The organism is Bacillus sp. JJ1533, from assembly GCF_036965045.1.
GTDB lineage: Bacteria > Bacillota > Bacilli > Bacillales > Bacillaceae_L > Ferdinandcohnia.
Genome location: NZ_JBALOV010000011.1, coordinates 1 through 57,671 on the forward strand (window position 1 = coordinate 1; position 57,671 = coordinate 57,671).

The following is a 57,671-nucleotide window of genomic DNA, read 5'->3' on the forward strand; positions in this document are numbered from 1 at the left end:
GTATATACATAATGTACATAAATATCATTCTATAAAATTAGGTTGTATAGATGATTGATTTTTAGTAAAAAACATATTAAGATTATGATTAGGTTTTTTAAAACTACCTAAAAATGGAATTTTAATTCCATAACTTGAGTACTCCGCGGTCTTAAAACAGGGAGGTATTTTGATGATTAGATCATCAACATTATCCAAATCAAAGTTCATCTTTTTAGCTGCTTTAATGCTTTGGATAAAAACATATATCGTATATAAAACTAGCTTTGATATTAAAATAGAAAACTTGATGCAAGAGTTTATTTTACTCATTAATCCATTAAGTTTTTTATTGCTGTTCTTTGGTATTTCCTTTTTTATTAAGGAAAAACATCGAAACAAATTTATTATATTTGCTAGTTTTATTTCCTCGTTTGTTTTGTTTGCCAATGTTGTATTTTACCGATTTTTCAATGATTTTTTAACACTTCCCGTTCTCTTCCAAACAAGTAATATGGGGGATTTAGGTACGAGTATCACTGGGAACTTGAAATTTACAGACCCACTCATGTTCATCGACGTGGTTATCCTGATTTTAATAACAAAATATAAACCAAGTTTTTCTGTGGCTGAAGAAATTACGAAGAAGGAAAGACGATCCTATTTTATTCTAGTTGCGGCAGTGTTCTTTTTTAATCTTGGATTAGCTGAAGCACAGCGGCCACAATTATTAACAAGGACATTTGACCGTGAAATGTTAGTGAAGAACATTGGGACATACAATTATCAAATTTATGATATCGTCCTTCAATCGAAATCTTCTGCACAACGAGCTTTAGCCGACAGCAGTTCATTTATCGAAATAGAAAACTATTTAAAAGCAAATCAAAAGGACCCAAGTGAAAAATTTGGCATTGCCGAAGGAAAAAATGTCGTTATTATCTCAATGGAATCTCTTCAAAACTTTGTCATTAATGAAACCATTGACGGCGAAGAAATTACTCCATTCTTGAATGACTTAATAAATGAAAGCTATTACTTTGACAATTTTTATCATCAAACAGGTCAAGGCAAAACATCAGATTCCGAGTTTTTGTTAGAAAATTCACTTTATCCACTTGGACGTGGGGCTGTATTCTTTACACACGCTAACAATGAATTTACAGCAACACCTGAATTTATTAAAGACTATGGCTACTATTCATCGGTTTTCCATGCAAATAATAAAACGTTCTGGAATCGTGAAATCATGTATGATTCCTTAGGATATGACAAATTTTTTGACGTTGAAAGCTATCATGTAACTGAAGAAAACTCCATTGGATGGGGATTAAAGGATAAAGATTTCTTCGAACAATCGATTGATCTTTTAAAAACTCAGCCACAGCCGTATTATTCGAAATTTATTACATTAACAAACCATTTCCCATTTGAACTTGAAGAAGCAGATCGAATGGTAAATGAATTTGATTCCAATTCTAGAACCTTGAATAGTTACTTCCCGACTGTTCGCTATATGGATGAGGCAATCAAGCACTTTTTCGAGCGACTCAAAGAAGAAGGAATGTATGAAAATACAATCTTTGTCCTATACGGAGACCATTATGGAATTTCGGAAAATCATAATAGAGCAATGGCACAGTTTTTAGGAAAAGAGGAAATTACACCATTTGATTCAATCCAACTACAAAAGGTTCCTTTAATCATTCACATTCCAGGTGTGACCGATCAGAATCCAGAAACGGTTTCTAATGTAGCGGGACAAATTGATTTAAAACCAACGATTCTAAGTTTATTAGGGATGGATATACAAAACGATGTCCATTTCGGCAGTGATCTATTTTCAAAGGATAGGTTCCCATTTGTTGTTTTAAGAGATGGTAGCTTTATTACCGAAGATTACATTTTTACAAAAAATGCCTGCTATGATAAAGCAACTGGTGAGGAAACAGAAACCAGTTTCTGTGAACAGTTCACAGAAAAAGCGGGATTTGAATTAGACTACTCTGATGAAATTGTGTATGGAGATCTTCTCCGCTTTTATAATGGAACATCTTATAGTGAACCAGTGTCTGGAGAGTATGCAGAATAACAAATCGAAGCCTTAACCTACGAACGGTCAAGGCTTTTCCTATGGCATGAAGGACGTACCTTTCCTCATAAACTTATAGGAGAAGGGAATAAGGAGGTTATTTGGTGAAGGTAAGAGTCCGACCAGGGGATACGCTTTGGTATTATAGTCAAATGTTCGCCATCCCTATACATTTACTCATTGACTCCAATTTACATGTGAATAGTAACAATCTACAAATAGGAGCCATCGTAAATATACCAGGCTTTATTTTAAAGCCACATACAATTGTTTCTGGTGATACAATATGGAAACTTGCAAAATCAAGAACGCTTGTGGCAGATGCATTATTTTTAGTAAACCCGGGCATTGATGCAGAAACTCTACAAGTCGGTCAAATCATTCATTTACCAGAGAGAGTTGTGAAACCGATCGTTAATGGAGATCGAAACTATGATTATGTAGATATGATTAACGATATTCATGAATTACAATCGATTTATCCGTTTCTTCAAACACAATCGATTGGAAAAAGTGTATTAGGAAAAGAACTATTTGAATTGCGAATAGGGAGTGGAACAAAAAGAGTCCATTGGAACGGATCTTTTCATGCGAATGAATGGATTACAACAAATGTGATCATGACTTTTTTAAATGAGTATTTACTTGCACTAACAAATCTTGCGCCAATTCGTGGGTTTTATGTGGAACCACTCTATTTAGAAGCATACCTATCGATTGTCCCCATGGTTAATCCAGATGGAGTTGATTTAGTCCTCCATGGTCCTCCAGAACAGGAACCATATAAACAGGAAGTTGTCAAAAAAAACAATGGCAGCCTTGATTTCAAAGACTGGAAAGCGAATATTAGAGGTGTTGACTTAAATAATCAATTCCCAGCCAACTGGGAAATCGAAAAGGAACGTAAGGAACCTAAAGCGCCTGCACCACGTGACTATCCTGGTGATGCCCCGTTAACTGAGCCTGAGGTTATCGCAATTGAAAAATTAACACGGTCCTCTAATTTTTCACGTGTGTTAGCCTTCCATACACAAGGAGAGGTTATTTATTGGGGCTATGAAGGACTAGAGCCACCTGAAGCCGAAACACTGGTAAAGGAATTCTCAAGAGTTTCAGGCTACGAGGAAATTCGTTTCGTTGATAGCCATGCAGGCTTTAAGGATTGGTTTATTCAAGAGTGGAGGCGACCTGGGTTTACATTTGAATTAGGAAAAGGGGTCAATCCATTGCCGATTTCACAATTTGAAGAAATTTATCAGGAAACCCTAGGGGCTTTTTTGGCGTCATTGTATATGTGAAAGTGGTTTATGAAAAAGTCGAGAAATCATCGGCTTTTTTTCTTGCTTTGAAACTTTTTACCATGCATAATCGTATTATCTGTTAAGGGAAACAATAGTAAATAAAAGATGACAGTTGAATAAGGGAATTTCATAAAGAGGTGATTTTCGAGTTGGTGAGAAAATGGATGTACTTTTTCATGTTTCTGTTTCTACTGGCTGGCTGTAACTCTCATCAACCGTTTGAAATAAGTGATGCGCCAAAGAGTAGTAATAAGAACGTTTCGAAGGGCCGTGTGCCAGCTGAATTTTTGGGGGAGAACAAAAAATTGCAGCCACTTGACCTTCAAGGGGAAAATTTTAATAGTGTGGGCGACTGGTATGATGATGAAAGTATTCTTTTTGTAATTGATGACAACGGGATTTCGAAGATATATAGGTACAATCTGTTTACAGGTGAAAAGCAGTTGTTCCTGGAAACCTCAGCTCCGGTACTAACCATGAAGGCAAATGAAGACCATTCCTTGTTTTTAATACATACATCCAATTCACAAAATCAGGCGAAGGTAACAGCTGTCGATAAAACTGGCACTGTACAATATGAATGGACAGCCGATTCGTTTGATTTATTTTATAGCTGGAATCCGTACAATACAAAACAGGTATTCGTGACTTCGTTTTTAGAGGATTGGTCCTTTCAAACCCATTTGCTAGATATAAAGGAGCAGAGGTCAACTAAATATGAGGTATTCCAACCGTTTATTCAATGGATTAATTCGAACACCATATCCTATTTAAAATGGGATCAAAACGCACTTGATTTCTTTGCACCGCTTTATTCGTATCATTTAAATACGAAAACAGAAGGACTTTTATTCGAGGACATTATTTCTTTTGTAGCCTATAAGGATTTACTAATTACGTATGAATTAGTTCAAGACGGTGATTCGGAAGCAAAGATAGGTTTTTATGACCCTGAAAAAAACAAACAGCTTCATGAATATAAAATGCCGCTATTGAGTGACTATTCAAAGTGGTATATTCCATCAGCTGACTATGTAGCTGCTCAAAAGAAATTTTATTCGTTTAAACCATATTCAACGGGAGCGTTGGACACATATGGGGAAAAATTTGAGCTTGTTTCCTATGATATGAGCACGGGGAAAGAAGAAGTTATACTTGAAAAGGTGGACGATCAACCACTTAATTTCTCTCCAAATGGGTTCCTATGTTTATACGGATTTCAATTTGAAAAGATAATTGATTTAAAAACGAAGACCATTGAGGATCTTGTCCTATACTAGACCAATGAAAAAAGCCATCAGACCGATGGCTTTTAAAATTTTTTGTATTAGTGTGCTGTTGGGAAACCGTCTTTCCAGATTGTCATGATTGTGAACCAGCCTAATACTAAAAAGATTCCAGTTGAAAACAATAAGGCTAGAATGTTTTTATCACGTAATGAACGAATAATACCAAATGCAGCTAAAATTACGATTAACGAAAAGATAATCATTAGACCCATGTGACTTACCCCCCTGCTATAATCATTGATTCATTTTAAAAGTAGCCTTTTATTTAATCATTACTATTTTCCCCATAGCAAGAATATTTACAACATCACCTTACAGAAATGTTGTTACAAAAGGCTGAAAACCCTTTATGTAAAAGAAATAGATAGATTCAATCTATATTCTAAACGTTTTCTTTCGTTTTGTCGAGGAGGAAAAAGTGACACTTTCAAGACAATTAAATGATTGAAGCGCTTTTTCGTTTGCAGACGATAGTGTAAAATAAACAGTAGACTAACAAGCAACGGAGGGAAAATGATGAAATGGCAAAGGATTCCGCTAGGAGCCTTACAAACAAATGCATACATACTCGCAAATTCAAAGAAAGAATGTGTCATCTTTGATCCGGGTGGAGATGGACAAAAGTTAAAACTCACTTTAAGACAGCAGGGGTTAACGCCAATAGCGATACTTTTAACACATGCTCATTTTGATCATATCGGTGCCATTGATGATTGTTTAGAGCAATGGAATATTCCCGTGTTTATCCATGAGAAAGAGAAAAATTGGTTGAAGGACCCTGCGTTAAATGGTTCGGCATATTTTATTCCCGGAAAAGAAATCCTGTCAAAAGTAAATCCAACGATTCTTCCTAAAGAAGGAGAATTTTCAGTTGGTGACTTTTCATTCGACCTATTTTATACACCAGGACACTCGCCAGGAAGTGTTTCATACTATTGTAAAGCGCTTGGGGTTGTTTTTTCAGGAGATGCTTTATTCCAGGGAAGTATCGGTAGAACAGACCTTCCTGGCGGGAGCCATGAGGTATTACTTGGCAGCATTCATAAAAAACTGCTTACTTTACCAGAAGATACAATTGTCCTGTCAGGACATGGCCCTGAAACAACCATCGAAGCCGAAATGGACTCAAACCCTTTTTTAAATGGTTTCTAACTTAAAAAACAGAAAAGGCCTAACTCCGGGTGAGTTAGACCTTTTCTGGGGGATGTTTTTGCACTAAGAATCCTTCTTAATGCGGCTTGAAATTTGGCTTTCGCCAAAACTTATATATCCGTATAATGGGAGGGATATTGTAAGCTACTAAACTTACAATATTATAATATAAACACTGTGTCAATGGTGAAATTTAGCAAAGGTGAGCACATGCAGCACATACTAAAAAAACTAATTCAATCATCTCCAACTAACAAAATAACATATGAACAGTACATAAATACCGTACTTTATCACGAAGAAAAAGGCTATTATATGAAAGACCAAGAAAAGGTAGGGAAAAAAGGAGATTTCATTACAACAAGCAATATTTCCACTATCTTCGGTAAACTATTTGCCACGATTTTTCATAAACTTATTTCGCTAGAAAACGTTTCTCCGTTCATCTGTGAAATTGGCGGAGGAAATGGTAGATTCGCAAAAGCGGTTCTGGACGAATTAAAGAATTCCTATACAGATACCTATCAAAAAATGACATATATCATGATTGAGACAAGTCCATACCATCAGCGCTTGCAGCAGGAGATTCTCCCAATTGGTCAAAAGGTAATCCAGTTTCACAGTATAGATGCAGCCAAAAAGAAATTTCAAGTATTTAATGGTGTTCTTTTTTCAAATGAATTATTCGATGCGTTCCCAGTTAGGGTGATTGAAAAACAAGAAGACATTCTCTATGAGGTGAAAATCACGTTAACTAAGGATGAACAGCTATGTGAAATAGTTGAGCCTCTTACTGATGAGCGTATTTTACATTATTTGAATGGTAACAAAATCAATCTTGCTAATGGACAAAGATTCGAGGTTCCGCTTCAAATGCTTTCATATTTAGAGGAGTTAAGTGGCTTTCTTGGAAATTCGGTTGTTTTTACCGTTGATTACGGGTATACAAATGAGGAATGGATGGAACCTGCTAGAAGGAAGGGGAGCCTTCGCGGCTATTACAAACATCATTTAATGAACAATCCTCTTGAGCACCCAGGTGATATGGACCTTACTACCCATATTCATTTTGACACCGTTATTTCGAAGGGTAAAAAGTTGGGACTAGTGTTTGTAAAGAAATTAAGGCAGGATGAATTTTTAATAGCAGCGGGGATTCTGACCTTTTTGCAGGATAATTTTGACCCCAATCCCTTTTCAGATAAAAGTAAACAAAACCGTGCGATTCGGTCTCTCATTATGGATGGAGGAATGAGTGCTGCTTTTCATGTCCTAATCCAGGAAAAAGATATAAAAATAAATTGGGAAACGATCTTCCAAGACAACTAAAAAAAGCGATGTTTCCATCGCTTTTTTTAGTGACCTCCGCCTAACGGCATCATAAATGTGGTGTAATAAGAGAAGGCACAGAAGAACACAGTTAAATATGCGCCAAACACGTAAATATACATTCTTTCAGTCAATTTTAAATAGCTTAAAAGGACGAAAAATCCGGTTTGTGCAAAGAAAATTAGTGCTAGAACATCCATACCACCAACGTAGAACATTACTGCAAAGATACCTGTCCAAAAACCTAAAACTCGGTACATACGTTCCATATGTATATTTCCCTCCCTTGTAAATGATCAAATGCGCATGGCGTATTTTTGCCCGAAAACTTTCATTTCAAATATCCTGGCATCCGCCTGAGGCATAAATTTTATTCAACTAAAGGTTGAATGAAATTTTCACTCACTGTTATTATTATAATGTAACGATTACATAAATGTAAACATTACTTTGCGACAAATGCGTGATAACTACAAGAATTGCATCCTAGAATCATGTTTTCTGACTCTTCCAGCACGACATCGTCAAATAGTAAATCAAACATTCCTCGTAGGAACGCATGGTGCATACCACAAACCGCTTCAAAATTTTCTTGTGCAATTTCTTTAAAAGGGCAATTATTGATTTTCAAAAAGATTTTTGTCTTATCCTTATTATGGTCCAGATCTGGATAAAAACCCGCAACCGTTGATGCCTTTTTTAATATATCTAATCTTTGCTCGAAAGTAAGCTCGTGAATGGAAACAGGAATTTGATGATTGACTAATTCTTCACCAAAACGTCTACCCGTTAGTTCAAGTGCTTGTTTTCCAACATCTCCGAGTGTCGCCATTGTTTCAATTGCAATCTTTGAAAGCAACTGATAATCGCGAAATGGAAAATTAATTTGAATATGATCATTTGATAGTCGATAAAGACGACTTGGTCTGCCGCCTTTTCCGGTTTTCTTTGCTTCGGAAACAAGCATATTTACATCTTCAAGCTTTGTTAAATGAAGTCTGGCTACATTCGGATGAATCTCAAATTCTTCTGCGATTTCCTGTACGGTGACCTCTTCATTTTGTTTAATAATATATTGATAAATATAATAACGTGTTGGATCTGCTAGTACATTTGTTATCTTTAGTGTTTGTTCCACCGTCATCACTCCTTGCGACCCTGATATTACTTTCATTATAGTACAGGTAAATACCATCAATAAGTGATATTTATCACTTGTTAAGAAAAGTTCAGAAATCTCATTGGAATTTTACAACATGTTTAGCATACTTTTTATGCACGCTACATATAATGTATTGATTCCTCCTAATGATAGATAAAAAATCTTTTAAATGCTTTTGAAAAATACAACCATCATGGCAGTGGTTGTATTTTTTATTTTATACAATGAAGGTAGGCTGTTTATAGTATTTGATGTTCAAAAAATGTTCACAATTATTTTATGCAAAAAAAGAAGGAGATTGTAGATTTTTGTTGAAATAGGATACCTGCAAGAGAAAAATAAAATAAGGAGAGTGAAGTATTTGAGTGAAATTGAACAACTCGGCGATCAATTGGTCGAGGACGCTTGGTCAATGAGTGCGTCTGATATTCATTTTGTTCCGAAAATCAACGATGCCATGATTCAATACCGGCTCGACAGTGATTTGTTTAACAAGCAAACGATCCCAAAAGATGTTTGTGAACGCTTGATTTCCCACTATAAATTCCTCGCTGGAATGGATATTGGAGAAAGGAGAAGACCGCAAAACGGTGCAATTACCTTAAATCTCAAAGGCGTGACCATTAACCTTCGATTGTCTACACTGCCCACACCCTACAACGAAAGTCTAGTCATACGTATCCTGCCTGAAACACCAACTTATTCTCTTGCCAATCTATCGCTTTTTCCGATAATGACAACTAAATTACTTACTCTTTTGAAGCATTCACATGGACTTATCATATTTACAGGTCCGACCGGTTCTGGTAAGTCTACCACCCTATATTCCTTACTCCACGCAACGAAGAAGCTTTTCAACCGAAATATCATTACATTAGAGGATCCAATTGAAAAAAGAAGCGAAGATGTTCTACAGGTTCAGGTGAACGAAAAGGCAGGCATCACATATGCGCATGGCTTGAAGGCGATTTTGCGACATGATCCCGATATCATCATGGTGGGTGAAATAAGAGATACAGAAACCGCAAAAATTGCCGTGCGTGCTGCATTGACGGGACATTTAGTCCTAAGCACAATGCATACAAGGGATACGAAGGGTGCGATTTATCGACTCTTAGAATTTGATGTATCCTTGCAGGAAATTGAACAAACGTTAATTGCAATTGCCGCACAGAGGCTTGTTGACCTTAAATGTCCGTACTGTGAAGGAAAATGTACACCGCTGTGTAAAAAGTACCGAAAAATACGAAGAGTAGGAGTATATGAACTTTTAAATGGACATGCCTTGTCAGAGGTCATGAAGGAGGCAAGGGGTGACAAAGCAGAATATCACTATGAAAAACTAAAGGATGTCATCAAAAAAGGGATTGCTTTAGGGTACTTATATCCGGATGCGATGGAAAGATGGGTTGTAAGTGATGACAACGAAAAGAAATAAAAATTGGACCTTGAAAGAACAAACCCTATACCTAGGTAGAATCGGTAACCTGCTTGACCAAGGGTATTCCTTTGATCAAGCATCACAATTTTTACTTTTTCAGCTTCCAAAAAAGCATAGTCAGGATATTGGAGCCATAATTGAAAGCTGTAAACAGGGTGATTCTTTATATACAGCCTTTAGCAAAGTTGGTTTTCACAAGGATATCTTAGGATATATCTATTTTGCTGAGCAGCATGGTGATGTCTCATTTGCCCTTCGAGAAGGAAGTGCAATGTTACAAAAAAAGCTCAACCATCTTGAAAAAGGAAAGAAACTCATTCGCTACCCGTTAGCACTTCTGTTATTTGTAGGGTTTATGTTTACGATGATTGAAAAAATTCTTTTACCACAATTTGAAAGTTTATTTACTTCCATGAGTTATGATCAAACGATCATTTCTACATTTTTATTAAGGCTCCCAGAATTTAATCGATATTTGCTCCTCTTTATCGGTTTATTATTGATCATTGGCCTCGCGTACTATTTTCTTCATTTTCAAAAGCGAACTCCCGTTGAAAAAATGAAGCTGCTATTAAAAATTCCCATTTTGAAAAATGTAATGATTATGTTTAATACACATTTCTTTTCCGTACAGCTTAGCAATTTGTTAAAAGGCGGGTTATCGATTTTTCAAGCGTTAACCATGTTTGAGCAACAGCTTCACTCACCGTTTTTTCGAGAGGAAGCAAAGGAAATGAAACTATTGTTGCGAGCGGGTAACCGATTCGACGAAATTCTGAAGTCGCGAGAATATTACGAGACAGATTTAACGATGATCATTTTACATGGTCAATCTAACGGAAATTTAGCAAGTGAGCTTCAGCACTATAGCCAATATGTCATGGAAAAAGCCGAGGAAAAAATAACACGATTATTAGCAATCGTTCAACCAATTTTATTTGCGATTATTGGAATCATTATCATGCTCATGTACGGCGCAATCATGGTTCCAATGTTTCAATTATTAAACGGAATTTAGAAAGGAAGAGCTGCATGAAATGGAAGAACCAAGAGGGATTTACCCTCGTAGAAATGCTCGTTGTTTTACTAGTTGTTTCCATCTTGCTTTTGATCACTGTGCCAAATGTAACGAAGCATAATACTGTAATTAAGGATAAGGGCTGTGATGCCATGGTGAAAATGGTTGAAGCGCAGGTGCAGGCTTACGAGTTGGAGGAGGGCCATGGTAAAGTAACCTCATTGGACCAATTAACCACTGCCGAGGGATATTTTATAGATAATACAATCCCTGCTTGTCCAAATGGTGACATTATTAAAATGGATGCTGATGGAAAAATTAGTCATGACAAACCAACTGCAGGTTAATGAAAAAGGTTTTACCTTAATCGAAGCATTAATCGTTTTATCAATCGTCATCATGATTTCCTCAATTAGTCTCTTACAACTTAGACCTCTGCATGAATCGAAAAAAATCGATCAATTTCTGGAGCAACTTCAAAACGATATTTTCTTTTGTCAGCAGTATGCAATCAGCCATAGTGAACCGACTTCGCTTTTCTTTAATCCGAGTGGGCCATCATACCGCATAGTAGAGGAAGATAGTTATGAGCAAATTTTCATGAGAAAGATGGATCCTGCGATCCAAATTCAACTTTCAACACTTGGATTAAAATTAACCTTTACAAGTAGCGGGAATATCCAACGTGCAGGTGAAATTCGTTTTAAATATAAGGGGAGCACCTACACTGTTACGTTTTTATTAGGAAAGGGTAGGTTTTATGTTAGTAAGAGATAAGCGGGGATTTACCCTAGTAGAAATGCTTCTTTCCATTTCTATTTGGTTAATGCTTTGTGTGACGCTTCTTCCACAGCTAATGATTATTATGACTGAACGAAGAAATGCAGAAATTTATAGCATGGGAACTCAATTGCTTTCTGAGGAACTTCAGAAAGAGTATAACGGGGAAGCAACATTAGATTATGTAAATGAAGACGGGGTTACCTACAAAATTTCGAAAAACCTTAATGAAGATCTAAAAAAATGGGAGTTATGTGTAACTTGGGAGGACAGGCTTTCAAAAAAATACGAAAGATGTGGATATGTAAATGGTGAGTAATGAAAAGGGGTTTACATTTGTTGAGATGCTCGTAACCTTTTCAATCCTACTTGTCATTCTTTCGTTCATTACACCCTTTCTTGGTGTAGTGTTTCGGGATAATGGTGAACAATTTAATAAATTAGAATGGCAAATTTTAATTCAACAGATGAAAATGGAAATCCGTGAAGCCAGCGAAATATCTGTATTAAGTGAGGAGTCTGTTTCCTTTTATAATGCAGCGGGTGATGTTGTAAGCTTTGAAAAATACACTGACAAAATAAGAAGACGGGTAAATAACAAAGGGCATGAATTGTTGCTTCAACATATAACAGATGTAACATTCGAACCAAGAACAAATGGTTTTTTTATTTCCGTTGTGTCGGTTGATGGGGAAACATATAAAGCCTTGATCTCTTCCCTTACAACAGTGGAGGTGAGGGAGGGATGAAAAACGAAAAAGGGTTTATCCTTCCAGTTACAATTGCCATTTCTTTTTTATTTTTTCTCGTTTTTACATCACAAGTTAATATGTATTTAACAGAAAAAGCCTTCGCAAAGGAAACGGAAGAAATATTAATTTTGGAGAATTTAATGCAGTTAGGAGTAGGAGACATGAAAGCAAAATTGCAGGATGAAGTCGAAAGCGTAGAGTCGGTTGGTTTATTTACTTATCCCACAGGTAGTATCACTTATACCGTTTCGCCACTAACATTAACAACATCCCAGATTACTTTAACATGTAGAACATCTGAAAGACGTAAAAGCAGTGCACGCTTCGAGTACAATTATGAAACGGAAGAAATTAACACTTGGATTGACTTACGTTGAGATATTCGGAAAAAATCAAGAAATTGTTGTCGTAAACATTTTATCGTGGTTACATTTTTAATAAAGTGGAGATAATAAAACTAAGTTTTAAAAGGTAGGTGTTATTATGTCTACAAACGATTATGTGAAATTTGTAACCCAACAGTTTGTAAAGTTTATAGACCAGCCAAAAGAAGTTCGCAAGGCAACGAGGCAGCAACGAAAGGAAGAACAAGCACCCCTGACAAATCGCTGGTTTGGAATCATGCCGCTTGCCGTCTCACTTATGTTCAAAAAGAACAAAAAAAGAGAGAGCTGACAGTATTGTTGTCGGCTCTCTATTAATGTTGTCAAGATTCAGTTTTTTTTTCGTAAATTATCTCGAAGTTTTGTTTACAGAAGTTGCTCCTTCTTCTTGTTTCACTAATATGGATATGTAACCATAGGCAAAATGTGGTGGCCATTTGTTCACATTTCCGCAAAAAAGTTCATACATACCCTTCCTTCATTTGCTTATCGTTTCTATTCACAAGAATTTATTAGTATGATAGAGTAGTAGGTACTTATTAAGTAGGAGTGACAGGTTAGATGACTACAAATAAAGAAAAAATTGTTGATCAGTTGAATCGACCTCTACGTGATTTACGCATTTCTGTCACAGATCAATGTAATTTCCGTTGCTCTTATTGTATGCCTAAAGAAATCTTTGGGGATGATTATGCATTCTTAAAACAAGGAGAATTATTATCCTTTGCTGAAATAGAAAGCTTGACAAAAAGCTTTGTCAAACTAGGTGTACAAAAGATTCGGTTAACAGGTGGAGAACCTTTAGTTAGAAAAAATGTCCATGAACTTGTGGAACGTTTAACACATATAGAAGGTATTGAAGATATTGCCCTAACAACAAACGGAGTATTTTTACCGAAATATGCAAAACAATTGAAGGAAGCTGGCCTCAAACGTGTCAACGTAAGCCTAGATGCCATTGATAATGATACTTTTAAAGACATGAATGGCAGAGCCGTTGGTGTAAAGCCAGTACTAGCGGGAATTGAAGCTGCACAAAAAGCTGGACTGCATGTGAAAATGAACATGGTCGTTCGCAAAGGTAAGAATGATTCGCAAATTTTACCGATGGCTCGATTTTTTAAAGAAAAAGGCATTACACTACGTTTCATCGAATTTATGGATGTTGGAACAACAAATGGCTGGAATTTCGACGAGGTTGTTTCGAAAAAAGCCATACACGATCTAATTCACAGTGAAATGCCTTTGGAACCTGTAGATGCCGATTATTTTGGTGAAGTAGCAAAAAGATATCGGTATGTCGGGACAGACGTGGAAATTGGCTTCATCTCATCCGTTACAGAATCCTTCTGTTCAAGCTGTACAAGAGCTAGAATTTCTGCGGATGGTAAGCTGTATACTTGCCTTTTTGCAACTGCTGGTCACGATTTAAGATCATTAATTCGTTCCGGTGCAACCGAAAGTAATATCGATGAGGAACTTAAATCGATTTGGCAGGCAAGGCGTGATCGTTACTCAGATGAACGAACAGAAGAAACGGCGAAGAAACGTAAGAAAATTGAAATGTCCTATATTGGTGGATAAATGGAAAAAGAGGTGCTTTGGTTGCACCTCTTTTTCGTATTTGATGTCTAGGACTGCCAGTTTTGTACCTATCATATCAATCATGCGGTTGATTTTTCAGCTCTTCCTGACCTTACCAACCAGCGGTGGACAGGGATTTCAACTAATGTAATAACAAGCGCAGTTAGGATTGCTCCCCAAAGAGTCACTCTTGCACCATCTAAAAATTGTGAAACTAAATATACCAGGATTGCCGCAGCAATGAAATCTGCAATATCCGTCATAACAGTTGAATTTCTTCTAAGCATCATAACTTCCATTAAGTGACCAACTATGGCCAATACGACTCCGACCACGATTGGCTGATACCATGAAACATAATCTACACTATCAAAAATACCTGAACAAATTGCAACAACTAAAGGTAATAAAATAATCTTCATAATGAATCCAGTCATTGCATTACCACCTCCTTTATGTGATATTTTTTACATAAAACAAAGAGAATATGTAAATATACTAGCGATCTGTTTCTACAACTGTAATATTTTTTACTCTTTCTGTTTCGGGTTCGAAGGTGATATTCACAATAACACCAAATTCACGATTATTTTGTTTTAACCAAAGCTTGAAACGTTCAACATACATATCATTTTTCTTGTATCTACCAACATGTAAATAATCTAAAATTTGGGCGGATGGATATCGTTTCCCGGTTTCTTCCATCGCGAGCCTACCCCATTTTGCATATTCAGGTACCGGTTTTTTAGTTTCAGCTGTTGTAATTGGAAAATCATTCAAGAAAATTATAGTTGGGGAAAGAAACAAACTTAAACAGAATCCAATCAATACTTTCCGTAGCACGACAAACACCTCTCTTTTCAATTAGATTTCCCAATCATCCGGTAAATTTATGCAGAAAGAATGGTAAAGTGTGGTATTATGAAAAAAAAGGGGGAGTGTTGATGATAAGAGCGTTAAAAAGCTTTATTTACGTTCTTGTTTTACTCGCATTGTTTGCATGTAGTACAGATAATGCGGGACAAAAAGATGGTGTGCTTACTCCAGTCAAACAAAATGAAAGAAATTCACAAATTATTAATTCGCTTGGTTTTGATCCGCTATTAATGTATGAACTCGAAGTAAAAAGCAATGATATAAAAATAATTCATGTGTGGGTTGAGCATTACAAGGATGGAGAAAAACAAGATGATCTTATAAAAGGTTCAACTGCTACCAGTGAAACAATGACGTTGGCATATTCAAAACTTGATTTTAATTTAGATGAAAATACTACCTATGCACAATGGACTATCTCGGTTGCTGATGGGACGACATTATCTACATTTGAGTCAACACCAACAGAACTAAAGGACAATTTAGGAATGGGTCAAACCTGGGTTGATGATAAAACAATTATCGAAGCGGAAAAACCAATAACCCTTTCTTTAAGTGTAAGAAATAGTAGAAATGGTGTTGGAATTGGACTAGGTGATGATGTAATAGAGAATGCAATAAAAGATAGCGAAGAAGTCTTTGTTGTAAAAGCAATGATAAGTAAACAGGAAGAATTTTTTGATTGAAGCGATCCGTTTTGGGTCGCTTTTTTGATTGCTGTATGAATTGTCCTCCAAGCGCACATATTATCACTATGTGAATTGTTGTAAATGGGAGGAAACATCATGCGGAAACAATTATATTTTATGATTATCTTATTATGTACAACCTTGCTTGTTAGTTGTAAGGGTGATGACAAAGCTAAAGAGAAAAAAGACGAAGCAGAAACAAAAATTCAACAAGTTGAAGATCGGGTGATGGATCTTGGATCACTCGGATTCACAACAGATGATCTCGTGAAGAATTGGAATGAAGCCCAAGCAGAAATGAAGGACTCCGACAAAATTGACCAATTAAATGTAAGAAATGGAGAATTCAAACACGATATCAATAATGGAATGATACTCGAAGGCATCGTAAATGAAACAACCAATGAGGTAGTTCGATTATCAATTGTGAAGAAAGACATGGAATCAGACAACCTCAACACAACCCTAGACAAATATGAGGACACGATTGCAGCTTTCTTCTTGTTGGTCGCAGTAACAAACACGGAAGAGGCGGTCAAAGAAGAGGATATTGGGGCAGTCACATATAAATTAGGTCTCCTCCGAGACAAGGATAAGAAAATTAATGGAACCGCCACATTGAACAATATTACCTATAAGGCAGAAGAAAATGAGCGGGGATTGGTGTTGTCTGCGGTGGAGAAGAGGGACTAAGCGACCAAGTTGAGGTCGCTTTCCTTTTGATTATGACTGTACTTTTCCCTGCAAGAAAGCTTGTACCTCATCTATGGTAAGTCCTAGCTTTTTTGCTTCAAACAACAGCTTTATCCACTCAGAATCTAAATTTATTGTATTATTCTTCTCCAGTATCATGTTTTCCCCCAATTTTAGTCGAACTCTTCATACTGTCCTCTTGCTGATTTTGCCAGTTTCGGAATTGTACAAAGTTTTGAAATTCACGAAAATCCTCTTTACTTAATCCTTCATCAATTGCTATTTGTAACAGTGCAGTCCACTCTTTATCCAACATATCATCGGAGTAATATGTACTTTTTTCTTCCTTACCTAATAAATATTCCACGCTTGTATCTAGTGTCCCAGCAATTTTTGTTATGAACTGTAGAGAAGGATTTTTTTGAACATCACGCTCTATGTAGCTTAAATAAGATTTTGAAACCCCAGCACGTTTTGCGAGCTCAGTAATTGAAAATCGTTTCTTCCTCCTTAATATCCTAATTCTCTCACCAATCATCTACCCTTCTCCTCATTATTTAAGATTTCTAAACATGTTCATTATAAGGAACAAAAAACACTTTATAAAGTTGTGAATTAGTATGTAAAACAAAGATAAATAAAGAAAACAGATGATAATTGTTCTTTATTAAGAAAAAACGGCTGATTTTGAGATTTTATAAAGTTAGTACTAATGGGCTATACTTTGAGAAATATTCTTTTTAAAGAACGGTTAAAACCAATATATCCTTAAATCTATAATAGCTTTTTAAAAAGAGATTGTAGTTCTTAACCAAGAATTCATAAGTTAAAAGGAAGTGATAATTTCATGTACAAGAAAATGTGTGATAGATGCTGCAGGCCATCATATAGTGCAAGTAAATTTGGAAAGTGGACATGTCCTGTATGTCAAAAAGATCTTTCAAACCTAAAAGTAATGGAAGCGGAAGAAATTGCATCTACAGGCTATGTTATCGCTAATAACAATCTCAAGGAAATTATAAATCCCCAAATTGAAAAATACATATAGAAATAATTCCTCATTTAATCAAAATTTTAACTAAACATACAAATGGCAATCCAAAGGATGAAAATTCGACTTTGGATTGCCTTTTTTATTTGTTTTATTGTCGAAAAGATGGACAAAGACCAATTTATTTTCTTGGAATTTAAAATGATGAATACCAATAAACTACCAATGTCGGGGTTCTTATATAAGAACAAAACATTCTAAATAAAGAAAAACAAGGAGGGAAGAAAAATAAGGTATTCCCGTAAAAGAAGGTTTGGTGCAAAGTTCAAAAAGAAGTTTTTCCTGGTAAAAATAGTCATTATTATTTATTGTTTTTATGGAATAATTGCAGGTTTAACGACTGATACGACATCTTATTTTTCTAACAGTAAAATATCTCAGGTATCCTTTGCTACTGGGACATGGGAACCTGTAAACAATATTTGGGATCACACTTCGCTGAGATTTCTAGAAGGAGATAAAAAAAATCCTAATCAAAAAGATTTTTACGGTTTTAGTTGCGAAAGGGGTCTTTACTCTGATATTCAAAATTACAGTGAAAACAAAATGCAGGATATCTCCACCTTCTATATATACTATCATCCAACTAAAGAGCCAAATTCCAATTTGAAGGATAAAGAAGAGTTAACCAAGGATGTGATTCCAGTATTGGCCCCTAACGAAACTAAAAGATTGGCATTTTTGGAGAAGGATAAGTTAAGACCTGGGAAATACAAGTTTATGGGGTTACAGAGAATAGGTCATCCTTATCCTGAAAAACAACAAGGAAAAGACAATAATGTTACAGAGGATGGCAGATTGAAGTTCTGGGGTGGGACTATAACAATTACTGAGATGGACCTTAAACAATGTAATCAGACTATACCTTCACCAAATAATGTTGAACCCGTTGAAGAGCCTGTTGAAACAGCTACTGAAACAGAGCAAAACGAACATGTTAATGAAGAAAAAAATGAATCAACGCAAACTTCCAATAATAACGTGGAATCAGTAGTGAAAGAAGAATCCTCTCCACCTATTGATACCAATCCTGCGGAAGGAGAAGACGATGAAGAAACCAAATAAGCTATTAAAATATGTAAGTGCAGGTACCACTGGAGTCTTAGCCCTTCTTATGCTCACATTGCTGTATTCAGTCATAGTTCCAAGAATAATAGGTGGGGAACCAAATATTATTGGATACCAACTTAAAACTGTGTTATCAGGTTCAATGGAACCAGAAATAAAAACGGGATCAATCATTGCGATCAAACCGATAACCCAAAAGACTGTCTTTCAAGAGAATGACGTAATTACATTTATCTCACCAGATGATCACTCCATTTTAATCACTCATAGAATTATAGCGGTAAAAGGGGAAGGCACCCACTTTTTAACAAAAGGTGATAACAATGATAATCCCGATAGCCAACCAGTTTTAGCTCAAAATATTGTGGGAAAGTATGAGGGCTTTACCATTCCTTATGTTGGTTATCTAGTAAATTTCGGTAAGTCAAAATTAGGTAGTATTTTGTTCCTTATTATTCCAGGCATTATCATATTAGGATACTCAATAGTAACCCTATGGAAAGCTATTTCTTCACTTGAAGATAAGAAAAAAGAAGAAACAGCATAAGTCAACTGGGTTGTTTCCTTCTAACATCTAGAAGGTTCAATAATATAACATCATCCCCTTAAATGGGCTGAAGGAGGAAATGGTTGTGAGTGTAAAAAAGAAAATTGGTTTTGGTATTGCATCATTGGCATTAGGAGCAGCATTAATAGGTGGAGGTACGTATGCTTATTTTAATGATGTTGAGACTTCAAGTGGCAATACATTTGCGACAGGTACAATTGAACTTGAACCAAATGCAATCTCAACAAATAAAATTGATTGGTCGAACAAAAAACCAGGAGATACTTTTAGCTATACCTTCCCTCTACAAAATACTGGCACATTAAATGCAAATTTATTCATTGATATCATTAACTATAATTCGAATGGTAATGGTGACAACACAGATTTAGGTGAAGTACTACATATCACGGAATTAAGTGTCGGTGGAACGAATTACCTTAACCAATTTGATGCAAATACGGATGGTACAGTTACATTAAAAGAATTTGCTGATGGAGCCAAATTACAATTTGGTGAAATTAACTCAGGAGAAACAAAGAATATGACTGTTTCCGGCTTGTTTTTTGAATCGGGAAGCCCGCAGAATGAATACCAAGGAGATTCTTTGACATTAGATGTAGAGTTTGAATTAAGACAACAATAGTCTCAAAAAAACTATGAAACTATCAAATAGTAGTAATCTACTGCATTACTTGAGAGGAGACTTTTAGATGAAAATGAAGAAGAAATTACTTGGTTTTACGTTAGGTGCAACCGTTCTAGCTGGAACAATAATAGGTGGAACATTCGCTTATTTCAATAGCACAGAGACCTCAACTGGAAATAACTTTTCCTCAGGAACTCTATCGTTACAAAGTATGAGAAATGATTTACCAACAAATGGACCTATGTTTTATACAGAATCAGGACCTGATGGTGTCAGTGGAACGGGTCTTTGGAAACCAGGGGATGCACATACAAGAGGCCTTTTTATAGAAAATACAGGAACCCTTGATGCACTCCTAAAAACAGTATCAGCTTCACCAGAGGCAACAGTAGGTACAGATGCTTTTAATGATGCAATGAAATTTGCTGAGCAATCCATTGCAACAATTTCAATTTTAGAGCCTGTGAATGGTGAAGGAACCTTCGATAGCACTACCTATGCTGAAATGCTGAACGAAGTAAACGAGTGGTTTAACCTACAATTTGATTATTATTGGTATTTAGAAGCTTCAAAAGAGGGTGACCTTGATCCGTTTGAGGGAATAACTTTAGCCGCTGAAATTATTGATAACATTGAGCAACAAGCTCAAAACAAAGTGTTTACAGTTTCTGTAACGGATATGTTTGGCAATACTTCAACAATTGAAGGGAAAATTGCAGACATCATCAATGAACAAAGCTTAAAGGATTTAGTAACTAATGGTGTAAACGTATCAAGCGAAAATTTAACTGTAACAACAGGAGAGCAAATGTATTTTGCTTACACAATTAAGTTTTTAGATTTAGACCCTGAGGTAAACAATCCACTTCAAGGTAAAGAGATTAATTTTGGCTTTTCATCAGAGTTCATAGCAAAGTAACTAGAACTCTTTGATTAGTAATACTTTAGAAGTAGGAGGAAAGGTAATGAGTCAAAGACAACAGGGTATGGCATCAGGATTAGGAAAAAAAGCAAGTAAGATTTTACTTGCTCTTTCCCTAGGTCTATTGATTCCTTTGCAAACCTCTTTTGCAGAGGATGTAACAGACCGGAAAGGGGAGACCAAAACATTTCAAAGCAAAAGTAAAATAGGTATTATGAGTTCTGGACTTCAAGTCCAAGATATGGGTTCGTTAACTCCAGAAGACCTAGTTAGAAAGATTGTTGGCAATGATGTCTCTATTAGTAATGTGAAAGTCAGTGGTGTAAGCTGGTCATCTGGTATTTTCACTGGTGGTGATGGCATTATTGGATTTAATGATGGAATTGTTTTAAGCTCGGGGAGTATACAAAACGCTATTGGACCAAATACATCATCAAGTATATCTGAGAGTAACGGATTAGGCGGAGACGGAGATTTGAATACTCTTGTCAGTGGAACACGTGATGCAACCTATTTAGAATTTGATTTTGTACCAAGATCAGATGTGATTAAGTTTCAATATGTTTTTTCATCAGATGAGTATAATGAATACGCTGGATCAAGCTTTAATGACGTATTTGGATTCTTTGTCAATGGCCAAAACGTAGCAATATTGCCAGGAACATCAACTCCTGTATCCATTAATAACGTTAATCATTATTTGAATACCCAATATTTTGTTGATAACACCTCAGGAGCATTAAATACAGAAATGGATGGTTTAACGACTGTTCTACCAATTGAGGCTCATGTGAATAAAAATCAAGTAAACCATATTAAATTAGCAATTGCAGATGTTGGTGATTCTGCCTATGATTCAAATGTTTTTATTAAAGCAGGAAGTTTTACTGATAATCCAAATGAAGTCTTCGGGGAAGGAAGTTTAGTAAGCAATGAAGGCGAGCGTCGTAGTTTTGGATTCTTAGTAAATGAAATTGATGAAGAAGTATGGAACGTGAATTTACGATATACAGGACTAAGTAAAACAGGTGCGTTAATGATTAATATAGATCAAAAAACTGCCGAGAACGTTTCATTCCTAAACAATGGTTCGGGGATTGAGTTTGATGTTGTGGGTTCCATTACAAAGGTAACTTATCCACTAAAAACGGTAAGTAGTAAACTTCATGTAAAGATCATCGATAACGGTCAAACGGGAGATATTTTCGAGCTTACCATTCTTGATGGCCCATATGAGGGATATACAACAGGCGAGGCACAACTTGCTACAGGCCAAATAGGTGTAACCTATTAATCAGTAGAAATGGGAAAGGAGTTAGTACTCCTTTCCTTTTTTAAAACGATATGGAGGAATCCAATGAGACAAAAAATAAAAGCGGGATTTATCATTTATTTTTTAATTGTTTTTTTCATCATTAACTCACAGATTCCATTAATGGTTGAAAGTGCTTCTCAGCCACATGACAAAATTGATCTATCGACGAACCCGGATAAGATTTTTAATTTATCCAATTTAAAACCAGGTGAACAGTTTGATTCAACCATTACCTTACAAAACAAAGGGGACCTTGATTTTTATTATAATGTTGCAGCTCAACTAGAGGAAGGTTCAGAAAGGCTATTTAAAAAACTAGAGTTAACAATTTCAATTGAAGACAAAGAGTTATACAGAGGTAGTTTAGGAGATTATAGAGGGATTGATAAAAGGCAGCTTAAAAAAGCGACAAATGAACGATTAACTTTTACCGTTTCATTACCTTTTGGTTCAGGAAATGAATATCAGGGAATAAAGTCAACTGTTAAGTTTATATTTGAGGCAAAAGAAGTAGTGATTTCACCGACTGATGATTTCTCACTTCCAATTACTTCAACAAACTACTTCAATTTCCTTTTAATCGGATCAATATTATTAGCCTGTGGAGTTACCGTTATGTATCATTCATGTAGACAAAATTTGAAACTAAGTTAGCCCACATATTCATATGTGGTTTTTTGTGGTTCTTAATAATGAAAAAATGGAATGCGGGATTTTATTAATCATATATATTAAATATTTAATAAAATCCTATTGTTCAAAAAGTCAAATCGTGATATAGTTCGAATATGTACTTTATTAAGAACACTAAAGTACACATACAAATGTGAGGGGATTTATAGTATCTATGGGAAAAAAGCATATCGGCGATCAAATTAAGACGTTGAGACTCCAACATGGTAAGACCTTAAAGGAATTAGGAGAAGAGATCGACTTTAATTACAGTAATCTTTCCAAAATTGAAAGAGGTTTACGTAAGCCAACCGTCGAATTCCTGAAAAAGCTTACAAACTATTATAAAGTGGATATTTCTTATTTTTTTGATGTTGATAATGAGAATCCAAGTAATAGGGTTTCGATGGATTTGGATTGGTTTATGTTATCACAAGAGATGAAAAGTAAAAATGTTACTTTTGAAGAATTAAAAGCAATGGCAGACACGATAGCAAAAATTAAGAGCTATAATTCTCTAAAATGAAAAAGTAGTTCGTATTTACCAAAAATAGGTTGACTTGTTCTTTTTGAAGAACTAAAATATAGGATATAATATCGGTTTTCCAAATTGAACAATTGATATAGTAAGATCTATTTTTTTAGATAATTCGTTCTTTATGAAGAACCACTAACCTCTGGAATAAAACAAAGCAGGTGATGAAGTGAAACAAAACTTTCAAGTGCCAAATCATTATGGTATGGAACCAGTAACAGATAAAGAAATAGATCTAAGGAACATTTTTCTAATTCTTATGAGACGTTGGTGGGTCATCGTTATTTTTACGATTCTAACAACAGCAGCGGGTTATTATTATGCAGAAAAAAACGATACTCCCGTATACCAATATACTACCAGGCTAATGATTCATGCTAGTCAGGAACAAATACAAACATTATTAGTCGTGTTAAAGGATCCGCCAATCTTGGAAGAGGTAATTGAAAAACTTGGCTTGAATCAGTCCCCGGATAGTTTGGCAAACCAAATATCTGCTAGCGTTGTTGGAAGCTCCCAAAGGGTAAACATTAATGTAATCGATATTGACTCAGAAAGGGCTGTTGCAATAGCAAATGCTACAGCAGCTGTCTTTCAAGAAAAAGGACCAAAAGAAACTAATTATGATATTCAGATTAGTATATTGGAACAATCGACTGTGCGACCTCAACAAATAAACGGAGATAACTCCACCATAAAGATGGCAGCGATAATTGGAGGAATCATTGGCGGGATAGGAATCGTATTATTACTTAACTCATTGGATAACTCATTACTGACCGTTCAGGACGTAAACAAAGCATTAGGGGTACCCGTATTAGGAAGTGTATCTAAAATAAACAAGAAGAATACACAAAGAAAAAAGTTAAAAAAGCAAGTCGTCAGTATAAGGGGTGAAACAATTGATTCATAGTCTGTTTAAACAACATAGTAAGATAATCAAGCAAAGCGGGATAACCACTCACTCTTATCCAGATTCCATTATTTCTGAACAATTTAGGACCATTCGTACAAATTTACAATTTATAAATGGTGTGAATAAAAATCAAATTATTTTAGTCACATCTCCTGGTCATTCAGAAGGAAAATCAACAATCGTTGCAAATTTAGCCATCTCCGTTGCTCAAAATAAGGATAGAGTTTTACTTATTGATACAAATTTGAAAAAACCTGCTCTCCATTCTATTTTTAATGTAGAGAACACGGCTGGTTTAACAGATGTTTTAAGAGGAAAATTAAGTTTGGAAGAAACAGTGATGCATACCGATATTGGAAGATTAGATGTGTTAACAAGTGGTTCTCTTCCAGCTATCTCTTCAGATTTAATTGGATCAATGGCCATGTTTGATTTATTACAAAAAGCCTCAAAAAAATATAATATTATTTTAATTGATTCACCGCCTTTTCTAGAGTTATCTGACACTCAGATACTCGCTAGTGTATGTGATGGAGTAATTTTAGTTGTAAAGAGTGGTAAAACAGATGCGAAAAAGGCAATTGAAACGAAGAGACAATTAGATTTGGCAAGGGCCAAGATTATAGGTGTTGTTATCAATGAAAAACTATTTTAGGGGCCTTTTTTTATAGTATTTTGTTCTTTATTAAGAAATAACTGTTCTTTTAATCTGATTTTTGGTGATGTCTCCTTACCATTATCAATGGAGGCACTCGGTCATGCTGTGGGTTAACAGCCTTAGACGCAAGTCGTCGAAAGTGTGGTGTGAGGGCGGGTTAGATGCCCATTTTAATTAATATCTTACCTATGTGTTTTTGTTAAAAGTATATAGGTAAGATATTAATTTAAAAGGAGTGTACAGATTGCAGGAAATGAATCATTATCCAAAATCAATTAAGAAAGCAATTAGATATATAAAACAAGAAGCAAAAAAGGAACAATTAGCGGAAATCAAACTGATTTTAGAAAATGCAATTAAAAGACGTGAATATATGCTTGATAAAACAAAGGATTAAAGTGGCAAGAGAGGAGGAGAAAAATTGACATATCGACAGAGAATTTCATTGTTTATTTTTATTGATTCAATCATCGTACTATCGTGTATCTTTCTTAGCCACTATTTAGTAGATGCTAGGTTTTCAGTTTTTACATTGTTAACTGTTTTCATTTACATCTCATTTTTAATCAGTCACCATTTATTCGCGCACTTATTTAAGCTTTATAAAAAAGCATGGGAATATGCTAGTATTGGTGAACTCGTCATCATTGCAAAGTCTGTTACGGCCACAGTGATATTAGCAGCCATTATGCAATTTATTATGAACCATGAGATCTATATTCGCTTTCTTGCTATCACCTGGCTGCTCCTCATATTATCCATTGGAGGAACAAGATTTTGCTGGAGGATCTATCGTGACACGTATATCAAAAAAAACCACCATCGGAAACGAACACTCATCATTGGAGCGGGTGCTGCAGGCACAATGGTTGTGAGACAAATCAAAAATAACAACGAATCTGAGCTCATTCCAATTGGATTTATTGATGATAATTTGAAGAAACAAAATCTTGATATATTGGGTATTCCAGTGTTAGGTGGGATTGAAAGTATCGAGGAAGTAGTAAGAGAAAAGAACATTGTTAATATCATCATTGCAATTCCTTCTTTAAGTAAAAGAGAACTTAATAAAATTTTCCAGGAATGTGCAAAAACAAAAGCTAAAACACAAATCCTTCCAATGCTTGAAGACTTAATTACCGGTAAGGTAGCGGTGAATCAATTCCGAGATGTGCAGGTGGAAGATCTACTAGGCAGGCATCCTGTTGAGCTTGATACAGAGAGTATTTCAGACTATGTCACAGATAAGGTAGTTCTAGTAACTGGAGCAGGCGGTTCAATAGGTTCAGAGATTTGTAGACAGGTAGCAAAGTTCAATCCAAAACATCTTATTTTACTTGGACACGGTGAAAATAGTATTTATTCAATCGAGCTTGAATTAAATGAAACCTACCAAGGTTCAAAAATAAATATAAAAACTGAGATTGCGGATGTTCAGGATAAACAAAAAATGATGGACGTAATGAGTACATATCAACCTGACGTTGTTTATCATGCAGCAGCTCATAAGCATGTTCCTTTAATGGAACGGAATCCGGAAGAAGCCATTAAAAACAACATCATTGGAACAAAGAATGTGGCTGAAGCAGCTGACTGGTGTGGTGTTCATACATTTGTAATGGTTTCAACTGATAAGGCAGTAAACCCAACAAGTGTGATGGGAGCAACAAAAAAATTAGCTGAAATGATTGTTCAAAATATGGGAAAAACAAGTAAAACGAAATTCGTTGCGGTTCGTTTTGGAAATGTGTTAGGAAGCCGCGGGAGCGTCATTCCCCTTTTTAAAAGACAAATTGCAAAAGGTGGACCAGTTACGGTTACCCATCCAGATATGGTTCGATATTTCATGACCATTCCTGAGGCATCTAGATTAGTTATTCAGGCAGGTGCTTTGGCACAAGGTGGCGAAATCTTTGTTCTTGATATGGGGGATCCTGTCAAGATTGTTGATTTAGCGAAAAATTTAATTAAGCTATCGGGATATTCTGTGGACGAAATCGGCATCGAATTTTCAGGAATGAGACCTGGTGAGAAGCTTTTTGAAGAATTACTAAAGGCCGATGAAGTACATGAAACGCAGGTTTATCCAAATATATATGTTGGAAAAACAGCAGAGCTTTATATTGAAGAAATTGAAAAAGTAATTTCAACCTATAGCAGTTTAACAAAGCAAGAGATTCGGGAGCAGCTTGTTAGCTTGGCAAATAGAGCACCACTTCCTCAAAAACGATTAATGTCCATTCCAGGTTAAAGGAGAGTAAAAAATGAAGGTAAGAAAAGCAATTATACCAGCTGCTGGATTAGGAACGAGATTTCTTCCAGCAACAAAAGCAATGCCAAAAGAAATGCTGCCTATTGTTGATAAACCGACTATCCAATACATCATTGAAGAAGCCGTCGAGTCGGGGATTGAAGATATCATTATCGTAACAGGAAAAGGAAAACGCGCAATTGAAGATCATTTTGATCATTCATTCGAACTCGAACAAAACCTTATCGATAAAGGGAAGTTTGAGTTGTTAGATGAGGTTCAAAAGGCTTCAAAGCTTGTGGATATTCACTATATCCGTCAAAAGGAACCAAAAGGGTTAGGTCATGCTATATGGTGTGCTCGTAAGTTTATCGGGAACGAGCCATTTGCAGTTTTACTTGGTGATGACATTGTGTCAGCACAAAAACCATGCTTGAAACAGATGATTGAGCAATATGAGCGATACAATGCATCGATTCTAGGTGTTCAAACTGTTCCGGAAAAAGAGGTTCATCGTTATGGAATTGTGGATGGAAACCAACATGGCGAACGCTTTTACAGCGTAAATCATCTTGTTGAAAAACCAAAACAAGAAGATGCACCTTCAAATCTAGCAATCATGGGCCGGTACATTCTAAATCCGCGAATCTTTGAAATCCTTGAGAATCAGCTTCCAGGAGCGGGTGGAGAGATTCAATTGACGGATGCAATTGCTGGATTGAATCAATATGAAGCTGTTTATGCCTATGACTTTGAAGGAACTCGATACGATGTTGGGGAGAAGATGGGGTTTATCCAAACAACTATAGAATTCGCTCTCAAAAGGGACGATTTAAGGAAACAATTGTTGAATTACTTATCAGCTAAGCTGGATAAAGAACTTATAAAATGATTTTCATAATGTCGAAAGGACTAATAGTATGACTGTCCTCTGGATCAATCTTTTTCTTGTGTTTTTATTAGCATTTTTTTCTAGATATTTTGCAACCAATGCTGTGTTTAACAGTTCGGGAACATTGATTAAAAGAGAACCAAATAAGGCATTAGCTCTGCTTTCAATAGTACCTTTTATCTTAGTTTCCGGACTGCGGAAGAATATTGGAGATACCCCTTTCTACATGCATGCCTACAATATAAATGAATTTACTTGGGAGCATATTAAATCGACAGATGATATTGGATTCGGTATTCTTCAAATGATTTTAAAAAAGTATTCAGGTGATCCACAAATACTAATCATAACAACTGCTATTGTAACAAACCTACTTATTATTTTTGTTTTTTACAAGTACTCAAAATTAGTTGAATTAAGTATCTATGTGTATATCACTGGAGGCTTATTCTTAGTCACGATGAATGGAATTAGGCAATGTTTAGCAGCTGCAATTATATTTTCTGCTACAAAATTTTTAATAGAGGGTAATAAGGTTAAATATATATTACTTGTCGTTTTTGCTTCGTTATTCCACCAGAGTGCACTTATATTAATTCCTGTTTACTTCTTAGTTAGATATAAACCATGGACGAAGTCAACATTGGTCCTTTTATTCTCTGCTGCCATAATAGTATTGGGATTTAACTATTTTTCAACGATATTATTTTCTGTTATTGAAGATAGTCAATATGGTGTATACAGTAATTTTAATGAAGGGGGAGCAAACGTTATTAGAGTAATCGTGTATGCTGTTCCTTTAGTAATTGCTTTTTTAGGAAGAGAAAAATTAAGGAGAATATTTCCTGAAAGTGATGTATTTGTGAATATGGCATTAGTTGGACTATCTTTTTTGATTATTTCAACGGCGAACTGGATTTTTGCTAGGTTTAATATTTATTTTGAGCTGTATCAATTGGTCTTAGTGTCTTGGATCATACATGCATTTAAAGAGAAAGACCAAAAGCTTGTTTACTATGCAATACTTGTTTGTTATTTTGCTTATTATTTTTATGAAAGTGTTATTAATCTAAATATTAAATACTTAAGTGATTACTTAGGATAAAGCGATTCCATTTTAGGATAAAAACCAGAGTTTTAGTAAAAGGTAGGTACTGGAAAATGGTTGATGGTACTTACTTTATAGGTGATGACTCTTTGGTTGAGAATAAACATTCGTAGGAGAAGGTTGAAGATGGAGATTTCTGAACGATTGAATCAACAAAGAATGAAAGAAATACTATTGAACATCTATATAAAAGGTACGGAAGCAGAAAGCATTCAAGTGGAAGAGTTAATCGAGGAAATTGTAGTACAAATTTTAGACGATGAAATTAGTTTGAGGAGAAAATAATGAAGAGAGCATTTGATTTTACGCTTTCGTTTATTTTATTCATATGTCTTTTACCCATTTTCATCGTTATTGCAGCCTTAGTTAAATTAAAGCTTGGCTCACCAATTATTTTTAAACAAGAACGCCCTGGGTTGAATGGTAAACTCTTTTTTTTATATAAGTTTCGAACAATGACAGATGAAAAAGATAAGTATGGTCAGGTACTACCAGATGCTTTGAGGCTGACACCTTTTGGAAGATTTTTGCGAAAATATAGTTTAGATGAGTTTCCGCAATTATTGAACGTGTTAAAAGGAGATTTGAGTTTAGTTGGCCCAAGGCCTTTACTTGTTGAATACTTACCCCTTTATACAAGAGAACAAGCACTAAGGCATAAGGTTAGACCAGGAATTACAGGCTGGGCACAAGTAAATGGGAGAAATACGCTTTCTTGGGAAGAAAAATTCAAATTAGATGTTTGGTATGTTAGAAACCAATCAATCTACTTAGATATCAAAATTCTATTTTTAACGGTTTATAAAGTGTTAATTTCGGATGGAATCAATCAACCTGGGAATACAACAATGGAAAGTTTTAAAGGATCCAAGTCAGTTGGAGGGGGTCATTAATGAAAGTTGTTATTATTGGTCATGGCGGGCATAGTAAGGTGGTTACTGATATCATCCAGGCAACTCAAGGACTTCACATCATTGCATATCTTGATAACAAATATGAAAAAACTCAGCTCATAAATCATGTCACCTATGCTCCTCAAAGCGCTGTTAATGATTTGAAGGAGGAATACGGAGATATTAAGTTTGTTATCGCTATTGGAGATAACAGAGTAAGAAAAATGATTGTAGAAATGCTTAAGTTGACAGAAAGAGAGTTTATCACCGTTATTCATCCTACTTCAAGTGTAAGCCCAAGCGCAAAGATTGGGAATGGTACTGTTGTCATGCCCAATACAATTATCAATGCAGATTCAATAATTGGGAATCATTGTATTATTAATTCAGGATCTATTGTAGAACATGACAGTTTAGTAGATGATTTTGTACATCTATGTCCTAACAGTACTATTGCAGGTACGGTAATGGTAGGGGAGGGCTCCATGGTTGGAAGTGGGGCTACCATCATCCCAAATAAGAAGATTGGCGAATGGACAACGATTGGTGCTGGAGCAACAGTAATTAATGATCTTTCTTCAAATTGTGTAGCTGTGGGAACACCTGCGAAATCAAAATTGAAAAGTCAAATAAATGTGGGGTGAAATCAGTGAGTCAAGGAACCTTTAAAAATAGGATTTATTTATCCTCCCCTCATATGAGTGGGAAGGAAATTGCATACATAAAGGAAGCATTTGAAACCAATTGGATTGCTCCTCTTGGACCAAATGTAGATGCTTTTGAGAAAGAAATTGCTCAATATGTAGGAGCCAGTGAAGCGGTAGCCGTCAGTTCTGGAACGGCAGCGATTCATCTGGCTCTTTCTTTATTAGGAGTACAAAGTGGGGATAAAGTGTTTTGCTCAAGCCTTACATTCATAGCAAGTGCAAATCCTATCAACTATCAAGGGGCTGAACCTGTATTTATCGATTCAGAACCTGAGACTTGGAATATGTCTCCCAATGCTCTACAAAGAGCTTTTGATGATGCGGTCTTAGAAGGCATTCTTCCGAAAGCGGTTATTGTTGTTAATCTATATGGTCAGAGCGCAAAAATGGATGAAATTTTAGCGATATGTAATCAATATCATGTCCCAATTATCGAAGATGCGGCAGAATCTTTGGGTGCTTTATATAAAGGGAAAGCAAGTGGGACCTTCGGAAAATTTGGTATCTTCTCCTTTAATGGAAATAAGATAATCACTACATCAAGTGGAGGAATATTGATTTCAGATGATGTTGAAGCATTAAAGAAAGCAAGATTTCTTGCTACACAAGCAAGAGATAATGCTCCACATTACCAGCATAGTCAAATCGGATTTAATTACCGACTAAGTAACATTTTAGCAAGTATAGGAAGAGCTCAACTAGAGGTGTTGGACGATCGAATTGCAGCAAGAAGGGCGATTTTTGAACGTTATTTTGAAGAGTTTTCAACTCTTCCAGGTTTTACATTTATGCCTGAATTGCATGACACCTTTTCTAATCGTTGGCTAACAGCATTAACAATAAATGAGGAAGACGCAGGAGTTTCGGTATCAGAAATATTAGCAGCTTTAAGTGAAGAAAACATTGAAGCGAGACCAGTATGGAAGCCTCTTCACCTTCAGCCTGTTTTTAGTGGAAGAAAATATTATTCTCATAGTGGAGAAGAAGATGTTTCGAAGCATCTTTTTGTGAATGGGATTTGTCTTCCTTCTGGTTCGAATATGACGGAACAAGATCAAAAAAGAGTAATAGAATCTATTAATAGTATCCTAAGGATAAAGGTTTGAATCAAATGAATAAACCTAAAAGAATTCTCCATATTGTAGGAGCGATGAATAGGGCAGGTACTGAAACAATGCTGATGAATATCTATAGGAATATTAACCATGAAAAGGTACAGTTTGATTTTATTTCTTACTCTCATATAGATGCTCACTACGATAACGAAATTAAAAGCCTGGGCGGAAGAGTGATAAAGTTATCAAACACACAATCAATAAAGGAGCTTGTAAGTGTAATAAAGAAATATGGACCATATGAAGCTGTTCATTCACATACACTATTTCATTGTGGGGTAGCTAATTTAGCAGCAAAATTGGCTGGAATAAAAATAAGGGTAGCCCATGCACATACTACACTTTACAAAAGTGATTCAGTGCTTAGAAAAATATATATAAATGGTATGAGAAATATAATTTTGAGCACTTCTACACATTTGTTAGCATGTAGTAACGAAGCGGGGAAATATCTTTTTGGAAAAAATGCTATAAAAAAATCGAAATATAATTTCTTTCCTAATATAATTGACTATTCAATTTTTTTGAAAGTAGATAATGATCAAATAAATCGATTTAAAAATGAGGCTTTTTTAGAAGATGGGATTGTAATTGGTCATATTGGGAGATTTATAGAATCAAAAAACCACAAGTTTATATTAGAGATTCTGAAAAGTCTTCTAAATAGAGATCCAAATATTACTCTACTGTTAGTTGGAGATGGGGATTTAAGAAAAGAAATTGAAGAAAGAGCAAAGAATGAAAATATTTATAACAATTTAAGATTTGTTGGGAATCGAAATGACATTTCTACAATGTTACATTGTATGGATGTTTTTGTATTCCCTTCAATATATGAGGGACTAGGTCTGGTACTTTTAGAAGCGCAGGCAAGTGGTCTTCATTGTATCGTTTCTGAAGCAATTCAACAAGAAGCTGATTTAGACGTTGGTTTATTTACTAGACTAAAACTTAATGATGGTGCTGAGGTTTGGGCAAATAAAATAATTGAACTAGCCAGACAAAAAGATAAAGAAACAAAAACAGAAAAATTAGTTGATAGTTTTAAGAAAAAGGGATACGAAATAACAAAGGGAATATCTAATTTAATGGATATATATCAGGTATAAATTGGAGGGGAATATGAAGAACGTATTAATTTCTTCATTTGATATGGAAGTTGGTGGGGTAGAAAGAAGTCTTATCAGTATGCTGAATAACTTTGATTATAAGAGTTTCAAAGTAGATCTTATGCTATACAGTCATACAGGTGAATTTATGAATCTCCTACCAGGTTCCACAAATTTGTTAGTTGAAGTAAAAGCTTACAAAACATTTAGAATGTCAATTGGTCAGATTTTTAAAAAAGGAAATTTGCCCATAGGAATAATAAGACTTTTTTCTAAGTATAAAGCTAGTTTAGATCATTCAAATGAAACTGGATATAAACAGATGCAATACATGTGGAAATACGCATTACCAATATTACCAAAAATGGATAAGGAATATGATGTGGCAATTAGTTATTTATGGCCACATTATTTTATTGCAGAAAAAGTGAATGCAAAAAAGAAGATTGCTTGGATTCATACTGATTTCTCTCTTGTAAATACAGACCAAAGAATGGATATTGAAATGTGGCTGAAATTTGATTATATAATCGCGGTTTCAAGTGAATGTAAAAACTCCTTTATAAAAAAATATCCAACCTTAAAACAAAAAGTAATGGTTATAGAAAATATAACTTCACCAGAAGTTGTAGCAAAATTAGCCCAGGAAAAAATTTACAACCCAATGGAAACAGATAAACGATTCAAGATTGTTTCTGTAGCTAGATTTTCACATGCAAAGGGCATTGACAACGCTGTCAAAGCATTAAAGATACTAAAGGATATGGGATATGGAGATATCGCTTGGTATGTAGTGGGATATGGTGGAGATGAACATATAATTAAACGTCTAATCTCAAAATCCAAGCTTGAGAATTCATTTATTTTATTAGGTAAAAAGACAAATCCCTATCCCTTCATAAAAGCTGCCGATTTATATGTTCAACCATCTAGATATGAGGGAAAGGCTGTTACAGTAACTGAGGCTAAAATATTAGGAAAACCAATATTAATTACAAATTATCCAACCGCTTCTAGCCAATTAGAGCCCGGTATTGAAGGAGTAATTTGTGATCTAAGTGTTCAAGGTTTAGTAAAAGGGATAGAGAATTTATATCACGACCAAGAACTTAAAGAATCTTTGGTTAGTAATATTAACAAAAGAGACTACAGCAATAGTTATGAATTGGATAAGTTGTATAAAATCATAAGTTAGTTTTAAAAAAAGTAGAAAAATGTCGGACGAATGTACTTTAAAAAGAACAAATCGTGGGTTATTATCATTGTAGGTAATACTAAAATAAACAAAATATCAAATCAAGTGAATATGGTTTATGTTCAAGTCTTATTTTTTTAGTTTTGTGTTCACTATAATGAACATCCATAAGGAAACTAAAAGAAATTAACAATTTTAGGGTGTGAATCAAGTGAAGGAAACAATCATAAAGCTATGGATGCTTTTTAATGCAAAAGAAAAGAAAAAGTTTTTTCTTCTTTTCATAATGCTAATCATAGCGGCAATTTTTGAAACGGCTGGAATCGGTCTGATCGTCCCTTTTGTTGGAATTGTAACGAATCCGACCATGATTCAAGAACAACCGATTTTAGCATTTATCTATGAATCATTTGGGTTTCAAACAACTAACTTGTTTGTACTCTTTGCAGTAGGTATTTTACTGTCAGTCTTCGTTATTAAAAATGCTTATTTATTATTTTATTACTATGTCCAGTACAAAGTTATTTACAACCAAAAAGTAAAGCTATCTAGGACAATGTTCAAAGAATACTTAACAAAACCTTATACATTCCATCTTCAGAGAAACTCTGCAGAATTATTAAGGAATGTAAATGGGGAAGTATCAAAAGTGTTTGATGGAATTTTACTATCAAGTTTTCAACTATTAACTGAGATTCTCGTAATCTTAGCTATTCTTACTCTATTAATAATTACAGCACCATTGGCAACCCTTACAGCAGGGACATTGTTAGGTGCAAGTGTGATTGTATTTTTTAAAATTTTCCGTAATAAGATTACTTATTTAGGGAAAGAAAATCAAAGAGTAAATCGTGAAGTCATTAAATGGGTAAATCAAGGGTTAGGGGCAAGTAAGGAAATAAAGGTTTCTGGAAATGAAAGATACTTTGTCGAGTCGTATGACAAACAAGGTAGATTATTAGCAAGGATTACTATAACAAAAAGCATGATTGATCAAGTCCCAAGACTTTTCATCGAAACACTTTTAGTATCAATTGTTCTTATCACGATGATTATTCTTGTTTTTCAAGGAACTGATACAGCCCAACTTGTTGCAACAATGTCTTTGTTTGCGATGGCAGCATTTCGCCTCATGCCTTCTATAACTAGAATTGTAGCAACACTAACCAACATTCGATTTAGTCTTCCAGCTTTAACAGTAGTTCATAAAGATTTATTTGATAATAATGAAGGAAACAAATCAATTAATTATGAAAATCCGTATAAAGAATCAAAGCCAATAAGGATTGGCGCATTCGAAAGAACATTCCACGATTCCATTCAACTGGATAGTGTATATTTTCGTTATCCGAATCAAAAGAAGCAATCTATTAAAAATGTATCGCTTTCTATTCCGATTGGGAGTTCTGTTGCATTTGTTGGTGCCTCGGGTGCTGGTAAAACAACAATTGTAGATATAATACTAGGGTTGCTTGAACCTGAGGATGGAAAGGTACTTGTAGACGGTAAAGAGTTAAGCGAACTCATGGATGTATGGAAACAAAAAATTGGGTATATACCCCAATCAATTTACTTATCGGATGAATCAATTCGGAAAAATATCGCTTTTGGTATTAATGAGAAAGACATAGATGATCAAACTGTTGAAAAAGCAATAGAGGATGCACAACTTAAAGAGTTTATTATGTCACTTCCGGATGGCTTAAATACCGTAGTTGGAGAACGGGGTGTAAGGCTTTCAGGAGGACAGCGACAGCGCATAGGAATAGCAAGAGCTTTGTATCATAATCCTGAAATTATCTTTTTAGATGAAGCTACTTCAGCCTTAGATAACGAGACGGAAATGGAAATCATGAAAGCAATAGATGGGCTTAAAGGTGAAAAGACATTAATTATTATTGCTCATCGCTTAAGTACCATTCAAAATTGCGATATTGTCTTTAAAGTGGACCAAGGGAAATTAATATCAACACAGTATAAATTAAGACAAACAATGTGATAGTTAACTTATGTATGAAAGGGGGAGAGGGTGCTGCCAACAATCAGTGTAATTATTCCAGTTTATAATGTGGAAAAATATCTGTCACGTTGCATTGATAGTGTCTTAAATCAAACCTTTCAAGATTTTGAAATTATTCTAGTGAATGATGGGTCTACTGATAAGTCAGGAGTAATTTGCGATAAGTATGCACAAAAGGATCAACGGATTAGTGTCATTCATAAAAAAAATGCTAGAGTTTCAGCAGCAAGAAATGATGGTATTAGAATGGCAAAAGGTAAATACGTAAGTTTTATTGACTCAGATGATTGGATTGAACCAGTAATGTACCAGGAGATGGTAAACAAAGTTCAAGAATATAATTTGGATATTGTAATGTGTGATTATATGAAAAAATCAGATGATTACGAAGACAAACGAACACAACCTATTCGAAGTGGTTATTATTCAAAAGGGGATATCGAACAAGAACTTTATCAATGTTTAATTATGTTTGATCATATCGAATTTCCACCAACTATTTCAAATTGGGTATGCTTATTTAATTTGAATTTTCTTATGGCTAACAATATACTCTACGATGAAGATATTCGCTATTGTGAAGATTCATTATTTGGGTCAAAGGCAATGTATCATGCAAATAGCTTTTATTATTTAAAAAATCATCATTACTATAACTACTTTTTTAACCCTAACTCTACTACGAATACTTATAGTGAAAAGAAATGGAATTCCTACTTAAAAATTAATGAGAGGTTAATAGAATATTTTGGAAATGTAAGTGAATTTGACTTTTCCAGGCAAATAAAAATTAATATGCTGTACTTCACATTACATACATTAGGGCAAATTTCACCTAAGAATACCGAAGTTAGTATAAATAGTATCATGGATATTATGATCCACCCAAAAGTAACAGAATTATTTAAGGAATTTAGTATGCCCAATGTATCATGGAAAACAAAAGTGGCAATCTTCCTTGTTAAATATAAAATGGCAAGGATTTACAAGGTTTTTGTATTAAGTCGTAAATTATCTTAATGCTTTTTGATAAATATCCAAAATATATATAAAGTTAATTCTTTCATAGTGAGGTTGAAAATTGAAAAAGAAAGTTCTGTTTGTAAATGGTCATTTAAATGTGGGTGGAGTTGAGAATTCTCTTCTAAATGTCCTTAAAAACATAGATTATGATTATTATGAAGTGGATCTAATTCTTTTTGAAAAACTTGGTGATTATGCTAATGAGGTACCTAAAGAAGTTAATATAACCTATTTTGATTTATCAAAAGCATTCGGTCCGATTATACCGTGTATCTTGGATAACATTAAAGATGGGAATTGGTTTGGAATATTTCTCAGATTTATCTTCTTGTTTGAGAAAGTAATTGGAGTAAGGGCGATATCACTTGCAAAACCACTTTTTAAATTACACAAAAAATATGATTGTGCTATTGCATACCGAGTAGGAATATGTTCTGACTTTGTTGGTTATGTTGTTAACTCCCCAAACAAGATTGTATGGTGGCATCATGGGTCGTATGATATCCCAGGAAGTCAAAATAAGCGGTGGCTAAAGGTATTAAGGAAATTTGAAAGATTAATAGCTGTATCTGAGAGCTGCAATGAAATTCTAAAGAATAATATTCCGGGAATTAGCCAAAAACTCCTTACGATCCCAAACATAATTAACGTTGGAGAGATAAGACGAAAAGCAACTGCTGAAACTAGCATTGAAAATAATGAAGGAATTACCCTATTAAGTATAGGGAGACTCTCTCCCGAAAAAGGGATGATTAATTGTGTTTATGCTTGTAAAAGGTTAGTTGCTACTGGGTATAAAGTGAAGTGGTATCTAATAGGAGAAGGTCAAGAACGATCTGAAATTGAGAAAGGTATCAAAGAAAATGAGTTAGAAAATAACATTACACTTTTAGGTGCAATATCTAATCCATATCCTTATATAAAAAATGCAGATATTTACGTTCATCCATCTTTGGTGGAATCGATGTCCATAACGGTATTAGAATCATTAGCTTTGGGTACTCCCGTTGTTGTTGCTAAGTCCATGGGGCCAAGTGAATTTATACGAAATAAAGAAAATGGCTTACTTGTAGAACCGACATCTGAGGGGTTGTTTAAGGGAATTGTGTCCTTGCTAGAAAATAAAAATTTGTATGAACATTTGAAGGAAGATAAAAGTGAAGTTTTAAGAAATTATAGTCCGGAAGTGATAATGAGAAAAATTTATGGGTTAATCGAGGTTGGGGAATAAATGAAAAGAGTAAAAAAATCAATATGTAAAATGATATATAAAACGAAAAAATATGGTAGTGAATTAACATTCCCATATACTGGAAATGGAAAAAATATGAGGGCTTTAAAAAATGTCCATTTGAATGAACGTTGTTTTATTATCGGGAACGGTCCAAGTCTTACAATTGAAGATCTTAATAAGTTAAAAAATGAAATTACATTTGCCTTCAATAGAATTTATCATACATTTGATCAAACTAAATGGCGACCTACATATTACTGCTCTGAAGATAATAAAACAATTTTTAATAGTAGAGAGGAGATTAATAGCCTAAGAGTAGAAAATAAATTTTTTCCTATTAACCTTCCAAGAGATTACAAGATTCAATTCAATAATGCTAAGTATTACATATTCAAATTTGGTGATGGGAGTGTCGAACCGAAGTTCTCTAATGACATTGTTAAAGGAATTTACTGGGGAAATACAGTAGCATACACCGCGATTCAAATAGCTGTATATATGGGAATTACAGAGATATATTTATTAGGCATTGACCATAATTTCAGCAAAATGGTTAATGATAATGGTGAAATAATAATTGATGAAACAGCAAAAGATTATTTTTGTGAAGAGTACAATTCTGACAAAGAAGATTTGTATATTCCTAACGTTGAAAAATCAACTAGAGCATTCATAGCAGCAAAGAAATATGCAGATAAAAACAATATAAAAATATACAATGCAACACGTGGTGGGAAGTTAGAGGTTTTTGAAAGGATAGAATTTGGCGAAATAATTAAAAAGAATGAGAGGCTGACAGTATGAGAATAGTTGGCGTTATACCAGCAAGGGGCGGATCTACAAGATTTTACAACAAACCATTGGCAAATATATTTGGAAAACCAATGGTATGGTGGGTCTACACGCATTCAAAGGAAGTAGAATGTTTTGATGAGGTATATATTGCAACAGATAGTGAAGAAATTAAAACTGAATGTGAATGCTTTGGGGCAAAAGTTATCATGACCTCTGCTGATCATGAAACTGCAACGGAAAGGCTTTATGAAGTATCACAATACATAGATGCTGACCTTTATGTAATGGTAAATGGTGATGAGCCAGTCATAGAAGCAAAAGATATCGTAAAATGCATTCCCGCTGATTTAAATAAAGAAGCCTTTTATGTGTCCAATCTAATGACAGATTTTTCAGATCCTGTTGAAGTAGTTGATACATCTAATTTAAAAATAGTAACAAATACAGATGGAATCTGTCTGTTCATATCTAGAAGCCCTATACCATTCCCTAAAGGTGGAATGAATTATTCATATCAGAAATTTGTGGGGGTAGGGGCCTTTACTAAAAGTGCTCTACAATACTATCATGATACTCCACGAGGACCCATCGAAAAAATTGAAGAAAATGATTCTTTTAGATTTATCGAAAATAGAAAAGACATTTATTATATAAATGCACATTGTAAAACGATTTCGGTAGATACACCTAAAGATATTGAAAAGGTTGAAGAATATATGAGGAAGAATAAAATACTGGCAGTTTCAAAATAATATGTTGATGAAAAATTATACTTTATTGGAAGGAAGAACAATAATGAAAACTATGAAGATTGGTAATGTTTCAATAGATAAAACAAATTTTACACTGATTGCGGGCCCTTGTGTCATTGAATCCGAAGGACAGGTGATGGAAGTAGCTAAAAGAATGAAAGAAATTACAGGAAGACTAGGTGTTCCTTTTATTTTTAAGGCATCGTTCGATAAAGCGAACAGAACGTCTGTTACTTCGTTCAGAGGGCCAGGATTAGAAGAAGGACTCCGGATATTAAAGAAGGTAAAAGATGAGCTAGAGTTGCCCGTTGTTACAGATATCCATGAACCTTTCCAAGCAAAGGTAGCAGCAGAAATAGTTGATATGCTCCAAATACCGGCATTTCTTTGTAGACAAACAGATTTGTTACTAGAAGCTGGTAAAACAGGATTACCAATTAATATCAAAAAAGCACAATTTCTATCTGCTAAGGATATGAAAAATGTCATCACAAAAGTTGAGGAAACTGGGAATACAAATATTCTTTTGTGTGAACGAGGGAATACATTTGGATACAACAACTTAGTCGTTGACATGACTAATATTATCGAAATGAAGAAGTTTGGTTATCCAGTAGTAATTGACGCAACTCACAGTGTTCAAAAGCCAGGAGGAAATCTTACGTCTACTGGTGGCAACCGAGAATATGTAGAACCGTTAGCTAAAGCTGCTATAGCTGTAGGTGCAGATGTACTATTTATGGAAGTGCATGAGGATCCGGATAATGCAAAATCTGATGGACCTAATATGGTAAAACTTGACCAAATTGAAGTAATGCTTCAAAAACTTATTAAAGTGTATAAGGCGGTGAATGAGGATGTTGAACAACATAGTTATTCAATCTGAAGTTAAGGTTGAAAATGAAATAGACATCCTTTCTGAAGCAAAGTCTGTTTTTGACACTGAAGTTACTGCTATTAATCTAGTCAAAGATGCTTTAGATGAAAGGTTTATAAAAATAGTGGAGTTAATCTCCAATTGTAAAGGGAAAGTAATTGTTACGGGTATGGGAAAGGCAGGACATGTAGCTAGAAAAATAGCCGCAACATTATCAAGCCTTGGAACATCATCCTTCTTCATTCACCCAGCTGAAGCTCAGCACGGAGATTTAGGGATGATTGCACCAGACGATATAGTTATCGCCATTAGCTACAGTGGTGAAAGTGAAGAAATCACAAAAACCTTACCAAATATAAAATTAATAGGGGCAAAGTTAATTGGAATCTCCGGAAATTCAAATTCAACACTTATAAGGTTTAGCGATTACTCCTTTGTATTCCCTAAGTTTATCGAAGCATGCACTATGAATCTGGCACCAACTTCAAGCACAACAGTCGAGATGGTTTTAGGGGATGCCTTAGCTGTATGTTTATCAAAAATTTACGGCTTTCAAGAGAGAAATTATGCATTATACCATCCAGCTGGCTCTCTAGGTAAAAAACTTCTCGTTAGAGTGAAGGATATCATGCATACAGGGGATCGTAATGCAGTTGTAAGTGAAGGTACTAAGTTAAAGGACGCTATTATTGAAATGAGTACGAAGGCATTAGGAATTATTAATGTCGTAAATCAAAATAGTGAGTTAATTGGAATTTTCACAGACGGTGACCTTAGAAGAACTCTTGCAAGAGAAGTAAATGTTTATGATTTAACAGTCGAAGATGTAATGGTAAAAACGTCAATCTCAATAAATGGTGACTTTCTCGCTGTTGATGCACTTAAGCTGATGAAGGACCAAAATATCTCTGCACTACCAATTGTACAGGAGAATAAGTTAGCTGGGACAATTCGAGTAAACGATATTCTTGGAGTTGGTATCGTCATATGATAAATGGAAAAGACCTATTAAAAATAAAAATGTTGGTAATGGATGTTGATGGTACCCTAACAAATGGAAAAATTTATATAGGAGACAATGGGGAAGTATTTAAAGCTTTCAATGTTAAAGATGGCTATCGTTTAATCAGCTTAGAAAAGTTTGATATTATTCCAGTCATCATTACAGGCAAAGAGTCTAAAATTTTATCTAAACGTGCAGCTGAGCTGAAAATTTCTGAGGTGTTTCAAGGAATTGATGATAAGCTAAAGGTTTTGGATGATGTACTTAATAGATACCAGTTATCTTATGAGAATGTTGCTTATATTGGTGATGATCTAAACGATCTTGAATGTATGAGGGTATGTTATTTAACAGCTTGTCCAGCGGATGCAGTTGAAGAAGTTAAAGAACAAGTAGATTTTATTTGCAAGTGTAATGGTGGGAACGGAGCTGTCAGAGAGTTTATTGATTTAATTGTCAAAAGAGGTAAATATGAGTCAAACAACTAATAACAATGCTGTTGATGTAATGAAATTCGTATGTGCGATATTAGTAGTTATCATTCACGCACCACCACTTCTCTCATATAATGAAACAGCAAACTTTATATTAGTGGATATAATTGCACGAATAGCAGTACCTTTCTTCTTTGTATGTGCAGGTTACTTCTTTTTTAATAAGGTAGATTTTAAGGACGGAAAGATTGAGAAAAATACTGATACTATAAAGCACCTCTATAAATATATTAAGCATTTTATTAGTATATATGTATTTTGGACTATATTTTATCTCTTATGGTGGATACCCCTTTGGCATAATGGTGGTTATTTAACTATTGCAAATTTGAAGGGATATATATTAAGTATTCTTATATCTGGAAGCTATTATCATTTATGGTATTTACTTTCGTTGATATATGGAATGATATTTACTTTCGTAATATTAAAACATGTCCAAGTAAAACTAGTAATTTTAATCGCAGTTATTTTCTATTTAATAGGCACATATCAATATTCATATACTTGGCTTATAAGCGAAAATTTTATTATTGGTCTTTTTAATCAAGTTTATGGTTCCCTTGATTCAATAAGTATTGGGATATTTAGGGCTTTTCCATATTTAATAATGGGGCTCATATTTTCAAAGTGTAGGATCAAAATTAGTCCCTCACTTAGTGCGATATTAAGTGTTTTATGTATAACATTGCTTGGACTAGAGGTGTGGTTACTTAAGACCACTGGTAATTCTTCCAGATTCTCATATGTTTTATTAACAGGGGTTACTGTATTCTTCATTTTTCATGCTGTAAGCAAAATTAAACTAACATACAACCAAGTATACCCAAAATTAAGGAAAATGAGTTCTATAATTTATTTTGTCCACCCAATGTTTATAAATATAAATGGGCTAATTTTGTCAAATTATTTTAATAACGATAATTCAACAATTTTATTTATTTCAGTAACATTTTATGCAATCTTGTTTAGTTTAGGTTTAATAAAATTATCACAAACTAAACAATTTTTACAATTAAATTCTGTTTATTGAGGTGATAAACATAAAACCTATTATTTCAATCATAGTACCTGTATACAACGTAGAAAAATATATCCATCGATGTCTTGATAGTATTTTATCACAATCCTTTTCTAACTTTGAACTAATATTAATTGACGACGGATCAACGGGTAAGAGTGGTTCAATATGTGATAATTATTCTTTCAAGGATAGCATTCCTGTAGATCGTTAAATATCAGGTTTGAAAAAAATAGAGCCCCTCAGTAAGATATTGAGTATAGACACCACTCTAACTCAGACCCTTAAGGAGGAAGCCCTATATGAATTTTAAAATGCAAGACAAACAAAATCAACTAATAGAAAGAATTACCGATACACATCTTATTGTTGGTGTTGATATCGCTCAACAACTACACGTCGCAAGGGCAGTTAACTTCCGTGGAATTGTAGTTGGAGATCCTCTTACATTTCAAAATAATGAAGAGGGGTTTATTAAACTATTAAACTGGATTCAAGATTTAAAAAGATTAAAAAACTTAGATGCAGCAATAGTAGGTATGGAGCCTACAGGCCATTACTGGCTTAACCTATCAAAATGGTTATTTAACCAGAACATTGAGGTAGTAACAGTCAATCCACACTTAGTAAAAAGGAATAAAGAGAATCGTGATAATACCCAATCTAAGAGTGATAAAAAAGACGCTCTCGTTATCGCGGATATGGTCAAAAACGGCTATTATTCATTGATCCGCCCAACATCAGAGTCGTTTGAAAAACTTAGAGTTTTAATGTCTAATCGAGATGTGATTGTAAAACGTCTCGTAATGTCTATTAATCAAATAAATCGATGGGTTGATGTTGTCTTTCCAGAACTGCGACAAGTGTTTAAAGATGTTTCGTGCAAAGGGGCCATCGCAACCCTCCGTTTGTTTCCGACACCAGATGAAATATCTTTAATGGAGCCACTAGATGTCATGACGGGATGGAAATCATTAATGAAAAGACAACCAGGATTTAAAAAGGCTCAATTACTAATCAGTCTAGCTAAATCTTCTATTGGAATTGGAATGGCACTTGATGCTTATAAATTTCACTTAGATCAATTGTTAGAAGAATATGACCTATCAGTAAAACAGCTCGAAAGAGTTGAACAACAAGTAAAAGAAGTTCTCAACCAAATACCATTCGCGAAGAAACTACTTATGATAAAGGGTATAAGTGAAATCTCATTAGCAGGGATTTTAGGCGAAGCAGGTGATCTATCTGGATTTTCCCATGGAAATTCTCTGTTACGTCATGCAGGATTACACCTAGCAGAGGCCAGTTCAGGTAAATGGAAGGGTCAGATTGTCATTTCGAAGCGTGGTAGGTCAAGACTTAGACACTTCCTCTACTTAGCAACTATGAGCCTTGTGATGAACAACCCTGAGTTTAAAGCAATCCATTCCCATAATGTGGAGGTAAAGAAATTAAAGAAAATGAAATCAATCATGAAACTCATAGGTAAATTAGCAAGGATTTTTGTAGGAATAGCGCGACGAAACGAGTCTTATAATCCACATAAAGTACAAGCTACAATCCCATTAGCAGCTTAGGAAAAACAGATACTAAAGGGATTAAAAAATATTAATCTATATCTTTATCTTTAATATTGAATGTTGTCTTATTCGTAGGAATTCAAATATGTACTGAGTACCAGGTTTATTCAACAAAAGGGCAATGTGACCCATCAGGATAGCATAACTGGCCTCCACCCCTTGGATAGGCATGACGAAGGAATGAGAGGGCATTTGACCCGTTGAGACATGGGAGGGAAAGCCTCCAGGGGCGGCGTGGAGATGTGCATTATATGGAAAAATATGGAGTATTAACTAACTCCTTTATTTAACTATGCCTTCACGAAGCCAAAATGATCCGAACTCGTTTCTATTAGCCGTAAATCCTATTTAAGGGATATGAAATCCTGCGAATTAGTGAGCATTCGAGAGAGATTCGTATCAAACTGAGGGAGTAGAATAAGAGTTGTTCACTTAAAAAATGGAGGGATTTCTAAGGCAAGAAATAAGGGGAAACGATACAAAGATCATTTAATAAAAAAATTAATATATAATAATAAAATTTTAAATTCAAAAGAATTCATTGAATGCTTAGAGTGGGCAGATACGTCCAAGGAAGATAATAGATATATAAAGTTATTAAGGACAAAAAATTATTTTCTAGTTTGGGTTGCCGAGCAAGTCATTGAGATGAAAAAGTATCTAAGCACCAAGAAAAGGGATAACAACAATCATTCGTCTCACGCTTAGAGTATAGTATAGGCTGGTAGTTTTGTTCAATTATATTTAAGTTAATTGCAAATACCATTAATGCAGAAGTAAAAAATTGGGAGAATGTATGAAATGCTCAAATATTTAAAAATGCTAATTAAAAAGATCTATAGACTAATAGGTATATTGGGTTTATATGTAGTTTATATTTTTTCTAAATATAGTATCCCAGCCAACAGAAATAACTACAGAATTTTAAAGCTAAAAAACAAATACAATGGTAAGCGTTGCTTTATTATTGGGAATGGACCGAGCTTGATGCCAGAAGATTTAGAAATGCTGAAAGGTGAAATTACTTTTGCTTCTAATAAAATATATAAAATTTTTAATAAGACGACTTGGAGACCTACATTTTATATGGTAGTTGACACAATAGTATTAGAGGAAAATTTAAAAGAAATAAACTTAGTCGAAGCAAAAACAAAATTCACTTTAAGTTGTTATAAACAATTGTTTAACGCAGATATTTATTTTAACAATAACCTAAATAAAGACAAACTCGGATCTTTTTCTAATAATATTATGGAATCTTTATATTCCTCAGGAACAGTTTCATATCATCTCCTACAAATCGCTCATTATATGGGCTTTTCAGAAGTATATTTATTAGGACATGATTATAATTTCAAGGGAGCTATCTCGAAAACAAAAGACTTATCATTCCTGGAAAAAGAGAATAATTCTCAATTATATTTTAGTAAAGATTATATTAGGGAGGGTGAAAAAAAAGCAGGTCAGGCTCCAGAAGAAATGTATAAAGGAATGGAAAAAGCAAAATTGATTTATGAATACTCAGGTAGAAAAATTTATAATGTAACCCGTTTGTCTTACTTGGATGTATTTGAAATGAAGAACTTTGATGAATTGTATGGGGGTTGAAATGAATATAATCAACAAAACGGTTAATAAAGTACTAAGTTTCTTTTTCTGGAAATATAGATTAGCTTTTAAACCATTTTATATAAATATGAGAATGAAGAGTTTGTCCAGAAAGGTAAAAGAACTTAAGGCTTTCCATAAAGGTGAAAGTTGTTTCATAATTGGGAACGGCCCTAGCTTAACAGTTGAAGATTTAAATAGAATAAAAAATCAGGTATCTTTCTCATGTAATAGAATTAATATTCTCTTAGATAAGACTGAATGGAAACCTTATTACTATACTTTTACTGATTCATTAATTGCTAGTGAATTTTTTGAAGAATTGTATGTCATGAGAAAGAAACAAATGTTTGTTGTTGTTTCTAACACGAGCTATAATTCCCTAAAAAAACATTTAGGTAAGAAGAATTGTATCTATCTAAGGTCTTATTATGGACGAGAAGACAATGGCTTTCCAAAATTCAGCACTGATGTGTCAAAGAAATTATTTCAACATGGAACAGTTACGTATGCAAACATACAACTTGCAGCATATATGGGATTTGAAAATATTTATCTACTTGGTGTTGATCATGATTTTGGAATGACAAAACTAAAAAATGGAGCAGTTGAAGTCAATAAACAACTATTGGGAAACGACCATTTTAGTAAAGAATATAATTCAGTGAATTATGCTCCTGCCAAAAAATACGAAATGACAGAGGCCTATTTATCTGCAAAGAAGTATTGTGATAATGTGGGAGTAAAAATCTATAATGCTACTAGAGGTGGAAAGCTTGAAGTCTTTCAAAGGGTTAATTTTGATGAATTATTTGATAGTAATGGGAATTTTATTGGTTATTTAGAAGAGAAAGTGAAACCAACTGTTAATTCACAGTTAAATTAGCTAATAAATTATTCGAATAAATGGCCCTGTAATACCATACCTTATAGTCAAAGTTTATTGATTTAATTTCGGATTGGAATATAGTTTGTATTATAATTTTGTTCTATATGGAGAATAACGCATTTTGATGAAAAATATATAACTATCTTATTTTAAAGAGGATAAAAGTATAATCCTCTTTATTTTTCCTTGATTTATAGTTCTTTATAAAAAACATTTGGGATATAAAAGATGGATCTTGTCATTAATTAATTTGTTTGAACCAAAACCAATAGAGGATCCAAATGGCTTAACTTTAAGGAGATTGTAAAGATGAAAATCTTAATATTAGCAAACTTCGGTATGGGCTTATATAACTTCAGAAAAGAACTATTGGAAGCACTAAAAAATTAAAAACATGAAGTTTATATTTCGCTACCGAATGATGAGTATGTACTGAAACTTAAAAGTTTAGGTTGTAAATTCGTTGAGACTCATCTAGATCGACGCGGAACCAATCCGATAAAAGACTTCAAGCTATTGCTCCATTACATAAAAATAATCAAACAAATTAAACCAGATGTTGTATTAACTTACACAATCAAGCCCAATGTTATGGTGGGATTGCCTGTAGGATTACAAAAACACCATATATCACAAACATAACAGGACTGGGAACATCCCTTGAAAATAAAGGAATCCTCCAAAATATAACACTGTTGCTGTATAAGGAAGGCCTTAAAAATGCTTCATGTTTATTCTTTCAGAATGAGACGAACCTGAAGTTCTTTGTAGATCATAAGATTTCAAAGGGTAAGACTAGGTTAGTCCCGGGATCTGGTGTGAACATAAACTACCATACGTTTGAAGAATTTCCTGAGAAAGATGAGATAAACAGATTTGTTTTTATCGGGCGTATGATGAAATCAAAGGGGATTGATGAGCTTCTACAGGCAGCAAAAATTGTCAAACAAAAATACCCAAATGTACAATTTGATTTGGTAGGCGGTTGTGAGGAAGATTATCACCGACAATTAAGTGAGTTAAATCAATTAGGCGTGATTACTTATCATGGTCAGCAAAACGACGTTCGTTCATTTATAAAAGAATCACATGCAGCCATACTTCCGTCTTATCACGAAGGAACAGCTAATGTCTTGCTTGAATCTGCTTCAGCTGGCCGAGTAGTGATAGCTTCTAGAATTCCTGGATGGTAGAGAAACCTTTGATGAAGATGAAAGTGGACTCGGTTTTAATGTTTAAAATGAAGTTTTTTACCGTCTAATCTCTTGACAAACACGCAAATGGTCTGAATTCGGATAACAACGGTAAGGAGATAATAGCCTAAACTCTTGAAACATATAATTGTTTAAATTAGTTTGAAAGGCCTTATGTCGTTTAATTGCAAGTAAAACAGCAGTAACTATATATAGGATGGTGGGTAGATGGGTAAGCTTTATTCTAATTTTTCAAGGGCAAATAAATTATTAGACGGAAATATATCAATATATTTAGACTTAGTCCGGGGAATATCAGCAATCTTAGTGGTAATGACACATTTGAGTTCTAGATTGTTTGTGGGATATGGTAATTTAGAAAATCACAACATATTTGTTAAGTTTCTCTACTTACTTAATTTACTAGGTAGTCCTGCAGTAATAGTGTTTTTTGTACTTAGTGGTTTATTCATCTCTAGATCAATACTTAAAGCAGTATTTGAGAATAATTGGTCATGGCGGACATATCTAATAAATCGTTTTTCTAGACTGTTAATTGTTTTAATCCCTGCATTATTATTTACTCTAGTATTGGATAGTATAGCAACGAATTTCTTTGAATTCAAAGGATATGAATCTATTTTTCATAATTTTATAGAATTTATCGGTAATTTATTCTTTCTTCAGGGTATATTTGTCAAATATTACGGCTCAAATGCACCATTATGGAGTCTTAGTTATGAGTTTTGGTATTATATGTTATTTCCAATTTTAATATGCATATTTTTCAATAAAAGAGGGAAAATACATATTTTTCTGTACGTTTTGTTATCATTGGTGATAGTTTCAAACATTGGAATTGAAATGATCTCATATTTTTTTATATGGTTAATAGGACCTTTTGTCCTTTTCTTACCTAGAATTAATTTCTTAACAAATAAATTATTACCTATCGTTGCCCTCATCTTAGTATCTATAGCGGTGATAATTCATCCTCTAGCAGTGACTGGAAGATTGTTATTTATAGACAGGGAATTAAAAGAGTTAATGGATTTACTAGGTGTAAATATTACAATAGGATTAACTTTTGGGTTCCTTACCTATACCCTATTACATAGTGTATCCGGCAAATTGAGGAATATTGAAATTGGTCATTTGGGGAAAGTAGCTAAATTAATTTCCAGTATTTCATTTAGCCTTTATATAATTCACTATCCTATAATAAATACAGTTTATTTTTTGTGTGCTCAATATGGCTTTTCAGGTTTACAACCCAATTTATTTTCTGTAATTGCAGAAATTGTTATAGTTATTATTATTTGTTTTATCGCGTATGTATTCTCCTATTTTACCGAGGCAAAAACCCATATAGTCCGGAAATTTCTTTTATCAAGAACTAGTAAGTTTTTTGTGACTCGCCGTGATAATGAATTAAGTAAACAAACAAAAGTAATGTAAATATAAAGTATGGGTATTTTCATAAACGAACTTAATAAATATGAATACGGAACAAAGTACGTAAAATAAATAAAATTATTGTCATTTATCGTTCTATATAAAGGAGTATTATCAAGGGTCTTGGATTATTGACCGTCGGTTCTTAATTGTATTTATTGACTTAATCCCTAAAAGATAATAAAATCATCTTAAAGCTACGTTCTTTATAAAGAATATTTTCTTTTGATAAAAAACATATTACACCCTTTTTTCATCAAGTGGAAAAATATAGAATCCTCTTGATTATTTTTAGGACTTCTTGTTCTTTGTAAAGAACAACAGGAGGCTCCTTAAGGCAATTCTAATTTATTTGGATCAAAACTAATACAAAGGCTGTTGATGGCTTGAGTTTAGGGAGAGTTGAAAAAATGAAAATCCTAATATTAGCAAACTTCGGCATGGGTTTATATAACTTCAGAAAAGAGCTTTTAGAAATTTTAATCAACCAACAGAATGAAGTGTATATTTCGTTACCTTATGACGAATATGTACCAAAGTTAATGGGTCTTGGTTGCAATTTTATTGAGACAAACTTAGAACGTCGTGTCACCAATCCAATAAAAGATCTAAAGCTGTTGCATCAGTACATTAAAATGATCAATCAAATTAAACCAGATGTCGTTTTAACTTACACAATCAAACCTAATATTTATGGTGGTATAGCCTGTAGAATTACAAAAACACCATATATCACAAACATAACAGGGCTGGGAACATCCCTTGAAAATCAAGGAATCCTCCAAAAAATAACACTGATGCTTTATAAGGAAGGCTTGAAAAATGCTTCATGTTTATTCTTTCAGAATGAGACGAACCTAAAGTTCTTTACAGATCATCAGATTGCAAAGGGTAAGACTAGGTTAGTCCCGGGATCAGGCGTGAACTTAAACTACCATACCTTTGAAGAATATCCCGAGAAAGATAAGAAAAATAGATTTGTTTTTATAGGTCGTATGATGAAATCAAAGGGGATTGATGAGCTTCTACAGGCAGCAAAAATTGTGAAGGAAAAATATCCAAACACCCAATTTGATTTGATTGGTGGGTGTGAGGAAGATTATCACCAACAATTAAGTGAGTTAAATCAATTAGGCATCATTACTTATCATGGACAGCAAAGCGACGTTCGTTCATTTATTAAGGAATCACATGCAACCATACTTCCGTCTTATCACGAAGGAACAGCTAATGTCTTGCTAGAATCTGCTTCAGCTGGCCGTGTAGTGATAGCTTCTAGAATTCCTGGATGTAGAGAAACCTTTGATGAAGATGAAAGTGGACTAGGTTTTACTGTTAAAAATGTTGATAGTTTAGTAGAAGCAATCATTAAATTTATAAACCTCCCATATGAAAAAAAGGGAGCAATGGGGTTGGCTGGACGTATGAAGATGGAAAGAGAATATGATCGTAAAATTGTGATTAATGCCTATATAGATGAAATAAACAAGGTTGTAAGGAGGGATAATTATGAACCTATACGAAAGACTGGTTAATAGGGAAGAAAAATTATCATTAATCGGACTTGGCTATGTTGGTTTGCCTATTGCTGTTTCTTTTTCCAAAAAAGTGGATGTGATTGGATTTGATGTTAGTCAAAAGAAGATTGACCTCTTTAAAAGTGGTATTGATCCTACAAAAGAAGTCGGGAATGAAGTACTTAAACAAACAACAGTTGAATTCACTTCGGATGAAAGAAAACTTCGAGAGGCCAAGTTTCATATTGTGGCTGTACCTACACCAGTAAAAGAAGACCGGACACCAGATTTAACACCTTTAGAATCTGCAAGTCGAACGCTTGGTAGAAACTTAACAAAAGGTTCAATCGTTGTCTTTGAATCTACTGTTTTTCCAGGAGTGACCGAAGATATTTGTGTTCCAATTTTAGAAAAAGAATCAGGGCTAAAGTGTGGAGTAGATTTTAAAGTCGGATATTCACCAGAAAGAATAAACCCTGGAGATAAAGAACATAGATTAGAAACAATTATCAAAATTGTTTCTGGTATGGATAAAGAAACACTAGAAGTTGTAGCGAAGGTATATGAAATAGTTGTAGATGTAGGGGTGTATAAAGCTGAGAACATTAAAGTCGCAGAAGCAGCGAAGGTAATTGAAAATGCTCAACGAGATATAAATATTGCTTTTATGAATGAACTTTCGATTATTTTCAACAAGATGGGAATTGATACAAAGGCTGTACTTGAGGCTGCAGGTACGAAATGGAATTTTCTTAGGTTTTCACCAGGTCTCGTAGGTGGTCATTGTATAGGGGTTGATCCATACTACCTTACATACAAAGCGGAACAGATGGGCTACTATTCTCAAATTATTCTTTCCGGCAGAAAAATTAACGATGACATGGGTAAGTATGTGGCAGAAAGTATTGTAAAGAAAATGATCAAGGCCAATAAACAAATAAATGGCTCAAAAGTAGCAATATTTGGAGTGACCTTTAAAGAAAATTGTCCAGATGTGCGAAATACGAAGGTAATCAATGTCATTAAAGAATTAGAAGAGTACGGAGTGGAGGTAAAAGTGGTCGATCCGTTAGCGGAAAAAGATGATTTGTGGCATGAATATCGAATCAATCCATGCACGATTCAAGAAATTAAAGAGATGGATGCAGTGATTTTTGCGGTTCCACATGATGAGTTTAAATCAATTGGATTAGAAGACGTAAAAAAGATGTTTAGGTCAACTAGACAACTGTATGTTGAGTCAGAAGCGTATATTGAAATAGCTGCTACATCTGATTTTACATCAAATGAGGAAAGCAAAGTGTTGATAGATATTAAGGGAATTTTTAATCGAAAAGAAGCTGAAGATGCAGGCTTCTTATATTGGAGGTTATAAAATGGGATATCAAAATGTAAGATTTCCAGAAGGGTCTAGATTTTTGGTAACAGGGTCAGCAGGTTTTATTGGATCAAATTTGGTTGAGGCGATTCTAAAATTAGGATATCAAGTTAGAGGTCTGGATGACCTTTCAACTGGTATAAAGGAAAATATAGAACTGTATTCTCATCATCCTAATTTTGAATTTATTGAAGGAGATATTCGAGACCTTCCTACATGTATGAAGGCTTGTGACGGGATTAATTATGTTCTACATCAAGCTGCTTGGGGAAGTGTACCAAGAAGTATTGAGATGCCTTTGAAATATGAAGAAATTAATATTAAGGGCACGTTAAATATGTTTGAAGCAGCACGACAAAATGGTGTTAAAAAGTTTGTGTACGCATCAAGTTCATCCGTATATGGTGACGAGCCGAATTTACCTAAGGTAGAAGGTAAAGAAGGTAATGTACTATCCCCTTATGCACTTACTAAAAAAGTCAACGAAGAATATGGAATGCTTTATAAAAAGCTATACGGACTCGATACCTATGGTTTACGTTATTTCAATGTTTTCGGCAAAAGACAAGATCCTGATGGTGCTTATGCAGCTGTTATACCTAAATTTATAAAACAACTATTAAGTAATGAAACACCAACGTTAAATGGTGATGGAAAGCAGAGTAGGGATTTTACGTATATTGAAAATGTGATTGAGGCAAATCTAAAGGCTTGTAAGGCAAGTAGCGAAGCAGCAGGACACGCATATAATATCGCCTACGGAGGTAGGGAATATTTAATCGATATCTACAATCATCTAGTTAATGCATTAGGAAAAGATATTCAACCCATTTTCGGGCCACCTCAAATAGGAGATATTAAACATAGCACCGCTGATATTTCAAAAGCTCAAAAAATGTTAGGGTATGAGCCGGAGTGGAGTTTTGAGCAAGGGATTGAAGCTGCAATCGAGTGGTATAAAGAAGAGCTAGGGATGTATGTATAAAGTGGGGATAATGAATGAATAAACCATTAAGGATTTTACATGTTGTGTTCAATATGAATAGAGGTGGGGCTGAGACGCTCATCATGAATCTATATAGAAACATTGATCGTTCAAAAGTTCAATTTGATGGCTGAATGAACTCAGAATTTTTTAAAACGAATACGAGGTGATCTATATGCCATTAGTAACAATCTTTACGCCAACCTATAATAGAGCCTATATCCTTCATAAATGTTATGAAAGCCTAAAAAGACAAACTAATCAAGATTTTATTTGGTTAATTATAGATGACGGGTCCACTGATCATACTGAGGTATTAGTCAACAGTTGGATTGAGGAAAATGCTATTTCGATTCAATATTATAAGCAGGAAAACCTTGGAATGCACGGAGCCCATAATACTGCATATAGATTAATTGATACAGAATTAAATGTATGTATTGATAGTGATGATTATATGTCGGATGATGCAGTCGAAAAAATCGTTTCATTTTGGACTGAACATGGAAGTGAAAAGGTTGGGGGGATAGTAGGTCTCGATTGTTTTCATAACGGGGAGGTTATTGGGACAAAATTTCCAAAGGATTTAAAAAGTTCTACAGTATTTAATCTCTATCACAAACACGGAGTTAAAGGTGATAAAAAGTATGTTTATCGTTCAAGTCTTACAAAAAAATTCCCTTATCCAATATATCCTAATGAAAAACTAGTTCCACTATCCTATAAATACTTTATGCTAGATCAGGAATGTGAAATGCTTTTAATGAATGAACCACTTTGTTTCGTAGAGTATCTTCCAGATGGATCAACTAAAAATATCTTAAAACAATATAAAAATAGTCCAAGAGGTTTTAGATTTTACAGAATGGAAATGATGAAACTACCAAACGCTTCTTTACTATTTAAGTTTAGGCAAGCGATACATTATGTATCAAGCAGTCTATTTGTGAAAAGTAATAATATGATAAAACAAACACCTGAAAAGATTCTAACAATTTTAGCAATACCATTGGGAATATTGTTAAATAAGTACATTACTGTAAAACTTCAAAAAAATGGTAGTTAGTAATCGCTTTTATTACTACTATAACTAGAAATAACAAGAAAAAAATCAATCTAAATATTAGTGGTTTAGTTATTGACACTAATAAAAAACGGTGTTATTTTAATGGTATGTTCTTATTAAAGAACAATTTTGGATTATTAACATTTATATTTGATAGGGTAATTTTTTTTATGGTTTTTCGTTCTTAAAAGTGAACAAAATGGAGGGCAATATGAGTGCAATAGCTGGTATTTATCATTTAAATAAAGAACCTGTTAATCCAGATTATTATGGAAAGTTGATGGATTCACTATTGAAGTTCCCAGCTAATGATACTCAGGTCTGGATGAAACAAGAGGTGTTTATCGGGTGCCATGCCCAGTGGATTACCCCTGAATCGATAAATGAGCAATTACCATATTATGATTATGAGAGTCAATTGGTAATTACTTCAGATGCAATTATTGATAATAGGGAAGAGCTCTTTGAAAAGTTACAAATAGACATACATAGAAGAAATGAAATACCTGATAGTTTACTAATTTTAAAAGCATATCAAAAATGGGGAGAAGAGTGCCCAAAACATTTAATAGGTGATTTTGCCTTTATGATTTGGGATGAGATGCAACAAAAGCTTTTTGGAGCAAGAGACTTTTCTGGAGGAAGAACCCTTTATTATTATAAGAGTCTTTCTCAATTTGCCTTTTGTACTTTAATTAAACCACTACTCAACTTGCCTTATGTTAGTAAGGAATTAAATCAAGAATGGATAGCTGAGTATTTAGTGATTGCTGGAATGGTAGATGTTGCAGATACATCAATTACCCCTTATAAGGATATTAATCAGGTACCCCCAGCGCATAGTATTTCAGTTGTAAATGGGAAAGTATCATTAAAACAATACTGTTACCTAACAATTGAAAAAGTTATTAGATATAAATCAGACGATGATTATATAGATGCATTTCAGGAAATCTTTCAACAGGCTGTTTCTTCTAGAATTAGAACACATAAAAAAGTAGGATCACAGTTAAGTGGAGGATTAGATTCCGGATCTATTGTCAGTTTTGCTGCAAGACAGCTTAAAAAACAGAATAAACAGTTGCATACCTTTAGCTATATACCACCTAATGATTTTAAAGATTTTACAGGAAGTCATGTAATCGCAAATGAGAAGCCTTATATTAAATCGACCGTAGATTTTGTTGGAAATATCAAAGATTATTATTTTGATTTCAAAGATAAAAATTCTTATTCAGAAATAGACAATATAATGAACATTATGGAAACGCCCTATAAATTCTATGTAAATTCTTTCTGGTTGAAAGGAATGTTTGAAGAGGCAAACAAGATGGACATTGGAATTTTACTTAACGGTGGGCGAGGGAATCTCTCAATCTCATGGGGAAATGCATTTTCATATTACTCAAAGCTTTTAAAACAATTAAGATGGTCTCGTCTATTATCGGAAATTAAATCATATAGCACGAATGTAGGAGCTGGTAGAAAACGAATCCTATCATCTGTCTTTCGGCACGCCTTTCCTATTTTACAGGAGAATTATGAGGATTATACAGAAATACCTCTGATTAATCCGGATTTTGCTAAGCATACAAACATTTATAATAAATTGCGATTATACGGTTTTGATGAGACAGGAAGATCTGAATTAAAGGATCCTACTTTACTTCGAAAACAACATTTTGAACAACTTTTTGCCTGGAATGCAAGTAATTCATTAGCAACAAAACTATCTCTGAGTTATTCACTCTGGAAGCGTGACCCTTCTAATGATCTAAGGGTGATCAAGTTTTGTATGTCACTCCCAGAAGAGCAGTATGTTCAAAATGGATTAAACCGTGCTCTTATCAGAAGAGCAACAAAAGACTTCTTACCAGACAACGTAAGATTAAATATGAAGGTAAGGGGAGTTCAAGGTGCAGACTGGGTGCATCGAATCATCCCAAGTTGGAAGGAATTTAATGCTGAAGTAGAGACTATGTGTCTAGACAAAGGGTTTATGGACATTGTCAACGAACAGATGCTGCAGGAAGCGAGATTAAATTTAACGGAAGGTGTTAAACCAGAGCACGCCTATTCTAAACACTTAAAGACATTAATGGATTGCCTTATTGTTTACAGATTTATGAAAATTGAAGGGAGGTGATAGAATGACAAGAAAAGTATGGGCAAAACCTGAGTTAGAAATTCTAAACATAAATATGACAGAAGCAACTACTTACGATCAACCAGAACATGATGAAGCATTTGACGGAGATAATACTCGAAGAAAGCCAGACGGTACATTGGTACCCCATCATGAAAGCTAGAATCATTGTTTAGAAAAATAGTTATGAGCTCTTATACACCTGTGTAAGGGCTTCTAACTTATTAAAAAGTATCTGGAGTGAGACAAATTGCAGAAAACGACAGAGTTAAAGGTATACGAAGCATTCGGCTTTACCATTAAGAGTGAAATTTCTTTACCAGAACTTATACAGAATATAATACTTCATGATGTTGATATTCATATTAAGTTAAATAAAAATCGAATGAATCAATTTAATGGTAAACCCTTTGAATTTGTGGTGACTGACCAAACAGTAACTTTCATGGTTCCCGAAATTGCAATATTTCAAGTTAAAGATGGTAAAGAAATAATGGTTTCCCCTTTTGAAG

General features: G+C 34.3%; 65 protein-coding genes and 2 pseudogenes (1 of these 67 running past the window's edge). 60 read left to right on the forward strand and 7 right to left on the reverse strand.

The window, feature by feature from the left end:
* The first annotated feature begins 175 nt into the window (after positions 1-175).
* The 3 genes from V7138_RS05910 (at position 176) to V7138_RS05920 (ending at position 4,652) form a co-directional block, all read left to right on the forward strand.
* On the forward strand, positions 176-2,071 hold the full coding sequence (locus V7138_RS05910; RefSeq protein WP_438824321.1) for an LTA synthase family protein: 1,896 nt from the start codon (positions 176-178) through the stop codon (positions 2,069-2,071).
* A gap of 104 nt (positions 2,072-2,175) precedes the next feature.
* On the forward strand, positions 2,176-3,369 hold the full coding sequence (locus V7138_RS05915; RefSeq protein ID WP_335394928.1) for a M14 family metallopeptidase: 1,194 nt from the start codon (positions 2,176-2,178) through the stop codon (positions 3,367-3,369).
* A gap of 179 nt (positions 3,370-3,548) precedes the next feature.
* Complete coding sequence (locus V7138_RS05920; RefSeq protein ID WP_335394930.1) at positions 3,549-4,652, forward strand: hypothetical protein; 1,104 nt, start codon at positions 3,549-3,551, stop codon at positions 4,650-4,652.
* Between the two features lie 47 nt (positions 4,653-4,699).
* On the opposite strand, the gene V7138_RS05925 is transcribed toward V7138_RS05920, so the two are convergent.
* A complete protein-coding gene (locus V7138_RS05925; RefSeq protein WP_335394932.1) occupies positions 4,700-4,873 on the reverse strand; it encodes a DUF2759 domain-containing protein in 174 nt (57 codons plus the stop codon).
* A 304-nt stretch (positions 4,874-5,177) separates the two neighbouring features.
* Here V7138_RS05925 and V7138_RS05930 point away from each other — a divergent pair, with 304 nt between their 5' ends.
* Together V7138_RS05930 and V7138_RS05935 are read left to right on the forward strand one after the other, a co-directional pair.
* Positions 5,178-5,813 (forward strand): MBL fold metallo-hydrolase, encoded by a 636-nt coding sequence (locus V7138_RS05930; RefSeq protein ID WP_335394934.1) that lies wholly within the window; start codon positions 5,178-5,180, stop codon positions 5,811-5,813.
* Between the two features lie 210 nt (positions 5,814-6,023).
* Positions 6,024-7,142, forward strand: a complete 1,119-nt coding sequence (locus V7138_RS05935; protein WP_335394935.1) for a class I SAM-dependent methyltransferase — start codon at positions 6,024-6,026, stop codon at positions 7,140-7,142.
* Positions 7,143-7,168: 26 nt separating this feature from the next.
* Here the strand turns inward: V7138_RS05935 and V7138_RS05940 are convergent, their stop codons facing one another.
* A complete protein-coding gene (locus V7138_RS05940) occupies positions 7,169-7,411 on the reverse strand; it encodes a DUF2626 domain-containing protein (protein ID WP_335394937.1) in 243 nt (80 codons plus the stop codon).
* 176 nt (positions 7,412-7,587) lie between these two features.
* The gene (locus tag V7138_RS05945) at positions 7,588-8,280 is read right to left on the reverse strand and encodes a helix-turn-helix transcriptional regulator (RefSeq protein WP_335394938.1); all 693 of its coding nucleotides are present in this window, start codon (positions 8,278-8,280) and stop codon (positions 7,588-7,590) included.
* A gap of 385 nt (positions 8,281-8,665) precedes the next feature.
* Here V7138_RS05945 and comGA point away from each other — a divergent pair, with 385 nt between their 5' ends.
* From comGA to moaA, 9 genes are all read left to right on the forward strand, one after another.
* The gene (comGA, locus tag V7138_RS05950; protein ID WP_335394940.1) at positions 8,666-9,742 is read left to right on the forward strand and encodes a competence type IV pilus ATPase ComGA; all 1,077 of its coding nucleotides are present in this window, start codon (positions 8,666-8,668) and stop codon (positions 9,740-9,742) included.
* Positions 9,723-10,763, forward strand: coding sequence for a competence type IV pilus assembly protein ComGB (comGB, locus tag V7138_RS05955; protein ID WP_335394942.1), 1,041 nt, complete (start codon positions 9,723-9,725; stop codon positions 10,761-10,763). Before comGA ends, comGB begins: the two co-directional genes overlap by 20 nt.
* 14 nt (positions 10,764-10,777) lie before the next feature.
* Positions 10,778-11,110: a competence type IV pilus major pilin ComGC gene (gene comGC, locus V7138_RS05960; protein ID WP_335394944.1), complete on the forward strand. Its 333-nt coding sequence runs from the start codon at positions 10,778-10,780 to the stop codon at positions 11,108-11,110.
* Positions 11,088-11,540, forward strand: coding sequence for a competence type IV pilus minor pilin ComGD (comGD, locus tag V7138_RS05965; RefSeq protein WP_335394945.1), 453 nt, complete (start codon positions 11,088-11,090; stop codon positions 11,538-11,540). Before comGC ends, comGD begins: the two co-directional genes overlap by 23 nt.
* Positions 11,524-11,862: a type II secretion system protein gene (locus V7138_RS05970; protein ID WP_335394947.1), complete on the forward strand. Its 339-nt coding sequence runs from the start codon at positions 11,524-11,526 to the stop codon at positions 11,860-11,862. The genes comGD and V7138_RS05970 overlap by 17 nt, the downstream gene beginning before the upstream one ends.
* Entirely contained in the window at positions 11,855-12,292 is a 438-nt protein-coding gene (gene comGF / locus V7138_RS05975; RefSeq protein ID WP_335394949.1) for a competence type IV pilus minor pilin ComGF, read from the forward strand. Before V7138_RS05970 ends, comGF begins: the two co-directional genes overlap by 8 nt.
* Positions 12,289-12,672, forward strand: coding sequence for a competence type IV pilus minor pilin ComGG (gene comGG, locus V7138_RS05980; RefSeq protein WP_335394951.1), 384 nt, complete (start codon positions 12,289-12,291; stop codon positions 12,670-12,672). The genes comGF and comGG overlap by 4 nt, the downstream gene beginning before the upstream one ends.
* Before the next feature lie 106 nt (positions 12,673-12,778).
* Positions 12,779-12,970: a YqzE family protein gene (locus V7138_RS05985; RefSeq protein WP_335394952.1), complete on the forward strand. Its 192-nt coding sequence runs from the start codon at positions 12,779-12,781 to the stop codon at positions 12,968-12,970.
* A 269-nt stretch (positions 12,971-13,239) separates the two neighbouring features.
* Positions 13,240-14,262 carry a GTP 3',8-cyclase MoaA gene (gene moaA / locus V7138_RS05990; protein ID WP_335394953.1) on the forward strand — a complete coding sequence of 341 codons (1,023 nt, stop codon included), beginning with the start codon at positions 13,240-13,242 and terminating at the stop codon, positions 14,260-14,262.
* 80 nt (positions 14,263-14,342) lie between these two features.
* On the opposite strand, the gene V7138_RS05995 is transcribed toward moaA, so the two are convergent.
* Both V7138_RS05995 and V7138_RS06000 read right to left on the reverse strand, forming a co-directional pair.
* The gene (locus V7138_RS05995) at positions 14,343-14,699 is read right to left on the reverse strand and encodes a DUF2512 family protein (protein ID WP_335394955.1); all 357 of its coding nucleotides are present in this window, start codon (positions 14,697-14,699) and stop codon (positions 14,343-14,345) included.
* Positions 14,700-14,760: 61 nt separating this feature from the next.
* Positions 14,761-15,105, reverse strand: coding sequence for a YqzG/YhdC family protein (locus V7138_RS06000; RefSeq protein ID WP_335394956.1), 345 nt, complete (start codon positions 15,103-15,105; stop codon positions 14,761-14,763).
* A 101-nt stretch (positions 15,106-15,206) separates the two neighbouring features.
* On the opposite strand from V7138_RS06000, the gene V7138_RS06005 reads away from it, so the two are divergent.
* Entirely contained in the window at positions 15,207-15,824 is a 618-nt protein-coding gene (locus V7138_RS06005; protein ID WP_335394957.1) for a hypothetical protein, read from the forward strand.
* A gap of 99 nt (positions 15,825-15,923) precedes the next feature.
* Positions 15,924-16,520 (forward strand): hypothetical protein, encoded by a 597-nt coding sequence (locus tag V7138_RS06010; protein WP_335394959.1) that lies wholly within the window; start codon positions 15,924-15,926, stop codon positions 16,518-16,520.
* A 30-nt stretch (positions 16,521-16,550) separates the two neighbouring features.
* On the opposite strand, the gene V7138_RS06015 is transcribed toward V7138_RS06010, so the two are convergent.
* On the reverse strand, positions 16,551-16,679 hold the full coding sequence (locus tag V7138_RS06015; protein ID WP_335394960.1) for an anti-repressor SinI family protein: 129 nt from the start codon (positions 16,677-16,679) through the stop codon (positions 16,551-16,553).
* Positions 16,660-17,058: a helix-turn-helix domain-containing protein gene (locus V7138_RS06020; protein ID WP_335394962.1), complete on the reverse strand. Its 399-nt coding sequence runs from the start codon at positions 17,056-17,058 to the stop codon at positions 16,660-16,662. Before V7138_RS06020 ends, V7138_RS06015 begins: the two co-directional genes overlap by 20 nt.
* 309 nt (positions 17,059-17,367) lie before the next feature.
* On the opposite strand from V7138_RS06020, the gene V7138_RS06025 reads away from it, so the two are divergent.
* The 44 genes and pseudogenes from V7138_RS06025 to V7138_RS06235 form a co-directional block, all read left to right on the forward strand.
* Positions 17,368-17,568, forward strand: a complete 201-nt coding sequence (locus V7138_RS06025; protein ID WP_335394965.1) for a hypothetical protein — start codon at positions 17,368-17,370, stop codon at positions 17,566-17,568.
* 609 nt (positions 17,569-18,177) lie between these two features.
* Positions 18,178-18,636, forward strand: coding sequence for a hypothetical protein (locus tag V7138_RS06030; protein WP_335394968.1), 459 nt, complete (start codon positions 18,178-18,180; stop codon positions 18,634-18,636).
* On the forward strand, positions 18,620-19,186 hold the full coding sequence (gene sipW / locus V7138_RS06035; RefSeq protein WP_335394970.1) for a signal peptidase I SipW: 567 nt from the start codon (positions 18,620-18,622) through the stop codon (positions 19,184-19,186). The genes V7138_RS06030 and sipW overlap by 17 nt, the downstream gene beginning before the upstream one ends.
* A gap of 85 nt (positions 19,187-19,271) precedes the next feature.
* Complete coding sequence (locus V7138_RS06040) at positions 19,272-19,832, forward strand: TasA family protein (protein WP_335394972.1); 561 nt, start codon at positions 19,272-19,274, stop codon at positions 19,830-19,832.
* A gap of 67 nt (positions 19,833-19,899) precedes the next feature.
* Positions 19,900-20,754: a TasA family protein gene (locus tag V7138_RS06045; RefSeq protein ID WP_335394974.1), complete on the forward strand. Its 855-nt coding sequence runs from the start codon at positions 19,900-19,902 to the stop codon at positions 20,752-20,754.
* A gap of 46 nt (positions 20,755-20,800) precedes the next feature.
* Positions 20,801-22,051, forward strand: a complete 1,251-nt coding sequence (locus tag V7138_RS06050) for a choice-of-anchor L domain-containing protein (RefSeq protein ID WP_335394976.1) — start codon at positions 20,801-20,803, stop codon at positions 22,049-22,051.
* Between the two features lie 63 nt (positions 22,052-22,114).
* The gene (locus tag V7138_RS06055; protein WP_335394978.1) at positions 22,115-22,726 is read left to right on the forward strand and encodes a TasA family protein; all 612 of its coding nucleotides are present in this window, start codon (positions 22,115-22,117) and stop codon (positions 22,724-22,726) included.
* Between the two features lie 193 nt (positions 22,727-22,919).
* Positions 22,920-23,270 (forward strand): helix-turn-helix domain-containing protein, encoded by a 351-nt coding sequence (locus tag V7138_RS06060; protein WP_335394981.1) that lies wholly within the window; start codon positions 22,920-22,922, stop codon positions 23,268-23,270.
* Between the two features lie 178 nt (positions 23,271-23,448).
* Positions 23,449-24,192 (forward strand): YveK family protein, encoded by a 744-nt coding sequence (locus V7138_RS06065; RefSeq protein WP_335394983.1) that lies wholly within the window; start codon positions 23,449-23,451, stop codon positions 24,190-24,192.
* On the forward strand, positions 24,182-24,850 hold the full coding sequence (locus V7138_RS06070) for a CpsD/CapB family tyrosine-protein kinase (RefSeq protein ID WP_335394985.1): 669 nt from the start codon (positions 24,182-24,184) through the stop codon (positions 24,848-24,850). The genes V7138_RS06065 and V7138_RS06070 overlap by 11 nt, the downstream gene beginning before the upstream one ends.
* Before the next feature lie 247 nt (positions 24,851-25,097).
* Positions 25,098-25,250, forward strand: coding sequence for a hypothetical protein (locus V7138_RS06075; protein ID WP_335394987.1), 153 nt, complete (start codon positions 25,098-25,100; stop codon positions 25,248-25,250).
* Between the two features lie 24 nt (positions 25,251-25,274).
* Complete coding sequence (locus V7138_RS06080) at positions 25,275-27,104, forward strand: polysaccharide biosynthesis protein (protein WP_335394990.1); 1,830 nt, start codon at positions 25,275-25,277, stop codon at positions 27,102-27,104.
* A gap of 13 nt (positions 27,105-27,117) precedes the next feature.
* The gene (gene galU, locus V7138_RS06085) at positions 27,118-27,996 is read left to right on the forward strand and encodes a UTP--glucose-1-phosphate uridylyltransferase GalU (protein ID WP_335394993.1); all 879 of its coding nucleotides are present in this window, start codon (positions 27,118-27,120) and stop codon (positions 27,994-27,996) included.
* A 28-nt stretch (positions 27,997-28,024) separates the two neighbouring features.
* Positions 28,025-29,101: an EpsG family protein gene (locus tag V7138_RS06090; RefSeq protein WP_335394996.1), complete on the forward strand. Its 1,077-nt coding sequence runs from the start codon at positions 28,025-28,027 to the stop codon at positions 29,099-29,101.
* A 129-nt stretch (positions 29,102-29,230) separates the two neighbouring features.
* Positions 29,231-29,389 (forward strand): hypothetical protein, encoded by a 159-nt coding sequence (locus V7138_RS06095; protein ID WP_335394999.1) that lies wholly within the window; start codon positions 29,231-29,233, stop codon positions 29,387-29,389.
* The gene (locus V7138_RS06100) at positions 29,389-29,997 is read left to right on the forward strand and encodes a sugar transferase (RefSeq protein ID WP_335395001.1); all 609 of its coding nucleotides are present in this window, start codon (positions 29,389-29,391) and stop codon (positions 29,995-29,997) included. Before V7138_RS06095 ends, V7138_RS06100 begins: the two co-directional genes overlap by 1 nt.
* Positions 29,997-30,641, forward strand: coding sequence for an acetyltransferase (locus V7138_RS06105; protein WP_335395004.1), 645 nt, complete (start codon positions 29,997-29,999; stop codon positions 30,639-30,641). The genes V7138_RS06100 and V7138_RS06105 overlap by 1 nt, the downstream gene beginning before the upstream one ends.
* A 53-nt stretch (positions 30,642-30,694) precedes the next feature.
* Entirely contained in the window at positions 30,695-31,810 is a 1,116-nt protein-coding gene (locus V7138_RS06110; RefSeq protein ID WP_335395094.1) for a DegT/DnrJ/EryC1/StrS family aminotransferase, read from the forward strand.
* A 5-nt stretch (positions 31,811-31,815) separates the two neighbouring features.
* Entirely contained in the window at positions 31,816-32,928 is a 1,113-nt protein-coding gene (locus V7138_RS06115; RefSeq protein WP_335395007.1) for a glycosyltransferase family 1 protein, read from the forward strand.
* 13 nt (positions 32,929-32,941) lie between these two features.
* Positions 32,942-34,123, forward strand: coding sequence for a glycosyltransferase (locus V7138_RS06120; RefSeq protein WP_335395010.1), 1,182 nt, complete (start codon positions 32,942-32,944; stop codon positions 34,121-34,123).
* A 211-nt stretch (positions 34,124-34,334) separates the two neighbouring features.
* Positions 34,335-36,122 (forward strand): ABC transporter ATP-binding protein, encoded by a 1,788-nt coding sequence (locus V7138_RS06125; RefSeq protein ID WP_335395013.1) that lies wholly within the window; start codon positions 34,335-34,337, stop codon positions 36,120-36,122.
* Positions 36,123-36,152: 30 nt separating this feature from the next.
* Entirely contained in the window at positions 36,153-37,163 is a 1,011-nt protein-coding gene (locus tag V7138_RS06130) for a glycosyltransferase family 2 protein (protein ID WP_335395015.1), read from the forward strand.
* 61 nt (positions 37,164-37,224) lie between these two features.
* A complete protein-coding gene (locus V7138_RS06135; protein WP_335395018.1) occupies positions 37,225-38,397 on the forward strand; it encodes a glycosyltransferase in 1,173 nt (390 codons plus the stop codon).
* On the forward strand, positions 38,398-39,204 hold the full coding sequence (locus V7138_RS06140) for a 6-hydroxymethylpterin diphosphokinase MptE-like protein (RefSeq protein WP_335395021.1): 807 nt from the start codon (positions 38,398-38,400) through the stop codon (positions 39,202-39,204).
* Positions 39,201-39,947: a 3-deoxy-manno-octulosonate cytidylyltransferase gene (locus V7138_RS06145; protein WP_335395022.1), complete on the forward strand. Its 747-nt coding sequence runs from the start codon at positions 39,201-39,203 to the stop codon at positions 39,945-39,947. The genes V7138_RS06140 and V7138_RS06145 overlap by 4 nt, the downstream gene beginning before the upstream one ends.
* Positions 39,948-39,990: 43 nt before the next feature.
* Positions 39,991-40,833: a 3-deoxy-8-phosphooctulonate synthase gene (kdsA, locus tag V7138_RS06150; protein WP_335395023.1), complete on the forward strand. Its 843-nt coding sequence runs from the start codon at positions 39,991-39,993 to the stop codon at positions 40,831-40,833.
* Complete coding sequence (locus V7138_RS06155) at positions 40,805-41,815, forward strand: KpsF/GutQ family sugar-phosphate isomerase (RefSeq protein ID WP_335395026.1); 1,011 nt, start codon at positions 40,805-40,807, stop codon at positions 41,813-41,815. The genes kdsA and V7138_RS06155 overlap by 29 nt, the downstream gene beginning before the upstream one ends.
* On the forward strand, positions 41,812-42,315 hold the full coding sequence (locus V7138_RS06160) for a KdsC family phosphatase (protein WP_335395028.1): 504 nt from the start codon (positions 41,812-41,814) through the stop codon (positions 42,313-42,315). The genes V7138_RS06155 and V7138_RS06160 overlap by 4 nt, the downstream gene beginning before the upstream one ends.
* Complete coding sequence (locus tag V7138_RS06165; protein WP_335395030.1) at positions 42,299-43,354, forward strand: acyltransferase; 1,056 nt, start codon at positions 42,299-42,301, stop codon at positions 43,352-43,354. Before V7138_RS06160 ends, V7138_RS06165 begins: the two co-directional genes overlap by 17 nt.
* Positions 43,355-43,364: 10 nt before the next feature.
* Positions 43,365-43,535, forward strand: a pseudogene (locus tag V7138_RS06170) (glycosyltransferase family 2 protein); the annotation flags it as partial.
* 109 nt (positions 43,536-43,644) lie between these two features.
* Complete coding sequence (locus V7138_RS06175) at positions 43,645-44,919, forward strand: IS110 family transposase (RefSeq protein ID WP_335395033.1); 1,275 nt, start codon at positions 43,645-43,647, stop codon at positions 44,917-44,919.
* A gap of 804 nt (positions 44,920-45,723) precedes the next feature.
* Positions 45,724-46,530 carry a 6-hydroxymethylpterin diphosphokinase MptE-like protein gene (locus V7138_RS06180; RefSeq protein WP_335395036.1) on the forward strand — a complete coding sequence of 269 codons (807 nt, stop codon included), beginning with the start codon at positions 45,724-45,726 and terminating at the stop codon, positions 46,528-46,530.
* A gap of 1 nt (position 46,531) precedes the next feature.
* Positions 46,532-47,416: a 6-hydroxymethylpterin diphosphokinase MptE-like protein gene (locus V7138_RS06185; protein WP_335395038.1), complete on the forward strand. Its 885-nt coding sequence runs from the start codon at positions 46,532-46,534 to the stop codon at positions 47,414-47,416.
* A 408-nt stretch (positions 47,417-47,824) separates the two neighbouring features.
* A complete protein-coding gene (locus tag V7138_RS25260) occupies positions 47,825-48,061 on the forward strand; it encodes a glycosyltransferase (RefSeq protein ID WP_438824322.1) in 237 nt (78 codons plus the stop codon).
* Positions 48,062-48,237: 176 nt separating this feature from the next.
* Positions 48,238-48,612, forward strand: a complete 375-nt coding sequence (locus V7138_RS06190; protein WP_335395041.1) for a glycosyltransferase — start codon at positions 48,238-48,240, stop codon at positions 48,610-48,612.
* Positions 48,613-48,840: 228 nt separating this feature from the next.
* Positions 48,841-50,070, forward strand: coding sequence for an acyltransferase family protein (locus V7138_RS06195; protein WP_335395044.1), 1,230 nt, complete (start codon positions 48,841-48,843; stop codon positions 50,068-50,070).
* A 407-nt stretch (positions 50,071-50,477) separates the two neighbouring features.
* On the forward strand, positions 50,478-51,602 hold the full coding sequence (locus V7138_RS06200) for a glycosyltransferase family 4 protein (protein ID WP_335395046.1): 1,125 nt from the start codon (positions 50,478-50,480) through the stop codon (positions 51,600-51,602).
* Complete coding sequence (locus tag V7138_RS06205) at positions 51,577-52,959, forward strand: nucleotide sugar dehydrogenase (protein WP_335395048.1); 1,383 nt, start codon at positions 51,577-51,579, stop codon at positions 52,957-52,959. Before V7138_RS06200 ends, V7138_RS06205 begins: the two co-directional genes overlap by 26 nt.
* Before the next feature lies 1 nt (position 52,960).
* Positions 52,961-53,947: an SDR family oxidoreductase gene (locus V7138_RS06210; protein WP_335395051.1), complete on the forward strand. Its 987-nt coding sequence runs from the start codon at positions 52,961-52,963 to the stop codon at positions 53,945-53,947.
* A gap of 14 nt (positions 53,948-53,961) precedes the next feature.
* Positions 53,962-54,075: pseudogene (locus V7138_RS06215) on the forward strand (glycosyltransferase family 1 protein); the annotation flags it as partial.
* A 47-nt stretch (positions 54,076-54,122) separates the two neighbouring features.
* Positions 54,123-55,013 carry a glycosyltransferase family 2 protein gene (locus V7138_RS06220; protein WP_335395054.1) on the forward strand — a complete coding sequence of 297 codons (891 nt, stop codon included), beginning with the start codon at positions 54,123-54,125 and terminating at the stop codon, positions 55,011-55,013.
* 211 nt (positions 55,014-55,224) lie between these two features.
* On the forward strand, positions 55,225-57,159 hold the full coding sequence (locus tag V7138_RS06225; RefSeq protein WP_335395056.1) for an asparagine synthase-related protein: 1,935 nt from the start codon (positions 55,225-55,227) through the stop codon (positions 57,157-57,159).
* 4 nt (positions 57,160-57,163) lie between these two features.
* A complete protein-coding gene (locus tag V7138_RS06230) occupies positions 57,164-57,322 on the forward strand; it encodes a paeninodin family lasso peptide (RefSeq protein WP_335395057.1) in 159 nt (52 codons plus the stop codon).
* Between the two features lie 87 nt (positions 57,323-57,409).
* Positions 57,410-57,671, forward strand: partial view of an HPr kinase/phosphorylase gene (locus V7138_RS06235; protein WP_335395058.1) — the start only. 695 nt of this gene lie beyond the right edge of the window; only the first 262 of its 957 coding nucleotides appear in the window; it begins with the start codon at positions 57,410-57,412; the stop codon falls past the right edge of the window.

Excerpts from the sequence above, each read along its gene's own strand:
- V7138_RS05930 (WP_335394934.1), top strand. The coding sequence starts at position 5,178 with ATGAAATGGCAAAGGATTCCGCTAGGAGCCTTACAAACAAATGCATAC.
- V7138_RS06230 (WP_335395057.1), top strand. The coding sequence starts at position 57,164 with ATGACAAGAAAAGTATGGGCAAAACCTGAGTTAGAAATTCTAAACATA.
- V7138_RS06140 (WP_335395021.1), top strand. The coding sequence starts at position 38,398 with ATGAAAAGAGTAAAAAAATCAATATGTAAAATGATATATAAAACGAAA.
- V7138_RS06205 (WP_335395048.1), top strand. The coding sequence starts at position 51,577 with ATGAACCTATACGAAAGACTGGTTAATAGGGAAGAAAAATTATCATTA.
- V7138_RS06010 (WP_335394959.1), top strand. The coding sequence starts at position 15,924 with ATGCGGAAACAATTATATTTTATGATTATCTTATTATGTACAACCTTG.
- V7138_RS06110 (WP_335395094.1), top strand. The coding sequence starts at position 30,695 with ATGAGTGGGAAGGAAATTGCATACATAAAGGAAGCATTTGAAACCAAT.
- kdsA (WP_335395023.1), top strand. The coding sequence starts at position 39,991 with ATGAAAACTATGAAGATTGGTAATGTTTCAATAGATAAAACAAATTTT.
- V7138_RS05920 (WP_335394930.1), top strand. The coding sequence starts at position 3,549 with ATGTTTCTGTTTCTACTGGCTGGCTGTAACTCTCATCAACCGTTTGAA.
- V7138_RS06195 (WP_335395044.1), top strand. The coding sequence starts at position 48,841 with ATGGGTAAGCTTTATTCTAATTTTTCAAGGGCAAATAAATTATTAGAC.
- V7138_RS06090 (WP_335394996.1), top strand. The coding sequence starts at position 28,025 with ATGACTGTCCTCTGGATCAATCTTTTTCTTGTGTTTTTATTAGCATTT.
- V7138_RS05995 (WP_335394955.1), bottom strand. The coding sequence starts at position 14,699 with ATGACTGGATTCATTATGAAGATTATTTTATTACCTTTAGTTGTTGCA.
- V7138_RS06165 (WP_335395030.1), top strand. The coding sequence starts at position 42,299 with ATGAGTCAAACAACTAATAACAATGCTGTTGATGTAATGAAATTCGTA.
- V7138_RS06200 (WP_335395046.1), top strand. The coding sequence starts at position 50,478 with ATGAAAATCCTAATATTAGCAAACTTCGGCATGGGTTTATATAACTTC.
- V7138_RS06105 (WP_335395004.1), top strand. The coding sequence starts at position 29,997 with ATGAAAGTTGTTATTATTGGTCATGGCGGGCATAGTAAGGTGGTTACT.
- V7138_RS05940 (WP_335394937.1), bottom strand. The coding sequence starts at position 7,411 with ATGGAACGTATGTACCGAGTTTTAGGTTTTTGGACAGGTATCTTTGCA.
- V7138_RS06095 (WP_335394999.1), top strand. The coding sequence starts at position 29,231 with ATGGAGATTTCTGAACGATTGAATCAACAAAGAATGAAAGAAATACTA.
- V7138_RS06145 (WP_335395022.1), top strand. The coding sequence starts at position 39,201 with ATGAGAATAGTTGGCGTTATACCAGCAAGGGGCGGATCTACAAGATTT.
- V7138_RS05935 (WP_335394935.1), top strand. The coding sequence starts at position 6,024 with ATGCAGCACATACTAAAAAAACTAATTCAATCATCTCCAACTAACAAA.
- comGD (WP_335394945.1), top strand. The coding sequence starts at position 11,088 with ATGACAAACCAACTGCAGGTTAATGAAAAAGGTTTTACCTTAATCGAA.
- V7138_RS05985 (WP_335394952.1), top strand. The coding sequence starts at position 12,779 with ATGTCTACAAACGATTATGTGAAATTTGTAACCCAACAGTTTGTAAAG.
- comGB (WP_335394942.1), top strand. The coding sequence starts at position 9,723 with ATGACAACGAAAAGAAATAAAAATTGGACCTTGAAAGAACAAACCCTA.
- V7138_RS06045 (WP_335394974.1), top strand. The coding sequence starts at position 19,900 with ATGAAAATGAAGAAGAAATTACTTGGTTTTACGTTAGGTGCAACCGTT.
- V7138_RS06020 (WP_335394962.1), bottom strand. The coding sequence starts at position 17,058 with ATGATTGGTGAGAGAATTAGGATATTAAGGAGGAAGAAACGATTTTCA.
- comGG (WP_335394951.1), top strand. The coding sequence starts at position 12,289 with ATGAAAAACGAAAAAGGGTTTATCCTTCCAGTTACAATTGCCATTTCT.
- comGC (WP_335394944.1), top strand. The coding sequence starts at position 10,778 with ATGAAATGGAAGAACCAAGAGGGATTTACCCTCGTAGAAATGCTCGTT.
- V7138_RS06210 (WP_335395051.1), top strand. The coding sequence starts at position 52,961 with ATGGGATATCAAAATGTAAGATTTCCAGAAGGGTCTAGATTTTTGGTA.
- V7138_RS05970 (WP_335394947.1), top strand. The coding sequence starts at position 11,524 with ATGTTAGTAAGAGATAAGCGGGGATTTACCCTAGTAGAAATGCTTCTT.
- V7138_RS06185 (WP_335395038.1), top strand. The coding sequence starts at position 46,532 with ATGAATATAATCAACAAAACGGTTAATAAAGTACTAAGTTTCTTTTTC.
- V7138_RS06120 (WP_335395010.1), top strand. The coding sequence starts at position 32,942 with ATGAAGAACGTATTAATTTCTTCATTTGATATGGAAGTTGGTGGGGTA.
- V7138_RS06175 (WP_335395033.1), top strand. The coding sequence starts at position 43,645 with ATGAATTTTAAAATGCAAGACAAACAAAATCAACTAATAGAAAGAATT.
- V7138_RS06015 (WP_335394960.1), bottom strand. The coding sequence starts at position 16,679 with ATGATACTGGAGAAGAATAATACAATAAATTTAGATTCTGAGTGGATA.
- V7138_RS06220 (WP_335395054.1), top strand. The coding sequence starts at position 54,123 with ATGCCATTAGTAACAATCTTTACGCCAACCTATAATAGAGCCTATATC.
- V7138_RS05925 (WP_335394932.1), bottom strand. The coding sequence starts at position 4,873 with ATGGGTCTAATGATTATCTTTTCGTTAATCGTAATTTTAGCTGCATTT.
- V7138_RS06155 (WP_335395026.1), top strand. The coding sequence starts at position 40,805 with ATGTTGAACAACATAGTTATTCAATCTGAAGTTAAGGTTGAAAATGAA.
- V7138_RS06060 (WP_335394981.1), top strand. The coding sequence starts at position 22,920 with ATGGGAAAAAAGCATATCGGCGATCAAATTAAGACGTTGAGACTCCAA.
- V7138_RS06100 (WP_335395001.1), top strand. The coding sequence starts at position 29,389 with ATGAAGAGAGCATTTGATTTTACGCTTTCGTTTATTTTATTCATATGT.
- V7138_RS06225 (WP_335395056.1), top strand. The coding sequence starts at position 55,225 with ATGAGTGCAATAGCTGGTATTTATCATTTAAATAAAGAACCTGTTAAT.
- V7138_RS06005 (WP_335394957.1), top strand. The coding sequence starts at position 15,207 with ATGATAAGAGCGTTAAAAAGCTTTATTTACGTTCTTGTTTTACTCGCA.
- V7138_RS06160 (WP_335395028.1), top strand. The coding sequence starts at position 41,812 with ATGATAAATGGAAAAGACCTATTAAAAATAAAAATGTTGGTAATGGAT.
- galU (WP_335394993.1), top strand. The coding sequence starts at position 27,118 with ATGAAGGTAAGAAAAGCAATTATACCAGCTGCTGGATTAGGAACGAGA.
- V7138_RS06115 (WP_335395007.1), top strand. The coding sequence starts at position 31,816 with ATGAATAAACCTAAAAGAATTCTCCATATTGTAGGAGCGATGAATAGG.
- V7138_RS06025 (WP_335394965.1), top strand. The coding sequence starts at position 17,368 with ATGTACAAGAAAATGTGTGATAGATGCTGCAGGCCATCATATAGTGCA.
- moaA (WP_335394953.1), top strand. The coding sequence starts at position 13,240 with ATGACTACAAATAAAGAAAAAATTGTTGATCAGTTGAATCGACCTCTA.
- V7138_RS06055 (WP_335394978.1), top strand. The coding sequence starts at position 22,115 with ATGAGACAAAAAATAAAAGCGGGATTTATCATTTATTTTTTAATTGTT.
- V7138_RS06050 (WP_335394976.1), top strand. The coding sequence starts at position 20,801 with ATGAGTCAAAGACAACAGGGTATGGCATCAGGATTAGGAAAAAAAGCA.
- V7138_RS06180 (WP_335395036.1), top strand. The coding sequence starts at position 45,724 with ATGCTCAAATATTTAAAAATGCTAATTAAAAAGATCTATAGACTAATA.
- sipW (WP_335394970.1), top strand. The coding sequence starts at position 18,620 with ATGAAGAAACCAAATAAGCTATTAAAATATGTAAGTGCAGGTACCACT.